Annotated in this window: 35 protein-coding genes (1 of these 35 running past the window's edge); 22 read left to right on the forward strand and 13 right to left on the reverse strand. The window is 59.5% G+C overall.

Annotated features, from left to right (window positions below; translation table 11 throughout):
- Window positions 1-725: the 3' portion of a precorrin-4 C(11)-methyltransferase gene (gene cobM / locus HMPREF3053_RS07340; protein ID WP_048734069.1), read on the forward strand. It extends 49 nt beyond the left edge of the window; 725 of the gene's 774 nt are visible here — the last part of the coding sequence; its start codon lies off the left edge, out of view; its stop codon occupies window positions 723-725.
- Window positions 713-1453, forward strand: coding sequence for a cobalt-precorrin-6A reductase (locus HMPREF3053_RS07345; protein WP_048734066.1), 741 nt, complete (start codon window positions 713-715; stop codon window positions 1451-1453). Before cobM ends, HMPREF3053_RS07345 begins: the two co-directional genes overlap by 13 nt.
- Window positions 1454-1456: 3 nt before the next feature.
- On the opposite strand, the gene cobJ is transcribed toward HMPREF3053_RS07345, so the two are convergent.
- From cobJ to cobG, 3 genes are read right to left on the reverse strand one after another with little or no spacing between them, the layout of a single operon-like run.
- Window positions 1457-3067: a precorrin-3B C(17)-methyltransferase gene (gene cobJ, locus HMPREF3053_RS07350; RefSeq protein WP_048734064.1), complete on the reverse strand. Its 1611-nt coding sequence runs from the start codon at window positions 3065-3067 to the stop codon at window positions 1457-1459.
- 3 nt (window positions 3068-3070) lie between these two features.
- The gene (locus tag HMPREF3053_RS07355; protein WP_048734062.1) at window positions 3071-3721 is read right to left on the reverse strand and encodes a precorrin-8X methylmutase; all 651 of its coding nucleotides are present in this window, start codon (window positions 3719-3721) and stop codon (window positions 3071-3073) included.
- Between the two features lie 11 nt (window positions 3722-3732).
- Window positions 3733-4908, reverse strand: a complete 1176-nt coding sequence (gene cobG / locus HMPREF3053_RS07360; RefSeq protein WP_070767499.1) for a precorrin-3B synthase — start codon at window positions 4906-4908, stop codon at window positions 3733-3735.
- A 251-nt stretch (window positions 4909-5159) separates the two neighbouring features.
- Between cobG and HMPREF3053_RS07365 the strand changes: the two genes are divergently transcribed.
- The 5 genes from HMPREF3053_RS07365 to HMPREF3053_RS07385 all read left to right on the forward strand — a co-directional run bounded on the left by HMPREF3053_RS07365 (window position 5160) and on the right by HMPREF3053_RS07385 (window position 13795).
- Window positions 5160-6722, forward strand: coding sequence for a lipase family protein (locus tag HMPREF3053_RS07365; RefSeq protein WP_070549306.1), 1563 nt, complete (start codon window positions 5160-5162; stop codon window positions 6720-6722).
- 173 nt (window positions 6723-6895) lie between these two features.
- Window positions 6896-10546, forward strand: a complete 3651-nt coding sequence (gene cobN / locus HMPREF3053_RS07370) for a cobaltochelatase subunit CobN (RefSeq protein ID WP_070767500.1) — start codon at window positions 6896-6898, stop codon at window positions 10544-10546.
- Between the two features lie 76 nt (window positions 10547-10622).
- A complete protein-coding gene (locus tag HMPREF3053_RS07375; protein ID WP_070767501.1) occupies window positions 10623-11243 on the forward strand; it encodes an FxsA family protein in 621 nt (206 codons plus the stop codon).
- A gap of 38 nt (window positions 11244-11281) precedes the next feature.
- Window positions 11282-12970, forward strand: a complete 1689-nt coding sequence (gene lnt / locus HMPREF3053_RS07380; protein ID WP_070767502.1) for an apolipoprotein N-acyltransferase — start codon at window positions 11282-11284, stop codon at window positions 12968-12970.
- A gap of 12 nt (window positions 12971-12982) precedes the next feature.
- Window positions 12983-13795, forward strand: a complete 813-nt coding sequence (locus tag HMPREF3053_RS07385) for a polyprenol monophosphomannose synthase (RefSeq protein WP_016422816.1) — start codon at window positions 12983-12985, stop codon at window positions 13793-13795.
- A 322-nt stretch (window positions 13796-14117) separates the two neighbouring features.
- Here HMPREF3053_RS07385 and HMPREF3053_RS07390 read toward each other — a convergent pair whose 3' ends face one another.
- The gene (locus tag HMPREF3053_RS07390; RefSeq protein WP_005511311.1) at window positions 14118-14507 is read right to left on the reverse strand and encodes an RNA polymerase-binding protein RbpA; all 390 of its coding nucleotides are present in this window, start codon (window positions 14505-14507) and stop codon (window positions 14118-14120) included.
- Window positions 14508-14588: 81 nt separating this feature from the next.
- Here HMPREF3053_RS07390 and HMPREF3053_RS07395 point away from each other — a divergent pair, with 81 nt between their 5' ends.
- The 5 genes from HMPREF3053_RS07395 to HMPREF3053_RS07415 all read left to right on the forward strand — a co-directional run bounded on the left by HMPREF3053_RS07395 (window position 14589) and on the right by HMPREF3053_RS07415 (window position 19007).
- Window positions 14589-14981: a hypothetical protein gene (locus HMPREF3053_RS07395; protein ID WP_224783748.1), complete on the forward strand. Its 393-nt coding sequence runs from the start codon at window positions 14589-14591 to the stop codon at window positions 14979-14981.
- 17 nt (window positions 14982-14998) lie between these two features.
- Entirely contained in the window at window positions 14999-15709 is a 711-nt protein-coding gene (locus tag HMPREF3053_RS07400; protein ID WP_070767503.1) for a YceI family protein, read from the forward strand.
- A gap of 181 nt (window positions 15710-15890) precedes the next feature.
- Window positions 15891-16109, forward strand: coding sequence for a hypothetical protein (locus HMPREF3053_RS07405; protein ID WP_049193535.1), 219 nt, complete (start codon window positions 15891-15893; stop codon window positions 16107-16109).
- 420 nt (window positions 16110-16529) lie between these two features.
- Window positions 16530-17966 (forward strand): hemolysin family protein, encoded by a 1437-nt coding sequence (locus HMPREF3053_RS07410; protein ID WP_070767504.1) that lies wholly within the window; start codon window positions 16530-16532, stop codon window positions 17964-17966.
- Between the two features lie 3 nt (window positions 17967-17969).
- Complete coding sequence (locus HMPREF3053_RS07415) at window positions 17970-19007, forward strand: hemolysin family protein (RefSeq protein WP_070767505.1); 1038 nt, start codon at window positions 17970-17972, stop codon at window positions 19005-19007.
- Between the two features lie 64 nt (window positions 19008-19071).
- On the opposite strand, the gene tpx is transcribed toward HMPREF3053_RS07415, so the two are convergent.
- Window positions 19072-19569, reverse strand: a complete 498-nt coding sequence (gene tpx / locus HMPREF3053_RS07420) for a thiol peroxidase (RefSeq protein WP_016422822.1) — start codon at window positions 19567-19569, stop codon at window positions 19072-19074.
- A 174-nt stretch (window positions 19570-19743) separates the two neighbouring features.
- On the opposite strand from tpx, the gene HMPREF3053_RS07425 reads away from it, so the two are divergent.
- Complete coding sequence (locus tag HMPREF3053_RS07425; protein ID WP_005511316.1) at window positions 19744-20028, forward strand: Lrp/AsnC family transcriptional regulator; 285 nt, start codon at window positions 19744-19746, stop codon at window positions 20026-20028.
- 38 nt (window positions 20029-20066) lie between these two features.
- Here the strand turns inward: HMPREF3053_RS07425 and HMPREF3053_RS07430 are convergent, their stop codons facing one another.
- Together HMPREF3053_RS07430 and HMPREF3053_RS07435 are read right to left on the reverse strand one after the other, a co-directional pair.
- Window positions 20067-21776, reverse strand: a complete 1710-nt coding sequence (locus tag HMPREF3053_RS07430; RefSeq protein ID WP_049189919.1) for an FAD-binding dehydrogenase — start codon at window positions 21774-21776, stop codon at window positions 20067-20069.
- 117 nt (window positions 21777-21893) lie between these two features.
- Window positions 21894-23348 carry a class I SAM-dependent methyltransferase gene (locus HMPREF3053_RS07435; protein WP_070767506.1) on the reverse strand — a complete coding sequence of 485 codons (1455 nt, stop codon included), beginning with the start codon at window positions 23346-23348 and terminating at the stop codon, window positions 21894-21896.
- A gap of 187 nt (window positions 23349-23535) precedes the next feature.
- Between HMPREF3053_RS07435 and HMPREF3053_RS07440 the strand changes: the two genes are divergently transcribed.
- On the forward strand, window positions 23536-24957 hold the full coding sequence (locus HMPREF3053_RS07440; RefSeq protein WP_016422826.1) for an NAD(P)/FAD-dependent oxidoreductase: 1422 nt from the start codon (window positions 23536-23538) through the stop codon (window positions 24955-24957).
- A gap of 92 nt (window positions 24958-25049) precedes the next feature.
- Here HMPREF3053_RS07440 and HMPREF3053_RS07445 read toward each other — a convergent pair whose 3' ends face one another.
- Window positions 25050-25613, reverse strand: coding sequence for a PaaI family thioesterase (locus HMPREF3053_RS07445; RefSeq protein WP_224433479.1), 564 nt, complete (start codon window positions 25611-25613; stop codon window positions 25050-25052).
- A 105-nt stretch (window positions 25614-25718) separates the two neighbouring features.
- On the opposite strand from HMPREF3053_RS07445, the gene gndA reads away from it, so the two are divergent.
- The 7 genes from gndA to HMPREF3053_RS07480 all read left to right on the forward strand — a co-directional run bounded on the left by gndA (window position 25719) and on the right by HMPREF3053_RS07480 (window position 35456).
- A complete protein-coding gene (gene gndA, locus HMPREF3053_RS07450; protein ID WP_070767507.1) occupies window positions 25719-27170 on the forward strand; it encodes an NADP-dependent phosphogluconate dehydrogenase in 1452 nt (483 codons plus the stop codon).
- Window positions 27171-27217: 47 nt separating this feature from the next.
- Window positions 27218-28831: a bifunctional hydroxymethylpyrimidine kinase/phosphomethylpyrimidine kinase gene (locus HMPREF3053_RS07455; RefSeq protein WP_070767508.1), complete on the forward strand. Its 1614-nt coding sequence runs from the start codon at window positions 27218-27220 to the stop codon at window positions 28829-28831.
- A gap of 80 nt (window positions 28832-28911) precedes the next feature.
- Window positions 28912-30246: a DEAD/DEAH box helicase gene (locus tag HMPREF3053_RS07460; protein WP_222865444.1), complete on the forward strand. Its 1335-nt coding sequence runs from the start codon at window positions 28912-28914 to the stop codon at window positions 30244-30246.
- Between the two features lie 3 nt (window positions 30247-30249).
- Window positions 30250-31635 carry a hemolysin family protein gene (locus HMPREF3053_RS07465; RefSeq protein WP_016422831.1) on the forward strand — a complete coding sequence of 462 codons (1386 nt, stop codon included), beginning with the start codon at window positions 30250-30252 and terminating at the stop codon, window positions 31633-31635.
- Window positions 31632-32846 carry a hemolysin family protein gene (locus tag HMPREF3053_RS07470; protein ID WP_049193547.1) on the forward strand — a complete coding sequence of 405 codons (1215 nt, stop codon included), beginning with the start codon at window positions 31632-31634 and terminating at the stop codon, window positions 32844-32846. The genes HMPREF3053_RS07465 and HMPREF3053_RS07470 overlap by 4 nt, the downstream gene beginning before the upstream one ends.
- A complete protein-coding gene (locus HMPREF3053_RS07475) occupies window positions 32843-33760 on the forward strand; it encodes a 3-methyladenine DNA glycosylase (RefSeq protein ID WP_070767509.1) in 918 nt (305 codons plus the stop codon). The genes HMPREF3053_RS07470 and HMPREF3053_RS07475 overlap by 4 nt, the downstream gene beginning before the upstream one ends.
- 97 nt (window positions 33761-33857) lie before the next feature.
- A complete protein-coding gene (locus tag HMPREF3053_RS07480) occupies window positions 33858-35456 on the forward strand; it encodes a vWA domain-containing protein (protein WP_070767510.1) in 1599 nt (532 codons plus the stop codon).
- Window positions 35457-35601: 145 nt separating this feature from the next.
- Here HMPREF3053_RS07480 and HMPREF3053_RS07485 read toward each other — a convergent pair whose 3' ends face one another.
- The 5 genes from HMPREF3053_RS07485 to secA2 all read right to left on the reverse strand — a co-directional run bounded on the left by HMPREF3053_RS07485 (window position 35602) and on the right by secA2 (window position 40911).
- On the reverse strand, window positions 35602-36105 hold the full coding sequence (locus tag HMPREF3053_RS07485; protein ID WP_172620271.1) for a MerR family transcriptional regulator: 504 nt from the start codon (window positions 36103-36105) through the stop codon (window positions 35602-35604).
- A gap of 388 nt (window positions 36106-36493) precedes the next feature.
- Window positions 36494-37093, reverse strand: coding sequence for a bifunctional nuclease family protein (locus tag HMPREF3053_RS07490; protein WP_070767511.1), 600 nt, complete (start codon window positions 37091-37093; stop codon window positions 36494-36496).
- A 45-nt stretch (window positions 37094-37138) separates the two neighbouring features.
- Window positions 37139-37897 (reverse strand): transcriptional regulator FtsR, encoded by a 759-nt coding sequence (locus tag HMPREF3053_RS07495; RefSeq protein WP_016422836.1) that lies wholly within the window; start codon window positions 37895-37897, stop codon window positions 37139-37141.
- 70 nt (window positions 37898-37967) lie between these two features.
- Entirely contained in the window at window positions 37968-38393 is a 426-nt protein-coding gene (gene odhI, locus HMPREF3053_RS07500; protein ID WP_070767512.1) for an oxoglutarate dehydrogenase inhibitor Odhl, read from the reverse strand.
- Window positions 38394-38631: 238 nt separating this feature from the next.
- On the reverse strand, window positions 38632-40911 hold the full coding sequence (gene secA2 / locus HMPREF3053_RS07505; protein ID WP_070767513.1) for an accessory Sec system translocase SecA2: 2280 nt from the start codon (window positions 40909-40911) through the stop codon (window positions 38632-38634).
- 189 nt (window positions 40912-41100) lie between these two features.
- On the opposite strand from secA2, the gene rraA reads away from it, so the two are divergent.
- On the forward strand, window positions 41101-41574 hold the full coding sequence (gene rraA, locus HMPREF3053_RS07510; protein ID WP_083317232.1) for a ribonuclease E activity regulator RraA: 474 nt from the start codon (window positions 41101-41103) through the stop codon (window positions 41572-41574).
- Window positions 41575-41649 lie beyond the last annotated feature (75 nt).

Here is a 41649-nt window from a genome sequence, read left to right on the forward strand (position 1 = left end):
CGCTGCGCGCGGACCGGCTTATTCGTTCCTGCCCAGTGTGTCTTTACGCGGGATCGATTGTCCCGCCTGAGGTGCTGGAAAACTGCCCCGAGGGCGCAGAGATTATCAATACCGCGCGTATGCCGCTGGATACCATCATCGAGACCATTCAGGCGGCACATGCGGCGGGCAAGGATGTCGCACGCCTGCAGTCCGGTGACCCGTCGGTGTGGTCGGCGCTGGCAGAGCAGGTTCGTCGTCTCAGCGAGCTCGGCATTGACTACGAAATCGTTCCGGGTGTGCCGGCATTTTCCGCGGCGGCGGCCGCTCTGGGCCACGAGCTCACGGTGCCAACCGTTGGTCAGTCAGTGGTGCTGACTCGTATCTCCGGGCGCGCTTCCAAGATGCCGGAGGGCGAAACCTTGGAGAACTTCGGTCGCACGGGCGCGACCCTGTGCATTCACTTGGCCGCCCACGATATTGACCGTGTGGTTGAGGAGCTCACCCCGCATTATGGTGAGCACGGCCCGGTGGCAGTGGTAGCTTTCGCATCCCGTCCGGAACAGGTTATTCTCCGCGGTACGCTGGCTGATATTGCGCAGCAGGTCAAGGATGCAGGTGTGACTCGTACGGCTGTCATCATTGTCGGCAAGGTGCTCACCGCCGAGGCGTTCCCGGATAGCTACCTCTACAGCGATGATCGCCCACGCGATGAATACGGACGGACCATCCCATGCGTGCACTAATACTGGGTGGAACTGCTGAAGCCCGCGCCCTGGCCAAGCGCCTAGTGGGCGAGGGCTGGTTTGTCACCTCGTCACTGGCCGGTCGCGTTTCCAACCCCAAGCTGCCCGTCGGCAATGTCCGTATCGGCGGTTTTGGCGGTCCCGCAGGACTGACTCGATGGCTAATCTCCGATGCCACTGAAGTCATCATCGATGCCACGCATCCGTATGCAGAACAGATCAGCGAATCTGCTGCTGAAGCTGCCCGAGCCACCGGTATTCCGCTCGTGGCGCTGCATCGCCCTGCGTGGGAGAAGCAGCCAGGCGACAACTGGGTTGAGGTGTCCTCTATGCAGGAGGCCGCGGACGTTGTTGCCGACCGTTTCTACAGCCCGTTTCTCACTATTGGCCGTCAGCAGCTTGCTCCATTTGCCGGTGACTCCAACGGCCGTTACCTCATTCGCTGTGTGGAACAGCCCGCGCCGCCGCTGCCGAAGAATCGGAAGATTATTCTCAGCCGTGGGCCTTACGATGTCGCAGCGGAGCGCAAGCTCATGCGGGATTACGCCGTGGACTGCGTGGTGACCAAAAACTCCGGTGGTGCTGCTACCTACGCAAAGATTGAGGCAGCCCGCGACCTAAAGAAGCCGGTCGTTATCGTGCAGCGCCCGCAGCTGCCCGGCGCGGATATCGCCACCGTCGCCACAACAGTGGATGAGGCGTACAACGCCGTCATCCGCCGGGCGTAGCGGCTAACGCAGCAACTCGCCAGTTCCGCTGGTGCCGCCCTCACCGTAGTGACGTGCGGTGTAGACCCGAGTGGTCTTGCCGGCACGATACGCCTTGGTCGACGACGAACCGATAATCACCATGGTTCGCATATCGACGACATCCGGATCGAACTCCGCCAACGTGGTCACGGTAACGTTTTCCTGCTCCGAGCCAACTGCCCGTGCCACAATCACAGGCGTTGTCGGTTCGCGGTACTCCATGGCCAATGCGCGTAGCTCTCGAATCTGCCATCTCCGCGACTTGGATGCCGGGTTGTAGACAGCAAATGCCATGTCTGCTCCGGCTACGGCACGCACTCGCTTAACGACGACCTCCCAGGGCTTCAACCTGTCGGAGAGACTGAGCATCGCAAAGTCATGGCCAAGGGGAGCGCCCACTCGACTTGCGACAGCCTGAGCCGCAGTCATGCCTGGCACGACTCGAACTGGAATGTCTCGCCACATATCGTCATCAGCGACTTCCAGCACTGCGGCCGCCATAGCGAAGACCCCCGGGTCACCGGAACTGACCACCGCAACTCGACCTCCACGCTTGGCGATATCCAGCGCCATAGTGGCTCGCTCTGCCTCTACGCGGTTGTCTGAGAGGTGGCGGCGTTGCCCGGCGCGCTCAGGAACCCGGTTGATGTAGGTGGAGTAGCCCACCAGATCCGTGGCTCGGGCCAGTTCCTCGGTGACTTCTGGGGTGGTCCAGCGCTCCGCACCCGGGCCTAGGCCGACAACGACGACTTCACCAACTGCTGGGGCAGCCGACTCAGTCGCCGTATCGGTGACTGTATCGCTCGCCGCATCATTAGCTGGCTCAGGCGCCCCAGAAACACTCCGTTCAGTTCCGTAGACAGCGGAAGGCACGACGGCTACTGCGAAGTACGGAACTTTCTCCGGGTCTGCATCGGCCAGCGGGTAGCTGGTGTGCTCATTCATGGTTGCTCGCTCGACAACGTAGGCGCGCTCGAGCATGCCTGCGGACTGCAACGCTGTACGAACCTTCTCAACGTTTTTCCCCAGCTTCATAATGACTACACAGTCTGAGGCGTCAAGAACCGCAGCGATGCGCTCGGAATCAGCGGTGGCGGGAACAACGCTGACGATTTCGGTAGCCTCGCCGAGCGGCTGACCAATCTCTGCTGCCGCCGCAGTAATGCTGGCCACTCCAGGGACAATCTCAGTGGGAAAGTCCTCGCTGAGGGCGTGATGCAGATGCTGGTACGAGCTATAGAGCATCGGGTCACCGAGCGAAAGAACTGCAACACTTCGTCCCTCGGCCAAGTGCTTGTGCAGGCGAGCAGTGGCCTCTGCATAGAAACCGGCGAGCTGCTCGCGGTAGTCGACTGGACGCCCGGTGGTCACCGGGTATTGCAATTGCTCTTCCACGGCAGCGTCGTCACGCGCGTCAATCAGTTCGGCGGCGATTGAGCGCGCCGTGGAACGTCCGTGAGTTCCTGCATGGTAGGCGATAACATCGGCTGTGCGGATGATGTCGGCACCGCGGAGTGTAATGAGACCTGCGTCGCCGGGACCGAGTCCGACGCCGTAGAGATGACCAGGCTGAGCACTGTAGGAGCCGGACATGGTTTAGATGATCTCCTTTGCGGTCGCAATGGCATTGAGGGCAGCACAGGTGATAGCCGAGCCACCGCGACGGCCGGTGACGGTGATGTACTTCAGCTCTGGGTTTTCGGCACCGGAGTCGATAGTGGCCTGCTTTGATTCCGCGGCACCGACGAAGCCCACTGGCATGGCCAAAATGGCAGCGGGCATGGGGAAGGAGCCCTCATTAATGCGGTTGAGCAGGTGGAAGAGGGCGGTGGGAGCGTTGCCGATGGCGACAACCGCGCCCTCTAGGCGTGGCTTCCACAGCTCCACGGCGGCAGCAGTGCGCGTGGTGCCGAGTTCTTGAGCCAGCTTGGGGACGCGCTCATCACGCAGCAGGCAGATGACCTCGTTGTCAGCAGGTAAGCGCTTGCGGGTAATACCCGAGGCGATCATGTTGACATCGGTGAAGATAGGAGCGCCTTCCTCGAGAGCCTGGCGAGCTGCGCGCACAGCTCCCGTGGAAAAGACGATGTCCTTGGCCAGGTCGGTCTGACCTGCTGCGTGAATCATTCTGACAGCGACGGTTTCCTCATCGGCATCGAAGCGGGAAAGATCGCTTTCTTCGCGAATGATGGCAAACGAGTTACGGTAAATATCCGCACCGTCGGTGTTGTACTCAAAGCGCTTCATAGGCTTAAAGCCTAGTCCACAGCAGTGACTTCGTATTCTCCGTCCCCGGTGGCGAGATAGTCGAAGTAACCGCCCTTGGGCTTGCCGCAGCGACGCTCACAACCGGAGAAGTGCACGCGCCCCTCGGGCAGTCGGCCATCGGCAATTGCGTGAGAAGCATCGCCGCGGGTGTCAGCCAGAGACTTTTTGCAGCCGGGGCGTCCGGTGCAGGCGCTGACGCGCAGCCAGGTGGACTTCCGGTCGAAGATCAGGCCATTGGGCGCCAATACCTTGACGACCTGTTCGGCAACTTCCTCTTCCAAATCGTGCAGAATCAGCGAGTACCACGGAGTGACGTGCACAGGAACTTGCGTATGCGAAATCGCACGGGCCAGACGCGCCGGGAGGACGCCAAAGCGCAGGCCAGCGGCCAGGCTAACCAGGCCATCCGGCTGGTCAATCCAACCGATCTGGCGGGACAGCCCGGCGGTGGCATCAAAGCTCTCAGCCGGGGTCGGCTCCTGGCGACGGACTCGGGCGCCCAATTCCTCGATTATCGCATCGGCAATGCGCTCGGCCGCATTGGCTTCCGCGATGCGCCAGGCTGAACCACGGCTGTCATTCCACACCTTCGCTGTGGTGATGAGAGCCTCCACGACGTCGTCACGCGGGACGACAATCCCCGAGGTCGCGCCGCCAATGATGAGTTCAAACGTGTTCTCATCATGGGCGACAACGCCGAAGTCGGGGCGCTCACCGAGCACGTCACCGCGGCCGTCGTCGAAAGCCATGAGTGTGCGACCTGGCAGTGTTGCCAGCGACGGCTCCGCGATGAGAGCCTTGTCGAACTCTTGAACCAGGTCACGCACATCAGCTTTACCGCCGACGCGACCGGACAGCGGCGACTGAAGAACGTTGCGTACGCGGTCGTGGCTGGTGGAGGGAACCAGCTTCTCTTCTTCCGCGGCATCGGCGAATGCGCCGGTGTTGGTGATGCCACGGATCTGAACATTGCCGCGGGAAGTGAAGTGAATATCACCGTCGCCGAAATTCTCGGCCAAATCGGCGAGTACGGCGAAGCCCGGCGCGGGAAGAAAGCCTCCGGGGAAGCGCAGACGACCAATTGCGCCATCAGCTGCGATATGAACCTTGCGGCTGCCGGGGCAACCGTCCTGACGAGTGCGGGTTCCTTGATCAGATGCAGTCATACTCTCAAGAATACGCAAACACACACAGAGCTGAGCCCCCGAAAACAGGGGCACATTATCCGACTCCTTTCCAGCCCAACGAAACCCTTCTGAAGTGGAGTTTTGATACCCCTCCGCGAAAAACATACAAATTCTTCACTAAAATCCACCGATTTACCTTTTTAAAACTTTATTGTTTTCATAACCTAACTTCCTCTGAATTAAGGGAAGTTTTCATTGGGTTTTCAATCTGGGGTTATTCAGGAGATTTCATGCCACATCACGACGCTGAGGCACTCACGCACGAGGCACACGACACCGTCGGCACCGGCCGTGCCTCGACACAGACACGCTCTGCTTCACGACGAAACCGTCGCACCATCCGAACGGGAATCGGGGTAGCGCTAGCAGGTCTTATGACCATCGGCCTGGCTACACCTGCAAACGCACAGCCACTAAACATCCCAGGCCTATCGGATAGTGGGCTGGCGGATAAGGTGTCGTCGTCAAGCGCAAACCGCGAACTGCCTGGTTTCGGCCATGTACCGAACCCGAATATGGAAAGGCTACTCGGCATCGAGAAGGACGATGAGGAGTCTGACAGCGAGGACGCAGGTAGGCAGCTGACCCCGGAACAGGCACGCGTGGCCGCAGCCTCGCCGCTGAATTCTCTGCCGCTGACCCCGTCGCGCACGGCAAATGCCGGCACGCTGGTCAGCAGCGAGGATGCCGAGATGATGGTGAACGACAAGCTGTGGAATGTGGATGCCAAGCGTATTCACTACAACTCCACGGATTCCCTCGGCAATCCCAGTGTGGACACAGCCCTTGTGGTGACTCCGAAGACGGAGTGGAAGGGCAGCGGTCCGCGTCCGGTCGTGGCAATCGCTCCGGGCACGCAGGGTGGCGCGGAAAAATGCGACCCATCAATCTCCTCACAGACCGGCCTGAAGATTGAGTTCGATCCGTTGGACATTATTGCTCCATACGAGACGATTCCGATGGTCGCGAACTTGAAGCGAGGCGCGACTGTGGTGATGATCGACCACCACCGCAATGCCCAGGGTAACCAGGACTACGTCGACAACATCGCCTCAGCACAGTCGCTGTTTGATGCCGTGTCTGCCTCACACGAGCTCGGCGTGGACAAAAATGCGCCCGTGGGAATTTATGGCTACTCCCAGGGTGGCTCCGCAGCCGCTGCAGCTGCTGAGCGTGCAAGTGTCTACGCTCCGGAGCTCAACGTTGCCGCATCTGCCGCCGGTGGCCCGCCGTCCGATCTTGCAAACGTCCTCGACCAGATTGATGGCACTACGCTGACCGCCGCGATTGCACTCGCAATCAATTCTGTCCTGGATAAGGATCCGGAGCTGCGCCGAGTCCTCAAGGAAGAAATCAGCCCCGAAGGCAAAGAACTGCTGGACAACGTGGGCAACTACTGCGCGGGTGGCTTGGGTTTCCATCACTCGTTTGAAACCACTGACCAGTACACGACTAGCGGTGAGTCACTCAGCGAGATGATTAAGCGCTACGAGCCGGTACAGAAGGAACTCGCACGCCAGCGCGTCGGCAACTTCGTCCCCAATGCGCCGGTGTACCTCTACTCGGGTGAGCATGATGACATCATCCCCATCAACCAGGTTCGCAAGCTGCGCGATTCCTGGCTGAATCTCGGCTTCACCGACCTGGAGTACGTCGAAAACACGACTTCACCGGTGCTACCGAAGACGGGCATTAACCATATCGTTCCGATGCTCGCGGAACTGACTAATGCCACGGACTTCCTCTGGTCCCACTTCCCAGATCAGCCGGCGGAGCAGTCGCTGGAACTCTAGCAATAGACGCTGCAGTAGAGTGATGGAGAAATCCACTGCCATGCCGCTGACGAGAAGCTCGGTGAAAATCCGCACGGTCGCGCCACTGTCACAGTCAGACCTCGTCATCGGTTAGAAGGCAGACTCCCGCCGACCGGGGACGCGTTGCTCCCCAGGAAGTGAATGACTACACCGTGATTCTGCTGCTGTCGACCTCGGATACCGACCTTCTGTCCGCCCGCGCGGCCGCTCAGGCCAACCCGGAGGTGTCCTACCGTTGGGCAAACCCGGCGCGTCTGCTCGACGATGATTTGCCCACGCTTGCCGACGGTGCCGATGTCGTCATCATCCGACTTCTCGGTGGCCGCCGCGCCTGGGAATCCGGCATCGACTACTTTGTGAACTCCGGTATTCCCACCGTCCTCGTCTCGGGCGAGCAGGCGCCCGATGCCGAACTCACCGAGTACTCGACAGTTCCCGCAAACGTCGCCACGCAAACGCACATCTACCTGGCGGAAGGCGGCGCGAAAAACCTCGCACAGCTGCACAATTTCTTGTCGGACACACTGCTTCTGACCGGTCTTGGCTTTGAAGAACCAGCTCGCATGCCGGCCTGGGGTTTCCTGGAGCGCGACTCCAAGGTGGCCACGGAAGATTCCCGCGGCACCGTCGGCATTATTTACTACCGCGCCCAGCACCTGGCGGGAAATACGCACTACATTGAGGCTCTCGCTGACGCTGTCGAGGCTCGCGGCTACGTCGCCAAGCCTATCTTCGCCGCGTCCCTGCGCACCGCCAGCGATGAACTGCTGGCAGAGCTAGCTTCTCGCGACGCGCTCATCACCACGGTGCTCGCCGCTGGCGGCAACCGCCCGGCACTCGCACAGGCCGGTCAGGACGATGACGGCTGGGATGTCGCCGCACTCGCAGACCTGAACATTCCCATCATCCAGGGTTTGGCCCTGACTTCGTCCAAGACGGCATGGGAGGACAACGACGAGGGCCTGTCACCGCTGGACGTCGCAACGCAGGTCGCCGTCCCCGAATTCGACGGCCGCATCATCTCGGTCGCGTTCTCGTTTAAGGAAATCGACTCCGACGAGCTCATTTCCTACGTCCCAGATCTCGAGCGCTGCGACCGCCTCGCCGGCATCGCCACCCGTTACGCCGCGCTCCGCCACATCGACAACGCTGACAAGCGCGTCGCCGTCATGCTCTCTGCGTACCCGACCAAGCACGCCCGCATCGGCAACGCCGTCGGTCTGGACACACCAGCATCCACGTTGAAGGTGCTGCACGCGCTTGCCGACGCCGGATACAACCTCGGCGACACCACCAAAATCCCCGGATATGCCACCGCCAAGGATGGCGCCGATGAACCAGATGCGTTCATGCACGCCATCATCGAGGCCGGCGGCCAAGACCCGGACTGGCTGACCGAAGAGGTTATGGAGGCAGCCGAACTCCGCCTGCCCGCTGCCACCTACGAGAAGTTCTTCGCTACCTTGCCGGAAGAACTTCGCTCCGACATGCAGGACAAGTGGGGTGCCGCGCCGGGCACCCTGTACGTCCACCCGGATACCCAGGACATCTACATTGCGGGCCTGACCTTCGGCAATGTCGTGGTCATGGTGCAGCCGCCGCGCGGTTTCGGTGACAACCCGGTGGGTATCTACCACGACCCGGATCTGCCGCCGACGCACCATTACCTGGCCTGCTACCGCTTCCTGTCGCTGCCGCAGGCGGAGGGCGGTTTCGGCGCCGATGCCGTGGTTCACATGGGCAAGCACGGCAACCTGGAGTGGCTGCCGGGCAAGACCGTCGGCCTTTCCGCTTCCTGCGGCCCGGATGCTGCCATCGGCGAGCTGCCAATGATCTACCCCTTCTTGGTCAACGACCCGGGCGAAGGCACACAGGCCAAACGCCGTGCTCACGCCACTCTGGTCGACCACCTCATTCCGCCGATGGCCCGCGCCGAATCCTACGGCGACATCACCCGTCTGGAACAGCTTCTCGACGAGCACCAGAACATCTCCGCCATGGACCCGGCCAAGCTGCCGGCCATCCGCCAGGAGATTTGGACGCTGCTGACCGCCGCGAAGATGGACCGCGACCTCGGCTGGGACGAGCGCCCGGACGAGGAGGTCTTCGATGACATGCTCATGCATGTCGACGGCTGGCTCTGCGAGATTAAGGACGTCGCCATCCGCGGTGGCCTCCACGTGCTCAGCCAGGCACCGGAAGATGAATCCCTGATCGGCACTGTGACCACCATGTTGCGCGCCCGCCAGCTGTGGGGCGGCAAGCAGACCCTGCCGGGCCTGCGCGAAGCTCTCGGCCTGGCCGAGGATGGCACCGATGAACGCCACGCTGTGGACTCTATCGATGCACTGGCTACGGCGCTGGTAACCGCCGTGGTGAAGAATCCCGACCAACCGGTGACACAGATCGCGGCTGATGTGCTCGGCTCCGAGGAATTTGCCGATATCGCGGCACCAAACGGCCTTGATCAGGTTGTCGAGCTGCTGCAGTTCACCCGCGACGAAATTCTCCCGCGCCTGGCTGCTACCGCCGAGGAGATCCCGCGCATTCTTTCCGCTCTCGATGGCGAATTCGTTCCAGCTGGCCCCTCTGGTTCACCACTGCGCGGCCTGGTCAACGTGCTGCCAACTGCCCGCAACTTCTACTCGGTCGACCCCAAGGCGGTGCCGTCGCGCCTGGCTTGGGAAACCGGCGTCAACCTCGCCGATGGCCTGATTGAACGCTACCGCGCCGACCACGGCGAGTACCCGAAGTCGGTTGGCTTGTCAGTATGGGGCACTTCCGCCATGCGTACCTCGGGCGATGACATCGCCGAGGTGCTCGCGTTGATTGGTGTGCATCCGGTGTGGGATGACGCATCTCGCCGTATTGTCGGCCTTGAGCCGATTCCGCTGGAGGAGCTGGGCCGACCGCGCATTGACGTGACCGTCCGTATTTCCGGCTTCTTCCGTGATGCGTTTCCGCATGTTATCGACCTTTTGGATGACGCGTTTCAGCTCGTCGTCAAGCTTGATGAATCCGATGAGGACAACTACGTGCGCGCCCATGCGAAGGCCGACCAGCAGGAGCGCCCGCGCCGTATCTTCGGTTCCAAGCCGGGCACCTATGGAGCTGGCCTGCTGCAACTTATCGATTCCGGTTCCTGGCGCGATGACGCGGACCTGGCGAAGGTCTACACAACCTGGGGCGGCTACGCCTATGGCCGCGGCGTCGACGGGGAAGAGGCCGCTGACGACATGAAGACGGCCTACCGCCGTATTCAGGTTGCCGCGAAGAATGCCGATACCCGCGAGCACGATATCGCCGACTCCGATGACTACTTCCAGTTCCACGGCGGCATGATCGCCACGGTCCGTGCACTGACGGGTTCCGCTCCAGAAGCGTATGTGGGAGATTCCACGCGCCCGGACGCCGTGCGTACCCGCACCCTGCACGAGGAGACGCGACGTGTCTTCCGTGCCCGCGTGGTCAACCCACGCTGGATGCAGGCAATGCGTAACCACGGCTACAAGGGCGCCTTCGAAATGGCCGCAACCGTCGACTACCTCTTCGGTTACGACGCGACGGCGAAGGTCATGGATGACTGGATGTACGAAACGCTTACCGACGAGTACGTTGCGAACCCGGAAAACCGCGAGTTCTTTGAACAGTCGAATCCGTGGGCTCTGCACGATATTTCCGAGCGCCTGATGGAGGCCGCAGAGCGCGGTATGTGGGAAAACCCCGACCAGGAACGCATGGATCTGCTGCGCCAGACCTACCTGGATACAGAGGGCGACTTGGAGGAGCGCGCTGACCGGTAGGCGACCGCTAGTCGTCGTCTAACCGGCCGATAGCCGTAACCACTTGCTCATCTAGTGGCGGTTACACTGGGGAACTATGAGCAAGTGGTTCACAATTATTTACCTCATCGCCGAGATTGCGGCCTTTATCGCACTTGGTGAATGGATTGGCTATGGCTGGACCGTCCTGCTGGTTCTGGGTCTATTCATTCTGGGATTGGTTTTCGCCGCCATCGAGTTCAAGCGCATCTACCAGAAGTTGCTGCTGGATACTTCTCGTACTCTTACTGAGTACGGACAGAAGCATCCGGAGGAGGCAATCAAGCGCTCGGCAAAGGGCGCGGGACACTTTGTGGCTGACTCGGCAATCCTGTTGGTTGGCTCTTGGCTGCTTGCCCTGCCGGGCGTCGTCTCCACGGTTGTTGGTTTCCTCATGGTGCTACCGCCGACTCGCTGGCTGATTCGTAAGAGCGGATCGGTGGCGCTGCTCAACGGACTCCGCAACTTCAGTGACCGCAGCATGATGGTGGTCTCTCAGTACGGCATGAACCCGGGTGCTCCAGGAGCTGGCGCTGGTGCTGGCGGTTTTTCGGGGTTCCCTGGATTCTCTGGTGGTTTTCCGGGCGCGGATGGCAAGGCCTTCCCACAGGATAAAATCGTCCCACCGGCACCGGACAACGCCTGGGATGATGACCAGGACGACAGCGACAAGCGCTAACTCAAAAACTCGCAAACGTAGAGAGTTCTCTTATACAAGTGCACACTAACCGCCAAGCGCGCTCCAGCGAGCACGGGAACGTCGCTCAGAAAGACGCTTCGAAAGACATTCCGGAGAATCCGAATCGCTGGCAGGCGCGCTTTCGCGCGCTTACCCCACTAAAGCAGCGCCTCGTTCTCGCCTTCATTGCAATCCTCGCTGGTGGATTGCAGTTCTTAAGCTATGCGCCCATGAGCTGGTGGTGGACGGCCTGGATCGGCCTCGCCCTGCTCATTCTTGCCTTCTTCTGCGCAGCCGATTGGAAATCCAGCGTAGTGGTGGGCTTCAGCTGGGCAACAGCGACGGCTCTTTTCTCACTGCCGTGGATCGGCTCCTTCGTCGGCATTGGCCCCTACGTGGCGCTCTCAATTGTGCTGGGACTGCTCGCAATTCCGGCGGCGCTTGCGATGTGGCTGATTGCCCAATCCAGTTTCCCCCTCGCGCTGAAGCTCCCTGGCATGGCCGCTGCGCTCGTGGCAGGGGAGGCGCTGCTAGCCCGCTGGCCTTTCGGAGGCTTCCCCTGGCTCCGCGTTGCCTGGGGGCAGGTCGACGGCCCGCTGGCCCCAGCAGTGGCAATCGGCAGCACTGCATTGGTCACTTTCCTCGCTGCTTGCGTTGGTGCGGGACTGGTCGCGCTCACGCTACGTTCCTATGCAACCTCCGCTGCGCTTTTGGTGGGAGCGTTATTCGTCGGCTGGGTTCTTCCTGCGTGGACCCAACCGCTGCCTGAGCCTACGGCCGCTGACAACACCCGTGTCGCGGTTATCCAGGGCAATGTTCCGCGCCTCGGTTTAGAGTTCAATGCCCAGCGCCGCGCAGTCCTGCAAAACCACGCCGATGCCACCAATGAGCTGGCCCGACGTGTCCACCAAGGTAAGGAAGAGCAGCCGGACATCGTCATCTGGCCCGAAAACTCCTCCGATGTCAGCCCGTTTACGGATGGGGAAGCGGCACGCATTATCGAAAACGCCGCGATGAATATTGGCGCTCCCATCGTGGTCGGCACCTTTACCTACACCAATGGGGTGCAAAACACCATGGTGGTCTGGGATCCGCAGACCGGCCCCGGCGACCAGCACGAGAAAATCTATCTCCAGCCCTTCGGCGAGACCATGCCATTCCGCGAACTGCTACGTCACTTTTCCGACATGGTCGCTCACGCCGGAGACATGACTCCGGGCAACGGCGATGCCGTGGTTACAACGCCAGGCACCGATGGTTTAAAGAAGGTCAATCTAGGCGTGGCCACCTGTTACGAAGTGGTCTTCGATGGTGCCTTCCGCAACGCAGTCAAACACGGCGCAACCATGCTGGCCACGCCCACAAATAACGCCACCTTCGGTTTCACCGACATGACCTACCAACAGCTGGCCATGAGCCGCATGCGAGCCATGGAGTTCCAACGCTCCACGGCCGTCGCCGCAACCAGCGGTGTGAGCGCGATTGTGGATGCGCACGGAGACGTCGTAAAGCGGAGCAAAATCTTCGAGCAGAAGGTACTCACTGAAACTCTGCCTCAGTACGCCCACCTGACTTTTGCAGCCCGCTTCGGGACGTGGATTGAAGGTCTACTGACCGCATTCGGTATTCTTTGTGTGGTTGGTGCCGTCCTGCGTCGCCGTGGCGGAGATGCCAGGGCAGGCGCAGATGAAGTTGATGGCCGGGATACTGAGCAGAACATGCACTAAGGAGAATCACGAGTGACTGCCCTAAATGAGTCGACGCTGGTTGTCATTCCCACTTTCAACGAGCGGGAAAACCTGCCGGGCGTGATTGCACGCCTGCGCGCAGCGGAGCCTCGCGTCGACATTTTGGTTGTCGATGACTCTTCACCAGACGGCACCGGTGAGCTCGCCGATGAAATCGCTGCCGCTGACAAGTCGGACAACGGCGAAGAGCACATCTACGTCCTGCACCGCGAGGGCAAGGGCGGTCTCTGGGGTGCGTACCGCGCGGGCTTCGCTTGGGGTCTCGAGCGCGACTACGAGGTTCTCTGCGAGATGGATGCCGACGGCTCCCACGCACCAGAGCAGTTCCATCTGCTGCTGGAGAAGCTCGAGGACGGTGCCGATGTCGTCATCGGTTCCCGCTACATTCCGGGCGGCAAGACCGTCAACTGGCCAATGAGCCGTCAGGTTCTCTCCCGCGGCGGCAACCTCTACATCTCGCTGGCGCTCGGCGCGGGCATCTCGGATATCACCGCTGGCTACCGTGCTTATCGACGGGAAGTTCTCGAAACCCTTGACCTCGAGAACATTGGCAAGGCTGCGTACCTGTTCCAGACCGAGCTCGCTTTTGAGGCTGTACAGGCGGGCTTCTTGGTGGAGGAGGTTCCGATCACCTTTACTGAGCGCGAGTACGGCGAGTCCAAGATGGATGGCAGCTTTGTGAAGCAGTCACTGCTGCAGGTCACCAAGTGGGGATTCAAGCACCGCTCACAGCAGGTAAAAAACCTGGGGTCGGAGATTGGTCGCCTGGCTGGTCACGAGTTTAAGCAGCGATTCCGCAAGTAGGGCTAGGGCAGCCCCAAAGATTGCGGCCTGCCCGTGTGGAGACGGGCTGCCTGTATGACTGCGGGCTGCAAATGTGAATACGGGCTGCCTGTATGAATGGGGGCTGCAAATGTGAAACTGTCTTAGTTTATGACAGTTTCAAGCCATTTTTCAGGCCATTTTTGTCATAAACGCAGTCAGTAACTCGGATCGGCCCGCCGCAGCCAGGCACCAACAAAAAACGGGCCCGAATAAGGAGCAAAACCTTATCCGGACCCATTTTGCAGCATGTAATTCACAGCTGCAGCGCCCTAAAGCTCACTAGCGCAAGCCAGCTCAAACCTTAAGCGTTCTTCTCTGCTTCTTCGGCTTCCTTCTGAGCCTTCAGCAGGCGAGCGGCGTTACGACGACGCTTGCGCAGCAAGTCAACGCGCTCATCCAGCAGCACGTCGAGCTCCTCAATGGAGCGACGCTCACGGAGCATGTCCCAGTGAGTCCTCGGCGGCTTCACCGGCTTGGCTTCAGTGCCTTCGCCTTCAACCAGCTCACCAATTTGGCCATTCTTGCACAGCCATTCACCTGGAATTTCCGCGTCATCCGCGAATGGGACCTCGAAGATCTCACCGGATTCAGTGCGGTAGCGGACCATCATTCGCGGCGCGAGGTCATGATCGCGATCGGTCTCATACGAAACGGCGCCCATGCGACTGCCACGAAGAACTCGATCTGCCATGTGGAACGTGCCCCCTTTGGTAGAAATACTAGACCACACATTATAACGCCTTAATCTGTATTCATGCCATAATTGACTTCTGTGTCAGATCAAAAGCCGAGCACAACTACTGCCAATTGCCAGTGGTGTGGCCGCGAAATGGAGGTCGCCATCCGCGGTCGCCGTCGCAAGTTCTGCAGCCAAGCCTGCCGGCAGCGCGCGTACGAAAAACGCACTGGCGTAGCAAAAGGCGCTTCCAGGCCGATTGCCGAGCGAATCAATTCGGATCTCACGCTAAAGACCGCCACCGATGCCACGAGCAGGCCGGCGGGCGATGACGTCGTAAAGCGAATAGGGGACGGGCTCTTCGAAGTACGTTGTCTCGCCGAAGACTTGCGCACCGCGCTTGACGACGGCATGGAGACTGCCGTCCTGCAGGAGATTACGCAGGAATTGATTATGAAAACGCGCGAGGTGGAACGGTTTATCCCATAGCGGATTAAAAGGATAGGATGAGCACTATGAATTCTGGTGTCCGTAAGTCAATTATTACTTTGATAGCCGTTGCAGTTGTTGCGCTCGCAATTGTTATTGTGGGGCCAGTTTTGTATCGCGTTTTCACGCATGAAGGGGTGCGTACTGGGGATTTCGAGGCCACGGAGCTGCCTGCAGCAACAACTGATGCGAATGGCACCTGGAAGATTGTCGGTGGCGATAACTCACAGAACACCTCCGTTGGTTTTACTTTTAACGAGGTACTGCCGGGCAGCAGGCGGACGACGTCCGGTTCCACTCACGATGTCACCGGTGAGCTGAAGGTTGCTGACAACAATCTTGAGGACGCATCCGTTGTTGTTGATATGGCAACTCTGACTAGCGATATTGAACGTCGTGACATCAATGTCCGCAACAATATTTTCAGCGTTGAGCAGTACCCAGAAGCTAAGTTTGAGCTTGCAGAACCACTCGATATTTCGAGCATTCCAGATAACGGCCAGTGGGCGAATATCGAGATTCCGGGACGCCTGACCATCCGCGGTGTCACCAATGATGTCACCGTACCAATGAAGGCCGCTCGTACCGAAAACTTGGTTTTGTTGTCGGGCTCTTTGCCAATCAACCGCCTGGATTACAACGTGCGCCTGCCACAGTTTGTAGCTGCATCCATCGAGGAGAACGGCGAACTCAATCTGCGCATTGTCGCAGAGAAGCAGGACGCGTAGGTTTCGCGGCTGGCAGACACAGCCATCTAAAGAGAATCGCAGTAGCGCTAATCCAAAGAGGCTTATAGCCAGCGAAAATACACCTCGATTCGTCACTGTGACGCAATAAAGCCATTTAGTCACACACCACAGAAGTCCTGCCAAAAACAATTTTGGTAGGCCAGTTGGGAGTCACAACGATATGAACACCTACGAAGCAATGCTGCTCGCACGAAAGGTGCGAATGGTACTACTGATTATCTTCATTGCATTCGTGGCCTACAAGGGCGCGTGGTGGCTCGTGGCTGTCGGCATACTCCTGATTGGCATGACGCTGTGGCAGAACAAGCGGCTGCGGGAAGAGATTGCCGTCCGCAACGCGGATGAGCTTGCAGCGAACGCCAAGGACAATGAGCAATAATCCCGACGGCATAGATCAAGCGCCAAGATAGAACACGGCAGCAGAAAAGCGGCGGCGGAAAAAGCGGCAGCCCTGGAAATTCAGAAAACCCCAGGGCCAACCACTTTCATTATTTGTCCGATAATATACATTATGACATTTTGCCCTTAGGATCCCGTCCTCCCCATTACCGCCGATGCGCCATTGCCGTCAGGTCTAAGGAATTTTTAGTAAGATTTCCCGCATGCCTGAACTCTCAGACACATCCAGCAGCTCAGACAGACCCAATGCATCCGACACATCAGATAGATCTGGCTCGTCCGACGACCCAAAGCCTCGCGCCAACGTTGACGGGCTCTCTGTAGCCGCAGTAAGCGCAATCACCGCAGCAACCGCCGCAGCATCCCCAGCGAACGCAGCGAACACTTCAGGTGATGCCGCGTGATCGTATCCGCGCTTATCGTTTTAGCGGTCTTTCTTTTCCTCGTTTTCGCCAATGCAATTTTCGTTGCTGTCGAGTTTTCCTACCTCACGGTTAATAGGAACGATGTCAAGAACGCCGCAAACGCCGGCTCAAGGTCCGCATATTTAGTAGACCGTGCTCTATCACGCACCTCTACTAACCTCTCCGGAGCACAGCTGGGAATTACGGTCACCAGCCTTGTTGCTGGTTTCCTGACCGGTCCTTCCCTCGGCGTCCTCCTCGAAGCCGCTTTTGGTGGCACTAGCATCTCTCCCGCCACCGTCACTGCAATCAGCACTACGGGCGCTTTCATTATCGCGACCTTCACTCAAATGGTCTTTGGCGAACTCGTCCCCAAAAACTGGGCCATCGCCGAGCCCACTAAAGTCGCAAACCTCGTGGTCAGACCACAGAATGCCTTCATGTTCGCATTCGGCTGGCTGGTCTGGCTACTCAACAGCGCGGCTAATTGGGTGCTAAAACGGCTCGGCTTCTCCCCTGAGGAAGAGGTCGCCAGTGCCAGGACCGCGGAGGAACTCCGTGCCGTCGTCACGCGCTCTAGCGATGAAGGAAAGATTAACCCGCAGACCGCCGAGTTGGTGGCGCGATCGATTGAGTTCGGCGAGCGCACGGCGGCTGATGTGATGACGCCACGCACGCAGATTATCTTTATCGAAAATCAGAGCGTCGCAGAGATGCTGACGGTCGTCGCAGATTCCGGGCACGCCCGCTTCCCCGTCGTCGGCAACAGCGTCGACGACATTCGCGGCGTGGTGCATTACACCGACCTGCTCAGCGTGCCACACGCACAACGCTTGACGACGTCGGCTGCGAGCCTGGCCAAAGATGTACTCGTGGTGAACGACTCGACCACACTTGATCCGCTGATGCGTCAACTGCGTGAGGATGCATACCAGTTCGCAGTGGTTGTCGATGAGTACGGCGGCACGGACGGCATTGTGACGTTGGAGGATCTCGTCGAGGAGATCGTCGGTGAAATTGACGATGAACAGGACGATCGTTCGTTGCTCTACAGCCGGATTAGCCCCAATACGGTGATTGTTTCCGGTCTCATGCGCCCTGATGAGTTGGGAGAGATCCTAAACCTGGTCCTGCCGGAGGGCGAAGAATCCGACACTATTGGTGGATTTATCACCGAACGCTTGGATCGCATGCCTCGCTTCGGCGACACGATTACGGTCGAAGCCACCGACCACGAAAACCTCGATGAGGAGAACTTGCCTACCACCGCTGAAGTTGCTTTTCGAGTCGAGCGCATGGCGCGTCACCGCGTTGGCCGTATTCGTGTCCAGGTGGACCGCGCCGGCAACAAGGTCACGCGCACGGATGAAGGCGCTGACCAGGACGGCACCAGTCACAACCACGTCGAGCACAACAGCGAAAAGGAGGGCTAGAACATGCCACTACTTACTCTTATTTTGCTGTTGGCCCTCAATGCCTGGTTTGTCGCCGCTGAATTTGCGATGGTCTCGGCTCGCCGCGATCAAATTGAACCGGATGCCGTCAGCGGCTCTACCAGCGCAAAGTACGCGCTGCGCGGTATCGAAAACGTGTCGGTCTCCCTGGCGGCAACACAGCTGGGCATTACCGCCTGTTCCCTGCTCATCGGTGCCGTCGGCGAGCCTGCGATTGCGCACTTCTTCGAGCCCTACATGACAGCGCTGGGACTCCCCGCGGGCACCGCCCACGTGGTTGCGCTGGCGTTGGCGCTGCTGATTGTCACTTTCTTACACATGGTTGTCGGCGAAATGGTGCCGAAGAACATCGCTATTGCGGCTCCCAGCCCGACTGCGAAGTTCGTGGCTATTCCGCTGTATGTGATTGTGCGGGTGCTCAATCCGGTTATCTGGGCGATGAATACGACCGCGAACATCGTGGTTCGCAAGGTTCTTCGCGCCACTCCGAAGGACGAGGTCGATTCCTCCTTCACCGCTAGTCAGGTGCAGGATTTCGTCGCCGAGTCCGGGCGTCAGGGCCTTCTCGACAATGACGAGCTCGCGCTCCTCCACAAAGCTCTCGGCTTCGAGCATCTCACCGCCGCGGATGTCACTATGCAACTCGACACCCTCGTCACCATTGGCTCCGACGCCACCGTCGCCAACATCGAAGAGCTCAGCGCACGCACGCGCTTTTCCCGCTTCCCCATCACCGATGCCGACAGCAGCTTCATCGGCTACCTTCATGTCAAGGATTTGCTCTCGCTTGACGACGGTCACCGCGACCGGCCCTTCCCGCGGAATCTGATTCGCACCTTCGCAAGCGTCAGCCCGGATGCCAAGCTCCAGACGGTCATGCGGCTGATGCAGCGCGAGCAGGCTCACTTCGCCTTGGTGACGGCGAAAAACAGTACTTCGGAGAACTCTGTCAGCGGAATCGTTGCACTGGAGGACGTACTAGAAGAGCTCGTCGGCGAAGTCCGCCAGGCAACAGCCTAGCGAGTGCGCCGACGAGCCCCGTCGATTCCAGCTGGTTACTTGCTGCTGAAAGCTTGTTAGCTAATTACTTCAGTGCAGCCAGTGCGGAGTCGTAGTCCGGCTCCGTGGTGATCTCATCGACCAGCTGGTTGTAAATGACCTTGCCCTCTTCGTCAGTGACGACTACGGCACGAGCAAGCAGGCCAGCGAGCGGGCCATCCTGCTGGACAACACCGAAGGCTTCGCCGAAGCCGTGGCGGAAGTCCGAGGCAACCTCAACGTTGTCCAGGCCTTCTGCAGCGCAGAAGCGGCCGAGAGCGAACGGCAGGTCACGCGAAACATTAACTACGACGGTGTTGTCCAGCCCAGCAGCGTCCTCGTTGAAGTGACGCACCGAAGCTGCACAAACACCAGTATCTACGGACGGGAAGATGTTGTAGACGACCTTCTTACCAGCGAAGGTCTCATTGGTGACCTCCCCGAGGTCACCACCGGTGAGGGTAAACTCCGGAGCCTTGTTGCCCACCTGGGGCAGGTCTCCGGAAAGCTGGACTGGGTTGGACTGAAATGCGGTTTGTGTCATAGCGCCCTTTTTACCGCCTTTCGCCCGGATCCTCCAGGCTGTTTCCTGGAAATCAGTAGAATCGTGACAGAAATGAAATTCCGGGCCGCAGTATCTTGAGCAATCTTGCGTACCTTGCGGTCCGGGCCACGCTATTCAGCGGGCCCCACGTTTAAACTCCGAGGAAAGGCAGCCATGAGTTTGATTACCGCAATTGTGTCCATCGATGTCGAAGCTGACAAGATTCCGGAGGCCGCCGAGACCATCGTCGAGATCGACGGCGTGACTGAGGTCTACTCCGTTACTGGTGACTGGGACTTGGTCGTCGTGGTGCGCGCAACTAATCACGATGATTTGGCGGAAATCATTCCAAATCTCATCAGCAAGGTCGACGGTGTTATTCGCACTCAGACTCAGCTGGCTTTCCGCACCTACTCTCAGCACGACCTGGAAAGTGCATTCTCCATCGGGCTGGAGTAGCCGCGGATTCTTCCACCGAGCCGTGCGGTATGCGGGAGCTACTTAACCACTTCCGCCATCGCGCGGCCTGCCTGGCGGCCACTGAAAATACAGCCGCCCAGGAATGTACCTTCCAGCGCGTTGTTGCCGTGAACGCCACCGCCACCGAAGCCAGAGGCCTCGCCTGCAGCGTAGAGCCCCTCAAAAGGTGTTCCGTCCGGGTGCAAGCACTGGCCGTCGAGGGTGGTCTCGATGCCACCGAGCGTCTTGCGGGTCAGCATGCGCAGACGAATAGCAATCAGTGGGCCGTTCTTCGGATCCAAAATCGGTGATGGCGGCACGGAGCGGATGATCTTGTCCCCGAGGAAGTTCCGGGCCACGTTGACGTAATTGACCTGGTAGTCCTTGGAGAAGGGATTACCGGTCTGCATATCGCGCTGACGAATCTGCTCCTCGAGCTTCTCCAGGTCAATCTTCGGCGCTGCGGCTCCGGACTCCCCGCCCGAGCTCGCCTCCACAATCTCGTTCATCCCCTCGACCAGCTTTGGCAGATCGTCGGCAACCACCCAGTCTTCGCCGTTATCCATAAACGCCTGAATAGGTGCGGCAACACCAGAGGTCACCTTGCCAATCAGCTTCTTGATCTCCTTGTCGGTCAGATCCGGATTCTGTTCTGAGCCAGAGAAAATGAACTCCTTGGCCACGATGTTCTTATTCAGCACAAACCAGGAGTAAGAGTGTCCGGTAGCCAGAATGTGCTTCATCGTGCCGACAGTATCTGCACCCGGAATATATGGCGCAGGCAGGCGATTTCCTTCTGCGTCAAACCACATGGCCGACGGCCCCGGGATGATACGGATACCGTGATTCGGCCACACGGGATTCCAGTTCTTCATGCCCTCGGTGTAATGCCACATGCGGTCACGGTTGACGAGGTTTGCGCCGGCCTGCTCTGCAATCTCGATACCACGGCCGTCAACATGCTCTGGCACACCGCAGACCATGTCCTTCGGCATCTCGCCCAGGCGCTCGGTCGGCCAGCACTTACGCACGGCTTCCAGGTTGCCGCCAACACCGCCCGTCGCAATGCACACGGCCGACCCGAGGATCTCAAAGTCCTCCCCTGTTTCCTCACGTGACGACGCCACTCCTCGCTCTAAAGATTCACAGGGAACCAGAATCTTGCCACGCACGCCGACGGCGCGGCCATCTTCGACAATCACCTCGTCAACGCGGTGGCGATGGCAGTATTCCACCAGCCCCTTCTTCGCAGCTTCAGCGACCGGCTCTGCGAATACGCGGACGATTTCGGGGCCTGTGCCCCAGGTGAGGTGGAATCGGGGTACCGAGTTACCGTGACCGTCGGCACGCCCTTCACCGCGCTCAGCCCACCCGACGACAGGCAGGAACTTCACGCCGAGATTGCGGAGGTAGTCACGCTTCTCCCCTGCCGCGAAGTTCAGATAGGCCTTGGCCCACTTGCGTCCCCAGTTGTCTTCCTCGCGGTCGAACTGCGCGGAGTTGAACCAGTCAGCTTCAGCGAGCTCGCGGTTGTCCTTGACTCCCAGGCGGCGCTGCTCTGGCGAGTCGACGAGAAAGATTCCTCCCAGCGACCAGAAAGCCTGTCCGCCGAGGTTGTTGGCATTCTCCTGGTCGACAAGGATGACCTTCTTGCCGGCCTGCGTGGCCTCATACGTCGCGACCAATCCGGCAAGTCCGGCGCCGACGACAACAATGTCTGCAGTACGTGTGGTGCTCTGTGCGTTCATAGTTTCGTTTTTAGACCCTAAACATCGCCTTTGAGGTGATTTTGCCTAAAAACGTGATTTATTTTTACAGGCTTTATTTATCTGGCGAATTTCCAACGCGCCCGGAGCTGCCCACTGCTAGTGAGGCCTGCGTGGCGCATGCACGAGCTCGACCTGCACGAGCGTGACTTTCTCTGCGCGCACGAGCGCTTCAAATAGCGACAGATAGTAATTCCACATCCTCCGGAACACTCTGTCGTAGCCGATACCAGCGGCTTCGCGCGCATGCGCCGCAAAGAAATCTCGCTGGAGCTGCAAGGTCGTCGCGAAGTGCGCCGGAATGTACTCTTCCGCCGCGATGCGCAGGCCGGTTTCCCGGTCCACCATCTTGCGCAGCTCTTCCATGGTGAAAAGCTGCAGCTGCGGCCACACGTAAGCGCGTACGAGGTCCAAGCTGCGCTCGGCGAGCGCATCGAATTTGCCCGTCGCTACCACCATTTGGACGACGATGGTGCCGCGGTCGACAAGCAGACGCTCGGCGCTCTTCAGCCAGCGCAGCGCACCTGCACGACCGAAGGTCTCCAGACGCCCGACGTTGATAACCGCCTCGAAGTCGGACTCGAATTCGCGTGGCGACGGAATGTTGCGATCCATCTGGATCACATCGACCGCGCCGCGCAATCCGGCTTTTTCCACCCGTTCCAGCACCGTTTCGGTGTGGTCATCAGAGACGGTAATAACCTCCGCGCCCGCTCCCCTTTCTGCAGCCCGAAGGGCAATTTCTCCGCCTGCCGACGGCCATTCGGCGACACGGTCTCCGGCCCGGACTCGAGCAAGATCGAGGATGTGCTCAATATTGCGCACCTGGGCATGCAGAAAATCGGCACGCGCGACGGATTTCGGGGCATCGACATAAGTCACGTCAACTGACCAGTGCGAGGGAACCCCACCCTTGCCAGCACCACGGGCATAGTTTTGAATCTGTTCCCGCGACGAGGTACGCACTCCGGAGGCGAACAGGCCGGAACCGCCCATCAGCAATTCGCCGGAATAGAGCTCCAGCAATGAGGTCGGCAACTCTCCCGCCATATCTGGCCCATCGAGACGCGGACGTGAACGCGCGACTTTCATCAGACCACGTGCCAGCGGCCCCAACGAAGCAATATCAAGCTCGGCGCTGAGCAGTCGGCTGAGAAGCTCTGGCAAATCATCACTGGACCATTCGCCCGCGAGATAGGCCTCCCCCAATCCGAGCCATTCTGAATCAGCTAGTCGAGAATAGAAAACAGGATCAATGACGCTGAAAATGACTGGACGAAACGATTCAGAACTAGTGGGAGATTCACTGCCGCCGCTACAGTTGGCACCACCGACTCCGTCGATAGCCAAATCGGCGTCACCCGTCGACCGAGTAATGAAGGACTCTCCGACAAACTCACCGGATTCGACCAGTTCAATGCCGTTGTCCTGGCAGAGACGCTCAAAAGAGCGTTCCATCATTTCGGCACGTTTCGCTAGGAAACGCCCCTCTGGAATACGCGCAACCCGAGGCCATCGCTCTGCGTCAATTGCCTGCCGGCTTGCCGAATTCACCCTGCCCGAACCTCCTAACAATCGCGCCGCATAAAGGTACGAATAACGAACTGAGTTTGCTCTCGAAGCCTACCGCGCAGGGACCCAGAATAGGCGGTGGCGCACCGAGAGGATTACTATTGTGGCTTGCCGGCTAAAAGCCGAATCTAAAACTTCGAGAACTTTCAAGTCTGTGAGGAGAAAATACATGACCGAGACTCCGTACCGCCCGCACTCCGGACGCCCGCACGTGGTCGTCATCGGTTCGGGTTTCGGTGGCTTGTTCGCGGCGAAGAAGTTGCAGGGCGCCGAGGTCGACGTCACTCTCATCGACCGCACTAACCACCACCTGTTCCAGCCACTGCTCTACCAGGTAGCAACGGGCATCCTGTCCTCGGGCGAAATCGCTCCGTCCACTCGTACGATCTTCGACGGTGTTCAGAACGTTCGTGTTGTCAAGGGCGATGTCACCGACATCGACGTCGAAAAGCAGGTTGTGACTTCGGAACTGGGGCACCAGACTTCCAAGTGGGAATACGATCACCTCCTGGTTGCCGCTGGCGCTGGCCAGTCCTACTTCGGCAATGATCACTTTGCCGAGTTTGCTCCGGGCATGAAGAACATCGACGACGCACTCGAAATCCGTGCCCGCATCATCGGCGCGTTTGAGCGCGCCGAGCTGACCAACGATCCGGCTGAGCGCGAGCGCCTGCTGACCTTCGTTGTTGTCGGCGCTGGTCCGACTGGTGTTGAGCTTGCTGGCCAGCTGGCCGAGCTGGCTAACCGCACCCTCGCATCGTCCTACCGCAGCTACAACCCGCACGCTGCACGCGTCGTCCTGCTCGACGGCGCACCGCAGGTTCTGCCGCCGTTTGGCAAGCGTCTGGGCCGCAAGGCTCAGAAGTCCCTGGAGAAGATGGGCGTCATCGTCAAGCTGGGCGCGATGGTGACTGACGTCAATGAAGAGGGAGTCACCTACAAGAACATGAAGGATGGAACCGAGGAGTTCATCCCGTCGTTCTGCAAGATTTGGTCCGCCGGCGTGTCCGCTTCCCCGCTGGGCAAGATGATTGCCGAGCAGACTGGCGCCGAGACCGACCGCGCTGGCCGTGTCGTTGTCAACGAGGACATGACAGCTGGTGACTACAAGAACGTCTACGTCGTGGGCGACATGTCCAACCGCGAGAACCTGCCGGGTGTTGCTCAGGTTGCTATTCAGGGTGGCGAGTACGTCGCCGCCAACATTGCAGCTGAGGCCGACGGCCGCGACGTCGCTGAGCGTCAGCCGTTCGAGTACTTCGATAAGGGCTCCATGGCAACCGTCTCCCGCTTCTCCGCAGTGGTGAAGATGGGCAAGGTTGAGGTCACCGGCTTCATCGGCTGGATTCTGTGGCTGGCCGTCCACCTGATGTTCCTGGTGGGCTTCCGCAACCGCCTCGTCTCCTGCGTCAGCTGGGGCCTGAACGTCCTGGACCGCAACCGTTGGCAGATGGTTTCCACCCGCCAGCAGATGTACGCACGCAACGCCATCGACCGCCTGGCCGAGTTCAACAAGGACAAGGCTGAGCAGGATCTGCCGCTGGAGGTTCGCGACACTCGCCGCGAGCACCGCGCAAAAAGGAACAAGTAGTTAACTTGCAGGTGGCCAGATTAGAAAACAGCTAATCACGACAAGCCACCTGCGAGCTTCCTACCAGGCCCGTTACCACCTATAACGATTTGCTACAGCGGCTTGTCGAGTACCGCAATTCGTAGGTTGGTGCGGGCCAGCAGTTTTTCATCTGCCTTGCGGGTGTGCTCAATACGCCACAGTTGCATGGTGCGCCCCAGGTACTCTGGCTCCGCCGTGGTAACGATTACCTCGCCAGCTCGGGCGGAGCGGTAAAAATCGGTGTTATTGTTCACACCGACGACCGGCTTCTTCGCACCGCAGGCAACGAAACCAGCAATAGAGCCAGCAGTCTCACCTAGCGAGCAATAAACACCGCCATTGGCTAGGCCCCACGGTTGCAGGTGGTCGGGCCCGACCTCGAGCTCCATCTGAATTCGCTCCGGCCCGACATGGACAAACTTCGTGCCCAGCAAGGTATCTAGACCGCCGATTCCGTTATCGCCCAAGGTGCTGTTAAAAACAGCCAGCTCCTCATCGCTCAGCGCTTCCTGGCTAGCCTTCGTCGCCAGTGTCATATAATCGCGCAGCGCCTTCCTCTTCGCCTGCTCGGCGACGGAAGCTGCAGAGTTAGAGTCCTGTGAACTGCCATTATTCGCAATAGTCTCGTCAGTCATGCCAAACATTGTGCCAGCGCACGCCATCACTCGTGGCAGTTTCAACGTTAAAAGCAGTAACAATTTCTGAGTCCCAGATACAACGAACCCCGGCCAGGCTTTAAGATGGTGGGCATGACCGATAACAATGAACTCGCACAAATTGGTGTCGTCGGGCTCGCCGTCATGGGCTCGAATATCGCACGCAACTTCGCCCACAAGGGACACACCGTTGCCGTGTACAACCGCAGTCCGGAGAAAACTCGCACCCTCATCGCTGAACACGGTGATGAAGGCTCATTCATCCCGTCCGAGACCATTGAAGAGTTCGTCGCTTCGCTGGAGCGCCCGCGTCGCGCTCTGATCATGGTTCAGGCAGGTGCCGCTACTGATGCGGTCATCGATCAGCTTGCCGACGTGATGGAGCCCGGCGACATCATCATTGATGGCGGTAACTCTCTTTACACGGACACCATCCGTCGCGAGAAGGCTATTCGCGCCCGTGGCCTGCACTACGTTGGCACTGGTATTTCCGGTGGTGAAGAAGGTGCTCTGACTGGCCCATCCATTATGCCGGGTGGAACGAAGGAGTCCTACGAGTCCCTCGGCCCGCTGCTGGAGTCCATCTCCGCACACGTTGATGGCGTTCCGTGCTGTACTCACATTTCCTCCGATGGCGCTGGCCACTTTGTAAAGATGGTCCACAACGGCATCGAGTACGCGGATATGCAGGTCATTGGCGAGGCCTACCACCTGCTGCGTGAGGCCGCTGGCCTCACCCCTGCCGAGATTGCAGATATCTTCCGCGAGTGGAATAAGGGCGACCTGGACTCCTACCTGGTCGAGATTACCGCTGAGGTTCTCTCTCAGGACGATGAGAAGACAGGCAAGCCGCTGGTGGATGTCATCGTTGATGCTGCTGGTCAGAAGGGTACCGGCCGTTGGACGGTCAAGGCCGCTTTGGACTTGGGCATTCCAGTAACTGGTATTGGCGAGGCCGTGTTCGCTCGCGCCCTGTCGTCTTCCCTTGCTCAGCGTGAGGCTGCCCGCAACCTGCCGTCGGGAAGCCTGGCTAAGGCACCGGAAGATCGCGATGCTTTTGTGGAGCGCGTCCGTAAGGCGCTCTACGCTTCCAAGATCGTTGCCTACTCGCAGGGCTTCGATGAGATTAACGCTGGTGCCAAGGAGTACGGCTGGGAGATTGACCGCGGTGCGCTGGCGACCATCTGGCGTGGTGGCTGCATCATCCGCGCACAGTTCCTGAACCGCATCAAGGAAGCGTACGACCGCAATCCGGAGCTGCCGGCGCTGGTACTCGACGAGTACTTCCGTGACCAGGTCACCGAGTGCCTCGACGCGTGGCGCGACGTTGTCGTCACTGCAGCACAGATGGGTATCCCGGCTCCGGTGTTCTCCTCTTCGCTGGCTTACTACGACGGCCTGCGTGCGGAGCGTCTGCCGGCAGCACTGGTTCAGGGGCAGCGTGACTACTTCGGTGCGCACACTTACCAGCGTGTTGACCGCGAGGGTGCTTTCCACACCCTCTGGTCTGGCGACCGCTCCGAGGTTGAAGCGTAGTCTTGAAGTCTGTCGCTTCACGCTCTTGAAGTTAAAAGGGGTCTGAGATGCCATTTCCCAAGAAGGCAAAGCCTGATTTTGTGCCACGAGTTCTTTCCATCGCCGGCACAGACCCAACAGGTGGCGCTGGGCTCCATGCCGATTTAAAATCAATCGCCGCCGCCGGTGGTTATGGTATGGGCGTGGTCACCGCTTTGGTATCTCAGAACACCGTGGGCGTTCGTGCCGTCCACACCCCACCTGTTGACTTCCTCGTCGAGCAGCTGGCTGCTGTAACTGAGGATGTCACCATCGACGCGGTGAAGATTGGCATGTTGGGTTCACGCGAACTCACGCAGGCCGTCACCAACTGGGTTCGGGAGACCAAGCCAGCCGTGGTTGTTCTCGATCCGGTTATGGTCGCCACCTCTGGCGACCGTCTGCTTGACGAAGATGCCATGGACGCAATGCGTGACTTGGTCGCGGAAGCCACCGTCATCACGCCGAATGTTCCCGAACTGGCATTGCTTGCCGACGCCCCGGAGGCCAGCGACTTCACTGAGCTGATTGAGCAGGCGCTGGAGTTCGCGAGCAAGAACGATGTCATCGTGATTGCAAAGACTGGTCACTTAAGTGATGAGGAAGCCGGCAATGCCGTGGCCTTCCCCGATGGCCAGGTTTTCTTCAGCTCTTCTCCCCGCATTCACACTGAGAACACCCATGGCACGGGTTGTTCGCTGTCCGCAGCTCTTGCCACACGGATTGGTGGGGGCTCTGCGATTAATGATGCCCTGCGCTGGACTACGCGCTGGCTCAGCGAGTCCATTCGTTTCGCGGATAACCTCAACGTCGGCCAGGGGCACGGCCCCATTGACCACGGCCACAGGGCTCGTCGCCTGGAAAAGGTCGCGCTTCGCCGAATGCAACCAGTGCATCTGAACTCTAGTTTTTACCCGGCGGCCATCGAAGGCACTGATACTGAGCAGACGCCGAAGGAGCTGGAATCTTTCTTCGGCCACTCACTCCAGATTGCGCCGGCGGGCCCCTTTACTTCCCAGCTGTGGCGGGACATCGAAGACATCGTTGCCGAGATTGGCGGAATGTTCAGCGTCCCCACGATGCTCCGCGGCGACCTTTCCTCGGACGAAACCAACTTCTTCGTAGCGCAAGAGGCCTGGTACTTGCACCAAGTTTTCCCAGTCCTGTCGCATCTGGCAACCAAAGCACCCTGCGCTAAGGAACAGGTTCTGTGGTCGTCACTCGCACAGGAAGCCCTGGTGCGTGCGTTGGAATTGAGCAATAACGCGCTGGAAGAGACTTCTTCGGCGCTCGAGGACATCGAGCCGACAACCATCACGCAGCTTTTGCTGGACGTGCATTCTTCCTGTAGCGCTTTCAACCCATATCGGGTCGCCGTAACCAGTATCGTCGCCGAAATGTGGATTGCAACCGAGCTGACTCTGCAAGGAAAATCGCTGGTTGATGAGGATTCCGCGATCGCGAACTGGGTGGAGGTGTATTCCGACCCCGAGTATGTTGACAGTGTTCAGCAGGCTCTCGAGGTCCTTGAAAAGAATATGTCCACGGCCAGCGATGCGGAGCTCAAATCCATCCGCAACATCTTCCGTCGAGCCGCCATTCTTGAGCGCGAGGCCTATGCGCAACCGGGTCGCGGTTGGTAAATCTCATGGGACGGTAGTTTTCAAGCTCACCGGACGTGCCTATTGCATGGCAGTCCGGGGATAGCGGTATTCTAACAAGCATGCCCCCTCCTGCTGAGTCCAGTGATTTCAGACAGTTGGGCACGCCGGAAGCGATTGTGAGTATTCTGCGTGCCCAGCACATAACTTCGCCTACTGCCGTGCAGGTGGCGACTTTGCCAGATGCTTTCGCTGGCAAGGACGTTCTTGCGCAGGCCCCTACAGGCTCGGGCAAAACGCTCGCATTCGGCATTCCGCTGGTCGCGTTACTCAATAACGCCTCTCCAGCGCTTCCCGGTTACCCGCGCGCGCTAATTATTTCGCCAACGCGCGAACTCGCAGATCAGATTGCTGATGTCCTGGCTGACATCGGTGCCGCTGCAGGTCTGCGTGTCTTGAGCTTGGTCGGCGGTGACTCCGTGGCCAAGCAGCAGACTCTGCTCGCGGCACCAGTCGATATCGCTGTGGTCACACCGGGTCGCGCACACGATTTGCGCCGCCGCAGCCTCCTCAGCCTTGAGCAGGTTCTCGCCGTTGTTGTAGACGAAGCGGACATGCTCGCTGACATGGGCTTTCTGCCCGATGTTCTGGGCCTGGTCCGTGCGTGCCCGAAGTCGGCACAGCGCATGGTCTTTTCCGCCACGATTAACGACGACGCCGCGGGGCTTATCCGCGATCGTCGCGCAAGTAGCACTGAAGTTGCGAAGCACAAGGTCACTGCCTCCCGGTTGACCATGCGCAATATGCGGCATCTGTTACTTCGGGTGGAGGACAACAACGAAGCCGACGAAGTGGTCGCCTGGATTGCCTCCCGCAAGGATCAGTGCGTCATCTTCGCCAACTCTAAGGCGCGTGTCGTGCAGCTGGCTAAGTTTCTACAGTTCTATGACATCAAGTTAGGTTTCCTCCACGGCGATCGTGGCCAGGCAACTCGTCGCGCGGTCCTCAAGGCCTTTTCCGAGGGTGAAATCAATGTCCTCGTCACCACGGATGTGGCCGCTCGTGGCATTGATATCGATGCTCTTGACTTGGTTGTGCACGCGGATCCGCCAAGGGATTCCGCGACGTACATTCACCGCTCGGGTCGAACGGCTCGTGCAGGTGCTTCCGGCACGGTAGCGATGATTGTGCGTGACCGCCAGGTTGATCAGGCCCGTGAGCTGCTGGCAGGGGCCGGCGTTAAAGCTGAAGAGCTGCGTGCAGCTCCGGGGCTGCCGCGATTTGTCAAGGAACTGGGCGCACGGCGTCCGCGCCGGGCTCGTCAAGATCAGAGCCAATCGGCAGGCAGTGTTAGTGGTGCCGGTTACCGCGGGCGCGGCGGTCCGTCGGCAAGCGGAAAGAATCGTGCTGGCGGTCGCGTACACCGCCCCAAGCGAGGGAAAAAGAAGAAGAGATAATCAGTGGATATTGTTCTCAATATTGTCGCGGTTGTCGGCTTTATCGCGCTAACCGCTGGCACCGGCCTCTTTGTGGCGTTTGAATTCGCGCTGACGGGACTGGAGCGATCTACGATTGACGCCGACCGCGCCCGTTCAGCGGATGCACCTGCTGAGGCCGTTCACAAGGCGCATAATCGACTGTCCTTCCACCTCTCCGGTGCACAGCTAGGCATTACGTTGACCACGCTGGCAACTGGTTTCCTCGCGGAACCGGTGCTGGCGCAGTACTTCACGCCGATGTTGCATTGGATGGGGCTCAGCGAGTCTGCAGCGGGACCGACCGCACTGATTCTTGCGCTCATTGTGGCCACGATGTTGTCGATGGTCTATGGCGAGTTGGTGCCAAAGAATGTCGCCATTACAGAGCCGTTGGCAGTAGCGCGAGTTACGGCTCGTCCGGTGATGGCGTTTAACTGGGTGTTCCACTACTTCATCCATTCGCTGAATGCCACGGCGAACTGGCTGGTGCGCAAGCTCGGTATTGAACCGGCGGATGAGTTGGCTTCAGCGCGTTCCCCGCAGGAGCTGGAAGCACTGGTACGTAATTCTGCGGAGCAGGGGGCATTGGATGAGTCGAAGGCCGCTGTACTCGAGTCGTCGTTACGCTTTGGCGAAACGACGGCGGAGGACCTAATGACGCCGCGGTCGACGATTACCTCCCTCGATGTCGATGACACGGCGCTGGATCTGCTGGCTGTCGCTATCGAATCGGGGCATTCCCGCTTCCCCATTACTGACGGGGACCTCGATGCCACTGTCGGTGTTGTCCACGTCAAGGACGCATTTGCGGTGCCTGCGGCGAAGCGCTCAACCACCACCATGCGGGAGATTGCACGGCCTGTGCCGACGCTGCCGCAGTCGCTGGACGGCGATGCCGTACTGGAGGCCGTGCGTTCGGCCGGCTCGCAGATTGCGCTGGTCGCCGATGAGTACGGCGGCATCGCCGGCATTGTCACCATCGAGGATGTCGTCGAGGAAATTCTTGGCGAGGTCTGGGATGAGTACGACGACAAGGAGTCCGAGCAGGAAGTCAAACGCGCGATCGAAGGCTGGAACTGCTCTGGCCTTGTGCGTACCGACGAGCTGCCGACCAAGGTCGGATACTTCGCCCCAGAAGGTAGCTTCGAAACGCTCGGTGGATTGATTATGTTTGCGCTCGGTCGCATCCCGGAGGTCGGTGACGTCGTCCTGCTGCCAGAGACCGAACGCGATTTCATGGACGAGTTCGAATCGGGTATCGCCGGACGCTGGTACGCCCGCATTCTGGCGATGGATGACCGCCGCGTGGACCGTGCAATTTTGATTCCTGTGACCAACGAACGCGCTAAGGAGATGTTCAACCTATGAGTGACTGGTTTGGAATCCTCCTGACTTTCTTCTTGTTGTTGGTCAACGCGTTTTTCGTGGGCGCGGAGTTCTCACTTATTGCTGCGCGCCGTGACCGTTTGGAAGCGCTGCTGGCTCAGGGAAAGAAGCGCGCACGCACAGTTATCAATGCTTCTGAGCACCTGTCGATGATGCTCGCCGCCGCACAGCTGGGCATCACCATTGCCTCGCTACTGCTGGGTAAGGTCTCTGAGCCGGCGCTGGCACATCTGCTGGAAGCTCCCTTCCAGGCGATGGGTATTCCGGAGTCGCTGCTGCACCCGCTGAGCTTTGCCATCGCATTGATGCTGGTGTCAGTGCTGCACATCATGCTCGGTGAGATGGTGCCGAAGAATATCGCGCTGGCAGGACCGGAAACGATGGCCATGCTGCTTATTCCGGTTCATATGGTCTTCTACCGTCTGACCAAGCCGCTGTTGCTGCTGTTTAACTGGATGGCTCGCCATACGCTTAAGCTGTTCGGCATTGAGCAGCGCGATGAGCTCGACACCACTGTCGATTCCACTGAGTTGGCATCGATGATTGCGGAGTCTCGTCAAGAGGGGCTCCTTGACAGCGAGGAGCACGTCCGCCTTCGTCGCACACTGGCTTCGGCCACGCGCACCATTGAGGAGGTACTGATTCCGCACGAGCAGATTCGGCGCCTCCCCACCGCACCGACTGTGGGCGATCTAGAGACGGCGGTCACCGAAACTGGTTTCTCCCGGTTCCCCGTCGCTGCGGCCAACAATGAGCCCAACGAGTACCGCGGCTATGTTCACGTGAAAGATGTCCTCGACCGCGTCATGGATCCTGCCTCCGGCCCAGAGACAGCCATCCCCGATGACGAGATTCGCCCGATGATCGAGATTCCGATCGATGCCACGCTGGATGAGGGATTGCGCATCATGCGCCGCTACAGCGCCCACATGGCAGTGGCTGTACGCGCTCGCATGCCAAAGCCGCACCTGCGCGCAAACGCCCCGGCAAGCATCGCTCCGAAGACCGGTGCTTTCTCCGGCGCGGAGCAGATCGGCATCGTGGCTCTGGAGGACCTCATCGAGGAGCAGGTCGGTGTCGTGCGCGACTGGACCCACGAGGTCTCCCCGCGTCGCAGCGGTGCGCCAAAGCAGCACTCGACCGTGAACCAGCCCCGGACCCGACCGGGCAGCACGCAGGGACGCCAGCAGTGACGCCTACGCCCGATTCGTCTTTCGATTGGCGTGAAGCCAAAGCAAGGCATATCGCCCGCGTCGATGTCCTGACCCGCGACCACCTGTCCCGTCGCAGTCGCGGCCAGCGCCACCCGGTCTGGGACTTCATCTTCGAGTACTACCCCGTTAAACCCGGCCAACTCCGCCGCTGGTCACCGGGCATCGGCGTAGATCTTCCCGGTGCGACGGCCAAAGACATCAGTCACCTGAAGTTCTTTACCCTCGACACGGACGACACTACCGATAGCCCTGCCTGCAAGGAGCCCACCGATACCGCCTCGGGGACGGCGCGTATGGATGTTTCGGCGTACGTCGATAAGCGAGGTAAGACGGTGGCGTACATCGGCCATCTGTTGCGTTCGACGCGCGCGAATCCGGCGCACTTTGACTGCTTTGGCCTGCATGAATGGGCGATGGTGTATCGCCAGCCGGAGCATCGTCATCCGGAGCCACTGCGGCTGGGTCAGGCAGGCACGGACGAGGTCGTCGAGGCCCACACGGTTCGATGTACGCACTTCGACGCCTTCCGTTTCTTCACGCCCGACGCCGTGCCGCTCAACGAGTTTGCCCCGACGCGCGAGACACAGCCGCACTGTGAGCAGATGGGGTGTCTGCACGCCAACATGGACTTGTATAAATGGGCGACCAAGCTCGGCGAGGCGGTCCCCGGCGACCTGTGGCTGGATACTTTCGAGCTCGCGTGCAGTGCCCGTGAGTTGGATATGCGCGCCGCTCCCTACGATCTGCAGGATTGGGGTTTTGCGCCCATTCGCATCGAAACGCCCGAAGGCAAGGCCGAGTACGTCCGCCGCCAGCGTGAGCTCAGTGCGCGTGCCGATGTTCTGCGCGGCCGTCTTCTCGAAGTGGTAGATGTCGCATTGTCCACGCAGTAAAGTTGGCAGGAGTTACGTGCGCGTTTGTGCTTTACGACGAGGTCTGCTGCGAGTCGACAGTGCCGAGCACACTCAGCATAGAAAGGGCTAGAACGACATGGGACGACACGCCTCGGGAGAGAACAACTATCGAGTGGCTAAGGGGCCTTTTATTGCCGTCTTGGTCGTAATTGTTTTGGTCGCTGCGGTTTTTGCCTGGGTTAATCTGCGCAAGAGCAACGATTCGTCGATTGATGCTGACCGTGCACGGTGTACGAAGGGTGACCTGACGCTGGTGGTGACCGCTGATCCTGCTGCGGTGGGCTCGGCACAGAAACTTGTGCAGGACTATGGCGAGTCGAATCCCGTGGTGAGGGACTTCTGTGTGCGGCCACAGATTACGGTGGCGGGCTCGCAGGAGGTTGTGAACGCCCTGTCTGAGGCTGGCGGTGCTGAAGCTGGTGAGGGAGCTCCGGAGGACCCCGCTGCGGGTGAAGCCGGTACTGGAATTATGACTCCGGGAGTCTGGATTCCCGCCGATATCTCTTTTGTGGACCAGGCGAAGAACTCAGACAAGGTCAAGGTCAACAACCCCAAGACGTGGTTGCCGCCGATTGCCAGCGGCGTGGCCTTCACAACCAATCGTGCTGACCAGCTGAACAACGCCACCTGGGAAGAGCTTGCAGGATTGCGCGTGGCCGCCCCAGGTGGCTCCGATGCGGCACTGTCGGCCGTGATTAGTGCTCGACTTGGCGGTGGCCCGGACGTCGCTCGCGAACGCGCGGGCTTGGGTGAGGTCTACACCTCCAATACTCTGCTGACCATGCTCAGCCAGAACGTCGCTGATTTCGACGGCGTGGCCGCAACCCAGCCCATGCTGCAGATGGCCGGCGAGGGGCTGAAGCTGGTCTCCCCTGCGGACGCACCCCAGTTGCACGCGCCAGTTGTCACCTTTGGCTCCGGCGGCAAAATCGACGAGAACACGGCTCGCGCGGCCGAGGACTTCCGGAACTTCGCAGCAGATCACGACGCCGACGGCGAAGCTGCTGAGAGCACTTTCAGCCCTGAAGTAGCGGAGAACTTTGGAGTGCTCTCGCAGATTCAGACGGATTCTTTTGCGCTGCCGCCAGCACTGGAGCAGCCGGACGCGCAACAGCCCGCAACTGCGGTGGGTTCGGCGCTCCTGCTCGCTGACACCTCCGAGGGCGTCGATGTTGGGGCGCTGTCTGCGGCACTTTCCGGCGCTATCGATGCGGCACCTGGTGGCCGCTACGGCCTGTGGACATTCGCACCTGAGGTGAACCGTCTCGCGGAACTTCCCGCGCCCGATGACGAGGCCAACAACGGCGCGGACGCCGTAAAGGGGTCGCTGGCCGAACTTCCGGCTGGTGGTGAGGCACAGTTCTGGCCAGCGCTTATCGATGCCTACCAGGCCGCCCGCGACACCTACTCCCCTGACAAGCCGAACCGTCTCGTCGTGCTCACCTCTGGTCGCGATGCCTCGGGCGCCGATGCCGCCGAGTCTGTCGAGAGGATCAAGGAACTCATTAGCCCAGACCGCCCGGTAACGATTGAGGTCATCGTGCTTCCCGACGGCGACAGCTCCAGCCCCGAGCTGCAGGAAGTGGCAAATATGACCACTGGCTCTCTGCGCATTGCGGCCGACTACGGCGATGGCCTGGCCTCTCAGTTGGCTGCGGCTATCGGTACGGAGTAAGTAGCAAAAAACCGCCTCCATCTGGTCCAACCTCGGGAGAGGAAAAACGGAACCAGTTGTGGAAGGCGGTTTTTGTTTAGCTTGTTTCGGCTATTTGAGCGGCGTCCATAGCAGCGACGCCGCTATTCAGCCATACAGTTGGCTGTTAGGAGATGCGACGGCGACGACGCTCAGCCAGCTCGTCGATGCCAGTACCTGGGTTCTCCTGAGTACCGTCGATACGCTCGGACGGGAAGGAGGCGATGGTGCCAGTCAGTTCCTTCATAATGCCCGGGACAGCAATGCCGAACACTCCCTGGCCACCGTTGAGCAGGTCGATGACCTCTTCATTGGAGCGGCACTGGTAGACGGTGCGACCGTCGGAAACCAGCGTGATGGTAGCCAGGTCATCGACGCCGAGGTCGCGCAGGCGATCGACAGCCAGACGGATATTCTGCAGGGAAATACCGGTGTCCAGCAGACCGCGAACAATCTTCAAAACGAGGATGTCGCGGAAGGAGTACAGACGCTGGGTACCCGAGCCCTTAGCGGTACGGATAGAAGGCTCCACCAGCTTGGTGCGTGCCCAGTAGTCCAGCTGGCGGTAAGAAATGCCCGCTACCTGACATGCGATAGGAACGCGGTAGCCAACCTGCTCGTCCGGTCCCATGTCGAACAGGGATTCCTGAACCGCGCGCGGCTCTTGCGAGTCCGACGCACGGAGCTCATTGTCGCCAAAGAGCGAACCGCTGTTGTCGTCGACCATATAAATTCTCCCGAGGTAGTTTCACTGCCGTTATTTATCTTTCGCCAAGGTTAATCGGCTGTCAATACATCACAGGACGACACGCCGAATCTCTAAACCTAAAGTTAAGGTTTAGAGTTTGGAGTCATAGTTTCCCCAGCTCAAGCACAACCCGGGAGAAAAACCGCAGGACGGGATGAAACCATAACTTACGAAAAGTTACCCCTTTTATGGGGTCATTCAGCGACACGCCGGAGGAAATAAGCGTCACAACTACCCCAAAAGTAGCCAGTTGTTCACTCCAGTCACACGTTTAACGGTCGCCATCGGAAGCTGAATCGGCGCCACCGTCGGCTTCACCATCAGACTTCTTGTCCTCCGCATCACCATGCGGCTCGGCGAAGTAGTCAGCATCAATGCTGTCGAGGAATTCCGCAAACTCCGACACCGATGCCTCGACGGAGTCGGTCTCCGACTCGTCGGCAAGCGAACCGCCATTGGTTGCGACGAGACGCGCCGCTACCGACGTGGCGTCGAGCACATCACGCGCGACATACAGCGGAACCTCAAGCTCGCTAGCGATAAGGATGAGGTCGGAGGGCCGCAAATCAATCTCTGCGCCACCTTCGAGCACCAGGCTGGCGATGAAAACGCCCTCATGCACGCCCGTAATCTGGCCGCGCAGGGCGCTCTGCCCCACCATGTCCAGCGTATCGACGAAGACCTCATGCATGCCCGGGCGACGCTGCGTAGCGCCGGTCTCACGGGCGGAGTACTCCGTCGCCGTCGCCAAATCAATCCAAATCGGGATAATCCGATTGGTCTCTTCGGCATGCAGGAGCAGCACTGGATCGTCCTCAGGAGGATGCGCCATCCAGTCTAGAAACTTGACTTCTACGAGTTTTTCGTCCATAACAGCGATAATTGTAGCGAGCCGCTATTTACGCGGGACTACCGACTACTTCCCCAGGTCCTTGTTGACCTGGCGCTTGACCAAAGTGCCGTGCAGCGTGACCATCAGCGCAGTCATCTCACGGCCCATCTCCACAGCCTTCTGCTTGCCGCTAGCCGCACGCGACTTACTCAGCGGACTAGCAGCGAGCGACACCAAATCTGCCTCACGGGCCGCAGCGGTACGCACAGTTTTGAGGTGGCGGGCATCCAGACCAAACTCAGCCAGCTTGACCGCCGTCTCAGTGATGAGCAGGTCATCGCCATCGAACATGTTCAGCGTGTCCGGAGTAATCAGGCCGACTCGAACCAGTTCAGTGATAAACTTCTCGCTAGCGCCGGTGCGCTCTGCCAGCTCCGCCTGCGTCAGCGAGACCACTGCGGCTTCGCGGAACTGATCCGCCGTCACCAGTGGAGTGACCGATGCCAGCCCGTCGCCGCCAGCGTTGCCCGCATCAATTTCGTCGAGCTGCTCTTTAATAACCTTCAGCGGCAAGTAGTTATCGCGCTGAACGGTGAGAATGTAGCGCAGGCGGTCAATGTCCGCCTGGCTGTAGCGACGATAACCCGAGGAGCTACGCGACGGGCACAGCAGCCCCTCCGACTCGAGAAAACGAATTTTGGACAGCGTTACATCAGGGAACTCAACCTTGACTTCCTTCAGCACAGCACCGATGGTCTTCTTCTTGCCCACCGAGCGTGCTTGCTTCGCAGTGCTTTCCGACGAAGTCGGCTGCGAAACTGCTGATTTGCGTACTGCTGCCACTGGTCTTTTCCGAGCCTTTACAAAAATAAGGGGTTAATGCCGACAGGCGTCGACATTAACCGATGTCGAACTAGTTACCGATCAGGAAGACGAGGCGGAACTTACCGACCTGAACCTCGTCACCATTAGCCAGAAACGCGGAGTTCTTCGGCTCGCGGTTAACGTAGGTACCGTTCAGCGATCCCACGTCGACGACCTCGTAGGAGTCACCGTTCTTGCGGAACTCTGCGTGACGACGGGAAACAGTCACATCATCGAGGAAGATGTCGCTGTCCGGGTGACGACCAGCGGTGGTGACTGCCTGATCGAGCAGGAAACGCGAACCTGCGTTTGGCCCCCGCTTGACAACCAAGAGTGCCGAGCCCGCCGGAAGTCCTTCAACACCGGAGACCGTGGAGTCCGTGTTAGAGCCGGACTCCATTTCCTTCAGCAAATCTGCACGGAAGACCGAGGTGGTCTCGACCGATGCCTCTGGCTGGCCGCTATTGCTAGTCATATCTTTCCCTCCGGGATAACCTTGGGCGATTTACTCGTTACTTTTTAGATAATAGCGCCCCAACCGCTTTCGTGTTGTTATCTAATCCCAACCATGTTGTGACGCAGCTCACCAGCAGGGTATGTACAACATGATTGATATGCGTAAATACCGACATCTGAGAGCTTTCTCTGTGGGTGTACCTAGGCCGGTCACCTGAGAAATATTTTCAAATTGTTACCAAACCTGTGGTTACGGCTTACCTAAACATCGCTGCAATTGAGCCGACGACCGAGCCGCCACCATTGCTCAATGGGTTGTCGTTGACCATGTACGTCCACGTCGAGCTCGGGCGAGCAAGACCCGTGTCCTCTAGATGTGCGCCTTCGCTGTCGATTTCGACCTCTTGGAAGGTCTGCACCGACTCGGTAACGGCATTGTTCACCAGGCTCTTAAAGGCGCCGATGGCGGCGCGGTGGAACTCATCAATGGGGCTTTCCTTAGCCAGCGCGCGCAGGTGAATCGACTCCCGCAGGTCATCCAGATCCGCCAGGTGGTCTGACCATCCGCGATCCAGGTGGCTCAGCATGATTTCCCGGGCAGCATCCTCGGCGACATCGCGCCCGACTACGGATTCGACTTCCTTGGCCCGCGCCGATGCCAACTTGGACAGTTCTTCCCAGGCTGCATTAGTAGTCAGCAGTTTCTCCCGGCGCTCATCCAGAATCTCGCGCTGGTCACCGATGAGCTTGTTGTACTTCCACGTCGTCGCATGAATCGACAGCATGGTCGCCTCTGTCACTCGCTGTGCGCGGTCGATGAACTGGTATGCCCTCTTATCCCGGACACGGCCATCATCCTCGGGCAGCACGCTCAGCGTCTCGCCAGCAGCGCCCTCGGAAATCACCGGATCATCCAGGGAGACAAAGAACACCGACGAGCCCGGATCGCCTTGGCGCCCGGCGCGGCCACGCAGCTGATTGTCCAGTCGGTCAGTGCGGTGCTTGCCCAGGCCAATAACGCATAGTCCACCGCGTTCGACCACCGCATCTCGGTTGGATTCATCTGCCCCACCGAGGCGGATGTCGGTTCCTCGTCCGGCCATCTGGGTGGACACCGTCACGCGGCCAATATCGCCAGCATTGGCGATGACCTGGGCCTCCAGCTCGTCATTTTTCGCGTTCAGCACCGAGGATTCGATACCACGCAGAACCAGTGCATCGGCCAGGCGTTCCGATTCCGCCACGTCACGGGTGCCTACGAGTATTGGTCGACCAGTGCCGTTGAGTTCCACGACCTCGTCGACAAGCGCGGCGAACGCGTCGTCGGTGGTGGCGTAGATGCGGTCGGGCTCGTCGTCACGAATGCATGGGACGTTGGGTTCGATGACGGAGACGTGAAGTCCGTAGAACTCGCGGAACTGGTCGCCCGCGGAGGTGGCGGTGCCGGTCATGCCGCAGGTGATGTCGTAGCGGCCGACGAGCTGCTGGATGGTCATGGAGTCGAGGATGCGGCCGCCCTCCGAGACCTGCAGCCCCTCCTTGGCCTCTACCGCTGCTTGCAGACCGTCCGGCCAGCGCTGCAGTTCCGCCACGCGTCCCTTCGAGGCGTCGATGAGCTGTACCTTGCCATCGCGCACGATGTAGTCGACATCGCGCTGCAGCAACTCGTGGGCGTGCAGTGCAACGTTGACCTGAACCAGAGTGGTGCCGACATGTTCGGCGTCGTACAGCGAGCCGATGCCAAGCAGCCGTTCGACGCGTGCGGCGCCGGTATCGGTGAGGAAGACGTTGCGACGACCTTCGTCGACGGTGTAGTCGTCGCCGAGCTGCAGGCGGCGCACCACGTCGGTGATCTGACCGGTCGGTGCGGTGCCCGGCTCACTGCCGGCAAGCACAAGCGGGACCAGCGCTTCATCCACCAACACGGAGTCGGCCTCGTCGATGATCGCGACATCAGCGGGCGACTGCACGCGGTCTTCGATGGCCGGCGCGCAGCGGTCGCGCAGAACGTCGAAGCCGAGTTCGTTGACGGCGGCGTAGACGATGTCTGCCGCATATGCTTTACGACGCTCCCCCGGTCCCTCCTGCGGCGAAATAGCCGCCACCGAGAGCCCTAGGAACCCGAACAGCGGTTGCATCCACTGCGCGTCGCGGCCTGCGAGGTAGTCGTTGACGGTCACGGAATGCACGCGGTGGCCACGCAGCGCGAACCCTGCTGCAGCCAGGGCGCCGGAGAGGGTCTTGCCCTCACCAGTGGCCATCTGGACGACGTCTCCCTCCATGAGCGCCAGTGCGCCTTGCAGCTGCACATCGAAGGGACGCATGGACAGGGTGCGCTGGGAGACTTCGCGGAGCGCGGCTAAAAGCTCCGGTGCGTCGGTGGCGTGTTGGCGGGTGAAGTCGGCGAGGTCGACGTCGGAAAGCGCCTGTACCTGCGACTCGAGCTCAGCGGCGCGTGCCACCAGCCCTACGCTGCGTTTTTGGTTGCGCCCCTGCTTGCCGCTAAGAGCCTTCCAAAACCAATTAAACCCAGCCATCTTCTACCCTTCCTGCGCGCGTGTGGTTGTCGGCGCGTTCTGACTCACCAGAGTAATCAATCTGGGCCGGCCTTCGGAGTGTCAATCGCCGCCAGCGAATTTGCACCATATGTCTTTAGTCACATCTTGAGTTTGAAACAATGGGTTTAACACTTGATGCGAGAATTTTCGGAAGGACTTGAATCCCCTATGGCAATCGAATTCATCCCCACCGCTGACCTGGTTGACGAGATCGGCCCGGACGTGCGTTCCTGCGATACCCAGATGCGTAACCTCGGCGGTCGCGTGGAGTTCTGCGGCAAGATCTCCACGGTCAAGTGTTTCCAGGACAACGCGCTGCTGAAGAAGGTCCTCTCCGAACCGTCGGAGGGTGGCGTGCTTGTCATCGACGGTGACGCTTCTGTGCACACGGCGCTGGTCGGTGACGTTATTGCGGGGCTCGGCAAGGACAATGGCTGGGCTGGTGTGGTCGTCAACGGCGCGATCCGTGACTCCAAGCTGATTGGCGAGATGGACTTCGGCTGCAAGGCGCTTGGCAGCAACCCGCGCAAGTCCACCAAGACCGGCGAGGGCGAGCGCGACGTCGTTGTCTCCTTCGGCGGCATCGACTTCGTTCCGGGCGAGACGCTCTACGCTGACTCCGACGGTATTGTCGTGCGCTAGTGCGCTTGTGAGCTATGGGCAAACAAAAGCCTTAAGCAATAGCGGGTTAAGTGACAAAAAGTGTGTCTGATTTTC

The organism is Corynebacterium sp. HMSC064E07 (genome assembly GCF_001815745.1).
Lineage (GTDB): Bacteria > Actinomycetota > Actinomycetes > Mycobacteriales > Mycobacteriaceae > Corynebacterium > Corynebacterium jeikeium_D.

Bases quoted from the DNA above. Each gene is read 5' to 3' on its own strand.
- HMPREF3053_RS07345 (WP_048734066.1), top strand. From the start codon at position 713: ATGCGTGCACTAATACTGGGTGGAACTGCTGAAGCCCGCGCCCTGGCC.
- cobJ (WP_048734064.1), bottom strand. From the start codon at position 3,067: ATGTCCGGCTCCTACAGTGCTCAGCCTGGTCATCTCTACGGCGTCGGA.
- HMPREF3053_RS07355 (WP_048734062.1), bottom strand. From the start codon at position 3,721: ATGAAGCGCTTTGAGTACAACACCGACGGTGCGGATATTTACCGTAAC.
- cobG (WP_070767499.1), bottom strand. From the start codon at position 4,908: ATGACTGCATCTGATCAAGGAACCCGCACTCGTCAGGACGGTTGCCCC.
- HMPREF3053_RS07365 (WP_070549306.1), top strand. From the start codon at position 5,160: ATGCCACATCACGACGCTGAGGCACTCACGCACGAGGCACACGACACC.
- HMPREF3053_RS07375 (WP_070767501.1), top strand. From the start codon at position 10,623: ATGAGCAAGTGGTTCACAATTATTTACCTCATCGCCGAGATTGCGGCC.
- HMPREF3053_RS07390 (WP_005511311.1), bottom strand. From the start codon at position 14,507: ATGGCAGATCGAGTTCTTCGTGGCAGTCGCATGGGCGCCGTTTCGTAT.
- HMPREF3053_RS07400 (WP_070767503.1), top strand. From the start codon at position 14,999: ATGAGCACTATGAATTCTGGTGTCCGTAAGTCAATTATTACTTTGATA.
- HMPREF3053_RS07405 (WP_049193535.1), top strand. From the start codon at position 15,891: ATGAACACCTACGAAGCAATGCTGCTCGCACGAAAGGTGCGAATGGTA.
- HMPREF3053_RS07415 (WP_070767505.1), top strand. From the start codon at position 17,970: ATGCCACTACTTACTCTTATTTTGCTGTTGGCCCTCAATGCCTGGTTT.
- tpx (WP_016422822.1), bottom strand. From the start codon at position 19,569: ATGACACAAACCGCATTTCAGTCCAACCCAGTCCAGCTTTCCGGAGAC.
- HMPREF3053_RS07425 (WP_005511316.1), top strand. From the start codon at position 19,744: ATGAGTTTGATTACCGCAATTGTGTCCATCGATGTCGAAGCTGACAAG.
- HMPREF3053_RS07430 (WP_049189919.1), bottom strand. From the start codon at position 21,776: ATGAACGCACAGAGCACCACACGTACTGCAGACATTGTTGTCGTCGGC.
- HMPREF3053_RS07440 (WP_016422826.1), top strand. From the start codon at position 23,536: ATGACCGAGACTCCGTACCGCCCGCACTCCGGACGCCCGCACGTGGTC.
- HMPREF3053_RS07445 (WP_224433479.1), bottom strand. From the start codon at position 25,613: ATGACTGACGAGACTATTGCGAATAATGGCAGTTCACAGGACTCTAAC.
- gndA (WP_070767507.1), top strand. From the start codon at position 25,719: ATGGTGGGCATGACCGATAACAATGAACTCGCACAAATTGGTGTCGTC.
- HMPREF3053_RS07455 (WP_070767508.1), top strand. From the start codon at position 27,218: ATGCCATTTCCCAAGAAGGCAAAGCCTGATTTTGTGCCACGAGTTCTT.
- HMPREF3053_RS07460 (WP_222865444.1), top strand. From the start codon at position 28,912: ATGCCCCCTCCTGCTGAGTCCAGTGATTTCAGACAGTTGGGCACGCCG.
- HMPREF3053_RS07470 (WP_049193547.1), top strand. From the start codon at position 31,632: ATGAGTGACTGGTTTGGAATCCTCCTGACTTTCTTCTTGTTGTTGGTC.
- HMPREF3053_RS07480 (WP_070767510.1), top strand. From the start codon at position 33,858: ATGGGACGACACGCCTCGGGAGAGAACAACTATCGAGTGGCTAAGGGG.
- HMPREF3053_RS07485 (WP_172620271.1), bottom strand. From the start codon at position 36,105: ATGGGACCGGACGAGCAGGTTGGCTACCGCGTTCCTATCGCATGTCAG.
- HMPREF3053_RS07490 (WP_070767511.1), bottom strand. From the start codon at position 37,093: ATGGACGAAAAACTCGTAGAAGTCAAGTTTCTAGACTGGATGGCGCAT.
- odhI (WP_070767512.1), bottom strand. From the start codon at position 38,393: ATGACTAGCAATAGCGGCCAGCCAGAGGCATCGGTCGAGACCACCTCG.
- secA2 (WP_070767513.1), bottom strand. From the start codon at position 40,911: ATGGCTGGGTTTAATTGGTTTTGGAAGGCTCTTAGCGGCAAGCAGGGG.
- rraA (WP_083317232.1), top strand. From the start codon at position 41,101: ATGGCAATCGAATTCATCCCCACCGCTGACCTGGTTGACGAGATCGGC.